Genomic DNA, 51,257 nt, shown 5'->3' on the forward strand with positions numbered 1-51,257 from the left:
CGGTGGCGAACTGTGCGGCGCCGAGCACCACGCCCGTCGACGCGTAGGGCTCCGTCGGGTGCGGCTGCGACAGCGACATCGCCATGTCGAGGTAGGCCGCGCCCGCCACGGCGCCGGCGGCGATCAGCGCGCCCAGGGCGCCGAGGGTCGAGGGCTCGGTCGGCAGCAGGCCGGACACGCCGGCCCCGGCCAGGAGCAGCACCGGCGCGACGGCCGCGACGCCGATCGGGCGCAGGGCGGCCGTGACCGCCCAACCGATGCCCGCGGCGAGGGTGACCGCCGGCACCACGGGCCACGGCACGGCCGCGGCCACCAGGACGGCCAGCAGGCCGCCGACCGCTAGGAAGCCGGCCAGCGCGGCCAGGACGGCCCGGTAGGCGGCGAGACCGACCGGCCTCGCCGCCTCCCCCCGGACCCCACCCCCAACCGGGCCGGGAACAGCCGCTGATCGCCCCTCCTCGTCAGCGGCATCCGTCGGCTCAGCTCCGACGCCCCTCTCGCCGGCGACCGGACCGTCCGGCGCATCGTGGTCTTCGCCGCGGTCCGAAACGTCGCCACCTGTCGCGGCCGCCTGGCGCCCTTCCGTGCTGAGCGCCCGCCGATCGTCGCCGGTGGCCGACGGACCGCGGCCGCCATCCCCCGCCGCCCGCTCGGCGAGCCCCGGCGAATGCCACGTCAAGGTCAGCGCCGCGGCCGCCAGGATCAGCAGCGTCGCCGCGGGGCCGGGGGCGATCTCGAGCAGCCCCGACGGGGTCAGGCCCGTGCCCGACGGCGCGCCCGTCCAGGCCTCCTCCCACCACGTGTAGGGCGCGAACAGCACCGCGCCCAGCGCCGGCGCCGCCGCCAACAGCGACAGGCCCGCGACCGGGACCGCCGCCACCCCGACCGCCGCCCGGGCCATCGCCGCCGGCCGGCCGAGCAGCGCGATCGCCAACACGAGCAGGGCCGCCGAGGGATGGACACCCGCCGGCTCGGACTGTGCCGGCCACGCGCCGGCCACGGCCGCGGAGGCGGCCAGGGCGACGGCCGCCGGTGACGCGTACCCGGAACGGCGCCGCGACCGTCCGTACAGCACCGTCGCGGTCAGCGGCACCACGACGGCCGCCAGGCCCGCCCGGGCCGGCCAGGGGCCGCCGGCACCGGCCGCGTACACGGTCGCGGCGACGGCGGCCGGGACCGCCGCGAGCCCCACCGCGCACCACCACGCGGCCCCGCGCCGCCCGCGCAGCGCCGCGGCCGCGCCCAGCACCACCAGCGCGCCGAACACCGCCGCCGTCGACCATGGCCGAGCCAGGCCGACCACCACGCCGTGGACCGTCAGCACGGCGGCCGCCAGCGTCAACACCAACGCCGGCCGGGCGACGAGCACCAGGGCCGCCGCCACAGCCAGGTCCATGGTGGACACCGCCCACCAGGGCAGCGCCACCGCCGTCGGCAGGGCGAGCGCCGCGAGCAGGCCGCCGCCCGCGATGGCCGCCACCCGTCCCGCCGGCGACACCAGCAACGCGAGCGCCGCCGCACCCAGCACGAGCGCGACCGGCAACTGCCAGTCGCCAGGCAGCCCACCCGCGCCGGTGGCCCGCAACGGCGGCAACGAACCGTCCACAGTGCTCACCGCGACCGCCAGCGCCGTCAAGCCCGGCGCCAACAGGAAGACGCCGGTCGTGATGACGGCGCCCAGCCGGGCGACGCGCAGCCGCAGCACCACGAGCGCGATCGCGAGCACGACCGCGCCGGCCACGACCATCAGCACCGACCAGCGCAGCTCGGCCACCGGCCGGAGCACGGCCACCGCGACCGCCGAGGGCACGGTGGCCGCGCCCACGACGCCGAGCCACCGCACCCGGCCGACCGGGCCCGCCGCCGCCAGCAGCACCGCCACCAGCAGCGTCGGCAGGCCGGTGAGCACGGCCGGCGTGCGGTCGTCGAACAACAGCGCTCCGAGTGCGCACACCCCCGATGCCACCTGTGCGCACCCGAAGCCGATCCACGCCGCGACCCGCGCCCACCGGTCACCGAACCGGACCAGCACGAGATCGGCCCCCGCCGTGGCCGCGAAGGCCAGCGCCCAGCCCGCGGCCGGCACGTCGAGCCACGCGGCGAGCAGCGGCAGCACCGGCTGCGCCACCACGAACGCGCCCACTCGGGGCGCGACCAGGCCGGTCAGCCGCCCGTATCCGACGCCGGCCGCGGCGGTCACGGCGCAGACGATCGCGCCGTAGGCGGTGCCGTCGACGCCGGCGAGGCCGAGCAGGTCCACGTACCACGCGGCGTAGCCGTCGAGCAGCACCAGCAGCATGCCGAGCGCCGCGAACGTCTCGGCGGTCGAGCGCAGCCCCCGGCGCGCCGTCAACGGGGGCACGGCGAGCACCAGCGCGGTGAACACGGCGAGGATCACCGCCCGCGCGCCGAAGCCGTACGTCGCCCAGGCCACACCGGTGAACACGATCGCGGCCGCGCCGACCAGCAGGCCGCCGAGCACGAACAGCACGTTCTGCGCCGTACGCCGGCTGGTCTCGTCCTGTTCCAGCCGCGGCGCGGGCACGGCCGGTGCGGGCGCCGGGGCGAGGAACGTCGCCGCCCGGACCCGCGCGGCCGCCTCCTCCCGGCGCCGGTGCACCGTCGCGTACCGCGCCGACAGGTCGCTGTAGGTGCGGCGCGCCTCCTCCAGCGGACCGCTCAGCTCGGCCAACTCGGCGTTGAGCCGCACCACCTCGGCGGCGTCGGGGTCAGGGCCCCGGCCGCAGTTGGGACAGCCGGTCGCCAGCGTCGCCGGCGCCTGGCAGGACGGGCACGGATAGGTCACGCTCCGGATCCTGCTCGGCCGGACGCGTGCGCCACAGAGTGCGCGTACTCAGGTGGCTGTCAGGTGTTGTTCAGGCGGGGCCACGATCGCCCGGTTCTCCTCGATCCACGCGTCGATCTTGGCCCACCAGTCGTAGAGCCACTCGATCCGCTGCTCCCGATCCTGGGGAACCTCTTCCGGCGGCACCGACCAGAACCGCATCGTGAGTCGCTTGTCCATCGGTAGCTCACGCCAGACGTCGCCGACGGTGAGCATCCGGTCGAGGCCGGTGTGCGCCACGAAGATGACGCCGGCGTCGGGCGCGGCGTCCATCGCGGCGAGCAGGCCGCCCGGGCGCGGCGCGAGCACGTTGCGCATCTTCTCCGCCTTCGCCGCCATCCGGTGCAGGCCGCGGGCGCGGAGCAGCTCGATCGCCCGGATGCGCCGGCGCGGGGTGAAGTTGCCGCCCTCCGGGAAGATCACGAACGCGTCGTTCTCGTCGAGGCCGACCGCCAGGTTGCCGACGAGCTTCTCCAGCCCGTCGGGGTCGCGCTGCGGCGCGATGAACCGGTTCGGCAGGCGGTTGAGCATCACGTCGACCGCCGGATCCCACTGGAGGCTGTCCTTGAGCACGATCCGCGGCTCCCGGTCGAACCAGTTGACCAGCGCGTGCACGAGCACGAACGAGTCACCGGGACCGGCGTGCCGGCAGACCACCAGCTCGGGCCGCCCAGGCTGGGCGGTGTCGGGGTCACTGCCCGCGATGTCGAGCCGCAGCTTGAGCGTCCACTGGGCCTGCGCGAAGAGGAAACGCAGAAACGCTCCGGTGAGTACGTAGTGCGCGCGCTGGAAGGCCGGCGAGCGCACCTTCCAGCCGAAGCCGGACGCCAGCCAGAGCGCGAACAGGGTGATCAGGGCAACGGCGTCCCAGACGACGTACACGGTGCCGAGCCAGATCACCCGCAGCGGGCGCAACCGGCCGGGCACCAGTGGCGACGCCGCCGAGGCGAGCAGCAACCAGGCCGGCAGCGTGGTCAGCAGCACCACGGCGAACGCGATGACCAGCGGCGCGAGCACGATCCGGCGCAGCCAGCGGGGCGGGGGCGGCATCAGCCGTCGTCCCGGCCGGCCGACGGATGCTGGGCGAGATAGCGCCGGGACGCCGTGTACGCACGGCTGATCCGGCGGCCGACCGCGGCCATGTCGCGGTAGGCCCAGGGTGTGTCGTCGCGGGGCTCCAGGCCCCCTGTTGGAAGCACGTGCACATGTACATCGTCGGGCAGCGCCGCCAGCTCACGTGCGAAACGGTGCCGCCGCGCGATCTCGAAAGCCACCTGGGCCACCTCCCACGGCCGGCGCGGAGGCGTCAGCGCGCGCTCGATCCGGCCGACCTGGAGCACGAAAATGTGCCGTGCACCACTGCTGACCGCCTCCCCGATCGGGATCGAGTTCACGATCCCGCCGTCCACGTAGTGCTCCTCCCCGATCTGGGCCGGCGGCAGCAGGCCGGGCACGCTCGCGCTGGCCAGCACCGCGTCGACCAGCGGGCCGCTGGAGAACCAGTGCTCGGCGGCCCGCTCGATGCTCGCCGCGCAGCACCGGAACGGGATCTTCAGCTCCTCGAACGTGGTCTCCTCGCCGAGCTCGCGCTCCAGCAGCCGGCGCAGCGGGCGCGGCGAGTGCAGGTGGGTACGCGCGGCGAAGCGACGCAGCTGCCGGGCGACCGAGTCGCCGTACACCTCGCTCGCCTCGGGGCTAGCCCACAGTCGGACCAGGCGGTCCGTCACGGCCTCGGTCGGGTCGGCGGCGACCATCGCGCCGTTGACGGCGCCGATCGAGGTGCCGATCACGAGGTCGGGCTTGATGTCGGCGCGGAACAGCGCGCGCAGCATGCCGACCTCGACGGCACCCAGCACACCGCCGCCACCCAGCACGAATGCCACCCGTCCACCGCCCACACCATCATCCTGGCACGGCGGCGTTGCCGCTTCCGGTTGACAAGCCACGAGGCATCGCCGAGATTGAATCGATCCCCCCACTGCCGGCAGGTGCAGACTCCATGTCCACGCTCACCCCGGGCGCCCTCCTCGCCCGTCGCTACCGGCTGATCGACCGGGTCGGCGCGGGCGGCATGTCGGTCATCTGGCGGGCCCGCGACGAGGTGCTCGACCGCACGGTGGCGGTCAAGGTCCTCTCCGCCGCGCTCGCCGCCGACGCGCGCTTCCGCGACATGGTCCGCGACGAGGCCCGGGCCGCCGCCCAGCTGGTGCATCCGCACGTGGCGACCGTGCACGACTACGCCGAGACGGTGACGCCCGACGGCACGGTCACCGCGTTCGTGGTGCTGGAACTGCTCACCGGCGAGGAGCTGGAGGCCCGGCTGACCGCGGGGCCGCTGCCCTGGCCGGAGGCGGTGCGGGTGTGCGCGGAGGTGGCCTCGGCGCTGGCCGCGGCGCACCGGCTCGGCATCGTGCACCGTGACGTCACGCCGGCCAACGTGATGCTCACGCCGACCGGGGCGAAGGTGCTCGACTTCGGCATCGCGACCCGGATCGGAGCGCCGGACGAGGACGCGGACGGAGAGACGTTCGGGACACCGGCGTACGTGGCGCCCGAGCGGCTCGACGGCACGCCCGCACAGCCGGCGACGGACAGCTACGCGCTCGGGGTGCTGTTGTACGAGACGCTCACCGGTCGCGTGCCGCTGCCGGCCGAGACCTGGGAGGACCTGACCCGGGCGCTGCAGGCCGACAACGGGTTGGCACCGCCGGAGGTGCCTGGCTTGCCGCCGGTCGTGGCCGGGCTGTGCATGCGGTTGCTGGCCCGCGACCCACTGGATCGGCCGACCGCGCACATCGCGGCCCGTGAGCTGCGGGCGGCGATGGCGCAACCGGAGCCGGCGGCGGCAACCGATACGGCTGCAACGTCCGGGCCGGCGCCAGCGCCCGACCCGGCGGCGGCGCCTGGACCGGCGTTCGCGCCCGACCTAGCGGCGCCTGGACCGGCGTTCGCGCCCGGTCTAGCGGCGTCCGGACCAGAGTCCGCGCCGGGCGCGGCGGCGTCCGGCCCGCAACCGGCTCCCACGCCCGGGGCCGCGCCCGGAACGGCGCCCGGGACGGATCCGGCGCCACGGCACGACCCGGCGCCCGCGCGCGGGCAGCGGCCAACAACCGGCCCGGTCGCGCCGCCCGCGGTGGCCGCCGAACCGGCCGGGTCGCGCCGGCGGCCCGCCCTGGTCGTGGCCGCGATCGCCGCCGTGCTCGCGCTCGGCACCGCGGCCCTGGTCCCGTTGTTCCGCGACGACAGTCCCCACGTGGCCGCGCCGGCGACCCCGCCGCCGACCACGTCACCGCCCGCGCCGATCACCGCGCCTCCGACCCCCGCCCCACCGACCTCGATCGGCGAGGCGCTGCGCCGCGTCGAGGGCGTGATCGCCGAGGGGCAGCAGGCCGGCGACATCCGCAAGGACACCGCCGTCGACCTGCGCAACCTCCTGCGCGAGCTGCACACGGCGGAGACCCGCGCGGACCGGGTCACCCAGCTGCGCGAGAAGGTCGCGGTCCGCGCGGGCGAGGGCGCGATCAGCGGCCCGTACGCGGAGCGCCTAGACGTCGCCCTGGCCGGCTTCCCGGCCGGCTAGCCGGATCCGCGCACCCACCCGGTCGAACAGCAGCAGCCGGTCGAGGTCGACGGCCAGCCGCAGGGTCTCGTCCCGACGCGGCAGGCCGACGGCGGGCACCCGCACCACGACCTCACCGACGGGTGGTGGCTCGCCGGGCAGCTCCGGGTCATACGCCGGATAGAAGCCGTATTCGGTGCGCGCTGCCGTGGGCCTCGGCGCCTCCCGCATCAGCGCCGCCGCCTGCGGCCCGGGCAGCTCCAGCCGGGACCGCTCGGTCGAGGTGGGCAGCGCGCCGGTGTCCACGTGCACCAGCGCCTCGTGCCCGAGGTGCTCGACCCGGCGCACGGTGCCGGCCAGCGCGGGCCCCTGATGGCCGGCGGGCGCGATCGAGAGCGCGTCGGCGCGCAACGCGACGCTGACCCGGTCGGTGTGCCGCGACCGCACGGGATGGTCGGCCGGCAGCTCCACGACCTGCGAGCCGAGGTCGATCACCACCCGGTCGCCGTCCGCGTAGACCGCGCCCTCCAGCAGGCTCGTGCGCGGCGTGCCGAGGAACGCGGCCACGAACAGCGTCGCCGGGTCGTTGTAGACCTGTTCCGGCGGCCCGACCTGCTGCAGCACGCCGCGGCGCAGCACCGCGACCCGGTCGGCCATCGTCATCGCCTCGGCCTGGTCGTGGGTGACGTAGATGGTGGTCACGCCGAGCCGGCGAGCCAACGCGGCCACGTCGGAGCGCAGCTCCGCCCGCAGCCCGGCGTCCAGGTTGGACAGCGGCTCGTCGAGCAGGAACCCGTGCGGCCGGCGGATGATCGCCCGGGCCATGGCCACCCGCTGCCGTTCGCCGCCGGAGAGCGCGCCGGGCAGCTTGCGCAGCAGCGGGGTGATGCCGAGCTGGTCGGCGACCTCGCCGACCCGGCTGGACACGTCGGTCGGCGTCTCGTGCCGGACCCGCAGTGGGAAGCCGATGTTCTGCGCGACGGTCAGGTGCGGATAGAGCGCGTAGTCCTGGAACACCATCGCCAGCCGGCGCTCGCGGGACGGCAGGTGGTCGACCGCCTCGCCGTCGATCAGCACGTGCCCGGAGGTCGGCGCCTCCAGCCCCGCGACCAGCCGCAGGATCGTCGACTTGCCGCAACCGGTCGGCCCGAGCAACACCAGGAACTCGCCTGGCGCGGCCTGGAGGCTGACCCGGTCGACCGCGACCGTGCCGTCGTCGAACACCTTGGTCAACAGCTCCGTGGCGATGGCGACCACCGGCGAACACCTCCTCACCCGCAATGGTGAAACGTCGATGACCATCAACACCAGAGCAATCTCGGACTTGTACGGGGAGTAGGTCCAGCACTACCTCCGAGTTATCCACAGGGGTAGGGCGCCGCCGGCCGTCCCTCACTAGCGTCTTCGCCATGACCGCGTTGCGAGCCCTCGCCAAACCCACCTTCCTGCGCACCGCCTGGCCCTGGCGGTCGCTGGGCTACCTGATCAGCACCGCCCCGGTCGGCTTCGTGGCGACGCTGGTGTTCGGCACCGTCGCGCTGCCCTGGGTGATCGCCGCGGACCGCGTGATCCGCCACGGCGTCGACCTGTCCGGCAACCAGTTCGCGCTGCTGGTCATCTCCGGCACGGTGCTGCTGGCCACGGTCGCCCCGGTCGGCGCGGTCGTGCTGGCCGCCGTCGAGCGGTTCCGGCTGCGCCTGGTCGACGACCGCCACCTACCGGGTCTACCACCGCCGGCGCCGGGCCGCTGGTGGCGCTGGCTACGCGATCGCTACACCGACGCGGCCACCTGGCGGGCGGTGGTCTACGGCTTCGCCCTGAGCTCGGTGGTGCCGCTGGTCTACTTCGTCACGGGCATCGCCCTGCTGCTCGAGGTCGCGCTGCTGTTCAGCCCGTTCATCGTCTCGGCCGGCGACCCGATCACGCTCGGCCGGGCCGCCGTCGACACACCCGAGGAGGCGCTGCCCTACGCGTTGCTCGGCCTGGTCCTGCTGCCCGCGGTGCCCTACCTGTTCGGCCTGGTCGCGGGCGCACACGGCGCGCTGGCCCGGGTGCTGCTCGGCGGCGCCGACGAGCAGGCGCGCACCCGCCTGGCCGAGGTGGTCAGCTCCCGGGCCCGCCTGGTCGACGGCTTCAGCGCGGAGCGCCGCCGCATCGAACGCGACCTGCACGACGGCGCGCAGCAACGTCTGGTCAGCCTGACCCTGCAACTCGGCGTGGCCCAGCTGGACCTACCACCGGACAGCCCGGCCGCCCACAGCGTCGGCGTGGCCCACGACCAGGCCAAACAACTGATGGCGGAGCTACGCGAGCTGATCCGCGGCATCCACCCGCAGGTCCTGACCGACAGCGGCCTGGGCGCGGCGGTCCGCGAACTGGCCGACCGCTCGACGGTCCCGGTGACGGTCGCGATCGACCTACCGGCCCGCCCGCCGGAGCACGTCGAGTCGACGGCCTACTTCGTGGTGGCGGAGGCCCTGGGCAACGTCGCCAAACACAGCGACGCGGCCACGGTCCGGGTGGCCGCGGTGCGCGACGGCCGCACCCTGATCGTCGAGGTGACCGACGACGGCCAGGGCGGCGCGGACCCGACGGCCGGCAGCGGCCTGACGGGCCTGGCCGACCGCGTTGCCGCCGTCGGCGGCACGACCCGCCTGTCCAGCCCGCCGGGCGGCCCGACGCTCCTCCGCGCCGAACTGCCGTGGCGATGACCGCGACCGCCCGCCCAGCGGTTGACCGGGAAACCGCCGACCCGATGATCGAGTCCGTGGCTGATGGGGAGGTGTCATGTCGGTGATCCGGACCGTGCTGGCCGAGGACGGGACGCTGTTGCGGGAGGGGTTGACCAGCATTCTCGATCGGTTCGGGTTCAGCGTGACCGCCGCGGTCGGGGACGCCACGGCGTTGGTCGCCGCTGTCGAGGCCGAGGTGCCTGACCTGGTCGTCACCGACGTACGGATGCCGCCCGGGTTCACCGACGAGGGCCTACGCGCCGCGGTCGCGCTCCGGCGCCGGCACGCGGGGCTGCCGGTGGTGGCACTCAGTCAGTACGTGCAGCAGAGCTATGCCGCCGACCTGCTCGATTCCGGGGACGGGCGGGGCGTCGGATACCTGCTGAAGGACCGGGTGGTCGACATCGAGGACTTCGTCGCCGCGCTGCGGCAGGTGGCCGGCGGTGGGACCGTGGTGGATCCGCAGGTCGTGGCGCAGCTCGTGCGGCGGCGGCGCGATCCGTTGGCCAAGCTGTCCAACCGGGAGCGGGAGGTCCTGCAACTCGTCGCCGAAGGGCACTCCAACGCCGCGATCGCCCGGCTGTTGGTCGTCTCCGAGGCCGCGGTCGGCAAGCACGTCGGCAACATCCTGGCCAAGCTCGACCTGCCGCCCGACGACGACCGCAACCGGCGCGTGGTTGCCGTCCTCACCTACCTACGCAGCGCTCAGTGATGGTGGACGGTGCGGTCCATCCAGCCGTCGCCGTTGTCGTCGTACATCGTCTTCTCGAAGACGCCGTCGCCGTCCTTGTCGTAGTCCGCCGAGTTGACCAGGCCGTCCGCGTCGGTGTCGTGGCCGACGAAGTCGATCCGGCCGTCGCGGTCCTTGTCGACCAGGATGTCGACCCCGCCGTCGGAGCGGCCGAGCAGCACGTGCCTGTCCCAGTCGCCGTCACCGTCGACGTCGACCCGGGTGTGGTAGCCCTCCGGCGGTGCGGTGCTGACCTTGTCGAGACCGCCACCCGGGAGCCCGTCGTCGGCGGTCGGGGCCGGGCCGAAGCCGGACGTGGCTTCGCCCGCTGCCGACGGCGCCGGGCCCATGCCGTCGATGCCGGACGGCCCGGTGTTCTGCAGGCCCTGGCCGATCTCGTCGCCGAAGCCCGACAACCCGCCCATGCCGCCGTGTGTGCCCTCGGCCTGCGCGTACGGGCCGAAGCTGGCACCGTCGTGGGCCGCCGGGCCGAGGCCGTCGTGGCCCGCCACGGCGCCGAAGCCGGTGGCGGCCGTGTGCCCGAAACCCGTCGGGCCGGCGACCGGGCCGTCGGCGGCGAGCAGGCCGCCGATCGAGCCCAGCAGCCCGAACGTGCTCGACTGGTTGGCCCGGGTCTCCACCGCGTGCTCCGTGGACGCCCCACCGCCGACCTGGGTGTGCAGGAGCGCGATCTCGTCGTCGCTGAGCGAGTAGCTGGCCAGCGCCAGCCCCGGATCCGACGCGAGCGCGCTCGCGAACGCCGGGTCGACGACCAACCGCTCCAGAACCTCGTCGAAGTCACTCATCGCCGGCCCCTCCCATCGACGCGCGCTCTTACCGTAGCGCCGTCAGTCGAGCTCCGGCATCGGCACCGGCTGGGGGCGCGGGCGGCAGGTGCCGCACTGCACGGCGTCCTCGACGACCAGGCCCTCGGCGCGGCGGCGGGTCTCGGAGCGGTGCACCTCCAGCAGGAACGGCCCGAACCGCGCGTGGTCCTCGCACACCCCGCGCCCACAGAACCGGCACGACCCCCGCGCCGACTTAGGACAAAACCAACAGAGCACCTGATCTCCTTATGAGGGCGGCGAGCTACACGGGTTGAGCGGGATCGAGATCGATGCGGTGTCACTCTGCTTGGCATCGTCGACCACGGTGACCGTGACGGAGACTTCGGCGCCGCCCTGCGCGTTCGTGCCGGTGTAGGGCACCGTCACCTGGCCGCCGTAGGAGGCGCCCTCGTTGCCGAGGTCGACGGAGCCGCTCTCGTCAAACTTGGCGATCGACCACGATGCCGACGTCGACACCGACGCGACATCCTCGTCCACGACCCGGAAGCTGATGGTTGTGCTGCCGTCAGTGCGGCACTCCCGGTCGATCGAGTCCGGATCGGCGGACAGCCCGGTTATCGACGGAGGATCGTTCGTCGGCGGCGAGGTCGGCGGAGTCGTCGTCGGCGGGTTGGTCACCGGTGGATTTCCGCCTGGTGGGTTTCCTCCGGGCGGGTTGCCGCCGGGCGGGTTGCCACCCGGCGGCGGATTGTTGCCCGTGCCGTCGTCGTCATCGTCGTCGTCCGGATCGGCGGGCGGGGTCGGCGAGACGCTCGGCGTCGCGGAGGGCGACGGCGAGTCGGTCGGGCTCGGCTCCTCGCTCGGCGGCGGCTCCTCGGTCGGCCCGGCCGGCCGCGGCACCTCACGTCCGTCCCCGCAGTCCAACGGCGCGTTGGTCTCCGGCTGGAGCTGCCCGTCCACGCGCACGTCACCCGCGGAGACGATGCTGCCGCCGCCGGAGCTGGCCCGGTACCAGGCCTCCCCCTCGTTGCTCAGCCGCGTCCCGCCGGCCGCCAGCGACAGGGCGAGCGCCTCGAACGTGCCGCTCGTGCTCGCGGTGTCGACCAGCAGCCGCCCGTCGGCCAGCTGTAGGGAGCCGTGCGGCCGCGTACGCCGGTCGCCCGTGCTCCACAGCGGACCGACCGAGACGCCACTGCCCGCGCACAGCACGGTCACCGCGCCGCCGCGGAAGGTCAGGGTCGCCGACGAGCGGTCGCGCACCTGCACCTGGTCGCCCTCGGTCACGTAGATCTTGTCGCCCGAGGTCAGCTTCACCGGCCGCCCGTTGACGTCGACGTCCGCCGTGCCGCGGGTGGTCGCGAGCAGGGCCCGGTCGGCCGGCATCTCGGCCCAGGCCGGCCCGGGAAGCAGGTTCGACGCGGTGAGCAGCAGCGCGAGCAGCAGGAGCAGCGCGGTCAACCACCACAGCCGGCGTTCGAAGCGGCCGTCCACGGTCTCGTCGATCACCGGCGGCGGCCCGGGCGGCGCGGCCAGCGGCGGGTAGCCGCCCGTCGCGTGCACACCGGCCCGCGGGCCCGCGCCGGCGGCCGACGCGACGACCGCGGGAGAGGCGCCGAGCAGCAGCGGCACGCCGGGCAACGCCGGCACCGACCACAGCCGGGTCGGCGTCCGCGCGGTCGCCACGACCCCGCCGGGGCCGTCGCCGATCGGGCCGATCAGGGTGCCCCGGCGCAGCTCGGTGCCGTCCGGCAGCACGACGCTGCCCGACTCGATGACCACGGCGTCGGTCGGGCCCGACAGGGTGACCGGGTCGCCGGGCGCGAGCAGGCCCAGCCGGGCCGCGGAGACCAGCCCCATCCGGTCCTCGGCGGACAGCGACTGCAGTGCCGGCGTCTCGGCGAACAACCGGTCGGCCTGGTCCCACTCCGCGGGCGGCGGGCCGGGCACCGGGCCGATCGCGCGGGACACCGAGGACGACGGCAGCGACAGCAGGGTGGTGCCCGCGGTGTGCCACGTGAGTGCGGCCGGCGCCCCGCTCAGCGCGCTGGCCAGCCCGACCAGGCCGCCGGCGCCGACCCGCTGGCGCACCAGCCCCGACGGGTCGTCGGGCCGGCGGGCCTCGACGGCGCCGTCGACCACGACGTACACGGCGCGTTGGGCGGCACCGGCGACGACCAGCTGCTGTCCGGTGCGCGGCCGGACCCAGGTGGCGGTCGAGGCGAGGTCGGCGAGCGCGGCGCCGGAGAGCCGGCCGAGCGCCGATGCCCGCAGCGCGTCGAGCCGGCGCGGCGCGTCCAGGTCGCGGCGGCGCTGCTCGAGCCGGCGGCGCAGCGCGCGGACCTGGCCAACGGCCCAGCCGAACGCGAGATAGACCAGCGGCGCGGCGAGCCCGCAGATGACGGCGGCGAGCAGGATCCGGGCGGGCCAGCCCGAGCGCCACAGCCCGATGGCCAGCCCGGCGACCCGGTCGGTCCAGATGCGCCAGCCCAGGTTCACCGCGATGGCCACCCAGAGCACGGCGACGGTCCCGTACAGCGCGACCAGCCGACCCTCGCGGTCCAGCTCGGCCCACCGGGGTGGGCGTCGCCGCAGCCGGCCGACCACATAGGTGAGACCCCGGGCCCGCAGGTTGGGGATCTCCAGCCAGTCCATCAGCAGGTAGTAGCCGTCGAGGGCGAGGAACGGGTTGAGGTTGAACAGCGCGTTGAGGTACCAGGCGAAGGCGAGCTTGAAGGTCCACGGCGCGGCCGCCGGCACGAAGACGCCGACCAGCCCCACGATGCCGGCCAGCACGAGCCCCGCGGCGGGGCCGGCGGCCGTGGTGGTCATCCGCGCCCGGCGGCCGGCCATCCACACGTCGGTGGTGTCGACGAAGACCGAGGGGATGCCGAAGTAGACGAGGAAGCCGGCCGCGGGCACCCGGCGGCCGGCGTGCTTGGTGGCCAGCGCGTGGCCGAGCTCGTGACAGGCCAGCGCGAGCACGTTGAGCCCGAGCAGGACCAGGGCGCCCGTCGCGTACGAGCCTCCGGTCAGGAAGATCGCCTCTTCGCCGTGCCACCAGGTCCAGCCGAACGACACCAGGCCGGCCACCGCGACGAGGCCGAGCAGCGCGACGACGGCCCGGTGGAAGAGGAAGCGCCCGCCGGCCCGGTAGAGGAAGGAGACCAGCGGGTCGACGTTGGCGACCACCGTGCGCCGGCCCTGCGCGAAGGCCAGCAGGGTGCGCCCGATCCGCAGCGGCCAGGGCCGGCGGCGCACGCGGGCGAGCGGCTTGAACGCGTCGACCGGCAGCTCGGCCAGCATCCGGTTGGCGGCCAGATCCGCCACGACCCGGGTGACCTGGTCAGGAGCGAGGCGGCCACCGATGCGGGCGAACTCGGCGACCAGGCGGGCGACCGTACGCGTGCCGTCCATCAACGTCGCGAGCTGCCACTCCTCGGGAGTCAGCCGCACGTAGCAGGCCCCGCCGCGGTCGTCGGGCGAGCGGAGCATCACGTAGGGCACACCGCGCACCGAGACCAGGTCGACCTGCTCGATGCCGTCCCGCAGCACGGGCCGCGCCCGCGCCGGGTTGAGCCGCTCGACGACGGCCGCCCACATGCCGGGGTCGTGCGGGCCGACCGGCTGCCCGGGCGCCCGCCCGGCCAGCGCCTCCCACACACTCACCCGGGTCTCGACGACCGTCACGGTGCCCCACCCTCCGGCTCATCCACCGGGGATGGAGAGTAGGCCGGGTCATCGATCGTATTCGACCCCGCGTCCGCTACCCGACACCCGTTCACAGGCGGAATCGGCCGGGCGTCACCGCCCCGTCACCAACCGCAGACATAGCGGCGGCGGGTGACACAGCCAACCCCCGAGGGCCGTGCCACCCGCCACCATTTGGGAGGAGGACCGTCACCGCGGGTCACGCGGACTTCGAGTCCCAGGTGTGCGCTCTAGCAGTTATGACGCTTCGGTGAGCGTCACGGTTGCGGTCTTTTCCGAACCGTTCCGCGTGTACGTGAGTTGCACCTGGTCACCGACCTTGTGCGACTGCACCGCGGCGACCAGTTCGTCGGAGCTGGTGATCGCCTGGCCACCGAAGTTGGTCACGACGTCGCCCTGCTGCAGCCCGGCCTTGGCGGCCGCGCTGTCCGGGGTGACGGCGGAGACGATCGCGCCGTTGCCGTTCTCCTGGTCGGCCACCTGCACGCCGAGCGCGGCGTGCGAGACCTTCTGGCCGGTGCGCAGCGCGTTGGCGACCTGCTCGGCCTTGGCGCTCGGGATCGCGAACCCGACGCCGATGCTGCCGTTGCCCTGGCCCGAGGTGGCGATCGCCGTGTTGATGCCGATGACCTCGCCGTTCGTGTTGACCAGCGCGCCGCCCGAGTTGCCGGGGTTGATCGGCGCGTCGGTCTGCAGCAGGCCGGACAGCGACGTCGCGGTCGGCTGCTGGCTGCCGCCACCACCGAACGGGTTCGGCTGCTGCTCCTGCTCGGACTGGGTGCGGATCGTGCGGTCCTTGGCGCTGATGATGCCGGCCGTCACGGAACCCTGCAGGCCCAGCGGGCTGCCCAGGGCCAGCACGGTGTCGCCGACCTGCACCGCGGCGCTGTCGCCGAACTTGGCCGGGCTCAGGCCCGACACGCCCGACGCCTTGACCACGGCGAGGTCGCTCTTCGGGTCGGTGCCGACGATGGTGGCGCTGGCGCGCTTGCCGTTGTCGAAGACCACCTGGACGGTGTCGCCGCTCGCGCTGGCCACGACGTGGTTGTTGGTCAGCACGTAGCCGTCGTCGGTGAGCACCACGCCGGAGCCCTCGCCGCTGCCGGTGGTGACCGAGACGATGCTCGGCTCGACCTTCTGCGCGATTTCGGCGAGCGACGACCGGTTGACCACCGGCGCCGCGGCCGCGCGGGCCCGGGCGTTGTCGTTGTCGTTGCCCTGCAGCGCGGCGCCGATCACGCCGCCGAGCAGGCCGGCGCCGAGCAGCAGCACGAGCGCCACGGCGAGGCCGGCGATCCAGCGGCCGACCCGGGTGGGGCGCTGCGGGCCGGGGGCCGGCTGCCAGTGCTGGCCGGGAGGCGGCGGGGCGCCCGGACCGCCGCCGGCCCACGGGATCGGTGTCCCGTGCTGGCCGCCCGCGCCGACACCGGCACCGGGGTGACCAGGCTGGCCGTAGCCGCCACCCGCCGACGGGTAGCTGTAGTGCGGGTAGCCCGAGCCCGCCTGCGGATAGCCCGCCTGCGGGTACTGCGGGGCCGGCGCCTGCCAGGGGCTGCGCGGCGCGTCCGTGGGCTGTGCCGACACCGGGGTGCCGCTGACCGGCTGGGGGTTGGTGGGGACGGTGGGCTGGTGCGCCGTGGGCTGCTCGGCACCGTACGGGCGCGGCTGCTCCGGAGCGGGCCCGGAGTCCGGTTCGGTGCCCCGAGCGGGGTCGTGCCGGGGGTCGCTTTCGTGCTCGGTCATGCCGATTACCTTTCCGCACCGCTCTGCGACCCGCCTGGGGCTGGGCTGAGCGTTGTCTGAGAGTGCCCGTTCGGACCCGCACCGTCGCCGCCGGAGCCGTCCGGCTCGTCGTGGTCGTCGTCACCACCGCCGGCCAGCGGCAGCCGGACCCGGAACGTCGAGCCCTGGCCGGGCACGCTGTCGACCTCGACCGTGCCGCCGTGCGCGCGGACCAGGGCCGCGACGATCGCGAGCCCGAGACCGGTGCTGTTGGCCTCGCGGTCGCGCCGGCGCGCGGCGTCCGCCCGGTAGAACCGCTCGAAGACGCGTTCCGCCTGCTCCGGCGGGAGACCCTGGCCGGTGTCGACCACCTCGACGATCGCCGAGCCACCGTCGGAGCGCAGCCGCACGGTGATCTCGGCGTCCGGCGGCGTGTGGATGATCGCGTTGGTCAGCAGGTTGCCCAGCACCTGGCGCAGCCGGGCGTCGTCGGCCCGCACGACCAGCAGCCCGGCCCGCGGCGCCACCTCGATCGAGATGTCGCGCTCGGGCGCCATCGCCTGCGCGGCCTGCACCGCCTCGCTGGCCAGCACGCGCAGCTCCACCGGGGACAGCGACAGCGGTCGCTCCCGGTCGAGTCGGGCGAGCAGCAGCAGGTCTTCCACGAGGAGGCCCATCCTGGCGGCCTCGTCCTCGATCCGACGGACCAGCCGTGCGGTGTCGTCGGGCGACCCGGCGGCGCCCTGGCGGTAGAGCTCGGCGAAGCCACGGATCGTCGTCAGCGGCGTACGCAGCTCATGGGAGGCGTCCGCGACGAACTGCCGCATCCGCTCCTCGGAGCGCAACGCCCGCGACTCCGACGCCTGCGCGGCGAACGCCGCGTCCCGGGCGGCGGCCTCCGACTCGGCCCGTGCCGCGAACGCGGTCTCGATCTGGGTGAGCATCGCGTTCAGGGCGCGGGACAGCCGGCCCAGCTCGGTCTTGGGCTCCTCGACGCCGGGCTCGGGATCGGGGACGCGCTGGCTGAGGTCACCGGCCGCGATCGCGACCGTGGTCCGCTCGATCTGCCGCAACGGTTTCAGGTTGCTGCGGACTATCGCGGCGCCGAGCGTGGCCAGCACGATCAGCACCGTGCCGCCCGCCAGGCCGTCGATCCAGAGCAGCTGTTTGACGGTGTGGTCGACGTCGGAGAGGTTGAAGCCGACCACGACGATCGCGGAGCTGTCCTGCGGCTGCACCATCAGCACCCGCCAGCGGGTCTGGCTGCCGATCGCCTTGACGGTGTACGGGTCGTTCTGGTGCTGCCGCAGCGCCTGCTGGAGGCCGCTGTAGTTCTGCGGCAGGTCGGGACCGTCGGGCGTGAACAGCTGGCTCGGCCGGCTGCTCAGGTCGTTGAGGGTGGGCTGCGCCGGCGTGGAGGCGACCGCGAACGCGTTGTCGCCCACCGCGAACTGGATGTTGTCCCGCAGCAGCGCCTGCACGTTGTTGTTGAGGCTGCGCAGGTTGCCGTCGACCTGGTCGAGCAGGTAGTTGCGCAGAAAGAACGTGCTGGCCGCACCGATCACCAGCAGGGCCGCCGTGACCAGCGCCAGCACGGCGGCGACGAGTTTGACGCGCAGCGGTGTGCCGCGCAGGGGAGCCAGCACAGGCGCCCCTAGGCGGCCGGCTTGCGGAGAACGTACCCGACGCCACGCAGGGTGTGGATCAACCGCGGCTGACCGTTGTCAATCTTGCGGCGCAGGTAGGAGATGTAGCTCTCCACGATGTTGTCGTCGCCGCGGAAGTCGTAGTTCCACACGTGGTCGAGGATCTGCGCCTTGGACAGCACCCGATTGGCGTTGAGCATCAGGTAGCGCAGCAGCTTGAACTCCGTCGGGGACAGCTGGACCCGCTGGCCGGCGCGGTAGACCTCGTGGGTCTCCTCGTCGAGCTCCAGGTCGGCGAAGGTGAGCCGGGAGGCGCTCTGGTCGCCGGCCGTGGTGCGGCGCAGCACGGCCCGGATGCGGGCGGTCAGCTCCTCGAGGCTGAACGGCTTGGTGACGTAGTCGTCGCCACCGAGCGTGAGGCCGCGGATCTTGTCGTCGGTGGCGTCACGGGCGGTCAGAAACACCACGGGTGTACGCGTGCCGCCCTCGCGCATCAGCCTTATCACTTCGAAGCCGTCGAGGTCGGGCAGCATCACGTCGAGGACCACGAGGTCCGGCCGGCGGTCCTTGGCCGCGCTGACGGCGGAGCTGCCGCTCGTCGCCGTGCTCACCTCGAAGCCGGCGAACTTGAGACTGGCGGAGAGCAGCTCGAGGATGTTGGGGTCGTCCTCGACGACCAGCAGGCGTGCCTCGGTCTGTGGTGCGGCCATGACACCCATCATTGCCCCGCCCGCTGAGCTTGTGCTGTATTCAAGCTGAAAGTCGTCTGTGCGTGACGGGCGTCTCAGCGCTGCAGTCGCCGCAGCCCGTCGAGCACCCCGTCGAGCAGCCGGGACGCGGTGCGGAGCTGGTCGTCGCTGAACCGCCCACGGCGGACGATCGCGCGCACCTCGTCGGCGAACGCCGCGAGCCGGCGGTCGAACTCGTCCCGCGGGTCGTTGCCGGGACGGCTGGTGCCGATCTGCACCTCGAACACCCAGGGACTCTTGCGGGTCTGCTTCGCCGCCTCGCGCAGCTCGCGCTTGAGGTCGCGGGCGGAGCCGCGTACCTCCGCCTGGATCTCGGCCGCCAGGTCGCTCACCGACGTGTTGATGTCCTGTTCGAGGGCGGCCAGCTCGCCGGCCCGCTGGCGCAGCTCGGCCCGGCCGTCCTCGGTGATGGAGTAGGTCTTCCGCCCGCCCGCCGCAGTGTGCGTGACCAGCCCCTCGCTCTCCATCCGGGCGAGCCGGGGATAGATCGTGCCGGCGCTGGGCGCGTAGGTGCCGTGGAACCGGTCGGCCAGCAGCCGGATCAGCTCGTAGCCGTGCTTCGGGCCGTCGTCGAGCAGCTTGAGCAGGTAGAGGCGCAACCGCCCATGGCTGAACACGGCCGTCATTCGGGCGTCTCCCCTTCCGCGTCGACCGGCCGCGCCAGCAACGCGATGCTGCCGGAAACGGTCGTCGCCCAGAGTTTGCCGGTTCCGCGGCCCAACACGCCGCGACTGTCGTGCCGCGCGCCGCGCTGGTGGTGGCCGACCTGTGGGAAGGCGCTGGTGATCGACCCGGACTGGGTGTGCAGGTCGACGGTCAGGTCGGCGTCTTCCCGGACCCGGACCGTGACGCTGCCGGAGGTGGTGTGCAACCGCAGCTCGCGGTGGTGCGGGTTGTCAAGATCACACGTGACCGCGCCGGAGACGGTGGTCATCTCGACCCGGTCGGCGGCGCTGTCGGCGAGGACCAGCTCGCCGGAGACCGTCTTCATGCTCAGGTCGCCGTGGACACCGAGCGCTTCGACCGGTCCGGAGACGACCTTGGCCCGCGTCCGCCCGCCCAGGCCCATCAGCGTGATCCGCCCGGACGTCAGGTCGACCTCGGTGTCCTCGCGGAGACCGGCGGCGACCACGGCGCCGTCGACGAGCCGCAGGTAGGCGGCGGTGGCGTGGGGCACCCCGATGGAGACCTCGACGCGGAACCGGCGGCGGAGCTGCCCGATCCACCACAACACGCCCGGAAAGCGCGGGAGCCGGTTGTGGCGGACGACGAGAGTACGGTCGACCACCTCGACGATCACCGGGGTGCGCCCGGTCCGGGTGATGTCGACCCGCGCGGGGCCGTCGACCCCGACCAGGTTGATCCGGCCGGAGACCAGGTTGACGTCGACGCGGTCGACCGGCGCGTCGATGCCGATCTGGCGCGGCTCCTCGACGACCCATCGTTCGGACACGGCCCACCTCCCAAAGTGCCGCTTGAGCATATCGCGATGTATCGCGTTACACCAGCGCAGCTCTGCATACAGATACGCATCACCCCACGCCGGGGTGATGCGTATCTGTATGCAGAGCAAAGCCGCCTAGGCGGCGAGGGCCAGCGGCACCGGGACCGGGGTCTCCTCGACCGGGGCGGGCAGGAACACCGGCGTGCCGACGGCCGCCTGGGCGACGCGGGCCAGCGACCGGCGGGACGCCGCCGGCTCCGGGTGCAGGGCCGCCGCGACGGAGACCGAGACGACCGGCTTCGGCAGCGCGAGCACGCGGCGCACCGACTCCCACAGGGTCTCTTCGCCGATGAACGACGCTTCGGGACCCCCGTACCGCAGCGTCACCGGGACGATCGTCGCCCCGGCGTCGATCGCGGCCTGGAACATCGCCGGACGGAACGTGCCGACGGACGCCCCGCAGCCGGTCGTGCCCTCCGGGAAGACCGTGACCACCGCTCCGGCGCGCAGCGCGGCCGCCACGTCCGCGACGGTGTCCGGGAGCGTCTTCGGCCGGGCCCGGTCGACGAAGATCGTGCCGCCCGAGGCGGCGAGGGCGCCGAACAGCGGCCAGCGCCGCACCTCGACCTTGGCCAGCATCCGGCCGGGCGCGACCGCGAGCAGCGCGACGATGTCGAGCCAGGAGACGTGGTTGGCGACCACCAGCGCCTTGCCCCGCGGCGCCCGGCCGCGCAGCCGCACCGTGATGCCCAGCGCCGCCAGCGTGAGGCGACCCCAGGCCTGGCCGGCGCGGTCCCGCCCCTTCTCCGTCAGCAACGGGAGGATCGGCACCAGCAGGGCGCCGACGAGCAACGCGCCCAGCAGCCGGACGAAGCGCAGCACCTGGAGCGCCTTCGGCGGCTCGGTCCGCTCGTCGCCGGTCAGCAGGCAGTCGGTGCCGCAGTCGTTCTGCGGACGCCACAGGTTCACTGGTCAACCCCTAGGAAGTGCCGCCGGTAGCGGGGGTCGATCCGGTCCGTGGAGAGCAGCACGTAGAGGTCGGCGCAGTCGAAGTCCGGGTCGTACGCGGGCTCGCCGCAGACCCAGGCGCCCAGCCGCAGATACCCGCGGAGCAGGGGCGGCATGGCCGCGCTCGACGACGCCTCGGCGGGCTGGATCTCCCAGGGGTGGTGGGGGCGGACCCGCATCCGCGGCGGCGACAGGTGCTTGGTGCGGACCTTCTCCCAGACCGCGCCGGCCATCCTGCCGCCGTCGTCCAGCGGGATCGACGCACAGCCGCCCAGCCACCGCTTGTTGTGCAGGTGCAGGTAGCGGGCGATGCCGGCCCACATCAGGTTGATCACGGCTCCGGAGCGGTGCTCGGGCGCCACGCACGACCGGCCGGTCTCGACCAGCGCGTCGCGCAGCGGGTCCAGCGCGGTCAGGTCGAACTCGGTGTCGCCGTAGCGACGTTCGATGCGGCCGGGCAACAGCATCCGGTAGGTGCCGACGATCGCGCCCGACTTGTCGTCGCGGACGATCAGGTGGTCGCAGGCGTCGTCGAACTCGTCGACGTCGTGCCCCGGGACCGTGGTGTGCAGCGTGGCGCCAAGCTCCTCGGCGAACACCTGGTAGCGCAGCCGTTGAGCGGCGGCCACCTGCTTCGCGTCGTCCGCGATCAGCAGGGTGTAGCCGCCGGTCCTGGTCAGGAGGTCCATGCGTTCTGTGTAAGTGTGCCGACTACCACATGCGTGTCGGCCAACGGGTGCGGGGATGTCGATTGCGTGAACGCCGGACCTCGGCCCCTTGTGGGAAGGTGTGCAGGTGGACAGCCGTTCGATGATCATCGCGAGCCGGTTCAACGGGCCGCCGGGCACCGGCAACGGTGGATATTCCGCGGGTACGTTCGCCGTTCTCGCGACCGGCGGCGTTCCCGAGGTCACGCTCGTCAAGCCGCCGCCGCTGGACGTCCCGCTGACGGCCGGCGACGGGTCCGTGATCGACCCGGCGGGCGAGGTGATCGCCGCGGTCCGCGCGGTGCCCACCTTCGAGCCGGTGGCACCGCCGGTCACGCTCGACGCCGCGATCGAGGCGGCGCGGGGTTACGCGGGCTTCGCCGACCATCCGTTCCCCACCTGCTATGTCTGCGGGCCGGAGCGCGCCGACGGGCTGCGGGTCTTCCCGGGCCCGGTCGACGGGGTGGTCGCGGCGCCGTTCACCGCGCCGGCCTCGGTCACCACCGAGACCGTGTGGGCCGCGCTGGACTGCCCCGGCGGCTGGTCGGTGCTCTCGCCCGGCCGGGCGTACGTGCTGGGCCGGATGGCCGCGGTCGTCGGCACCCTGCCGGAGCCGGGCAGCGAGTCGGTCGCGGTCGGGATGCTGGCGTCGACCGAGGGCCGGCGCGCGGCGGTGCACACCGCCCTCTACACGCCGGCCGGCGACCTGCTGGCCCACGCCCGCGCCACCTGGGTGGCGATTTAGGACAGCGGTGGGTCGGACCTCGCCGGTATGGTGTGCGCGTCATCGTCCGGGGGGAGGAGTGAGATGTCCGACGGCCAGATAGTCGTCTCAGGTCTCACCAAGCGCTACAAGAGCCTGCTGGCTGTCGACGACCTGTCGTTTCGCGTAGCTTCGGGCCGGGTCACGGGCTTTCTCGGCCCCAACGGCGCCGGCAAGACCACCACGCTGCGCATGCTGCTCAACCTGGTCACGCCGACCGCGGGCACGGCGACCATCGGCGGGCGGCGCTACGCCGACCTGACCGACCCGCTGCGCACGGTCGGCGCGGTGCTCGAAGCGTCCAGCGCGCACGGCGGCCGCACCGGCCGCAACCACCTGCGGGTGCTCTGCGCCGCCGCGGGCCTGCCCAGCCGCCGCGCCGACGAGGTGCTCGAGCTGGTCGGGCTGTCGCCGGCGGCCAAGCGCAAGTTCAAGGGCTACTCGCTCGGCATGCGCCAGCGGCTGGGCATCGCGGCCGCCATGCTCGGCGACCCGCACGTGCTGATCCTCGACGAGCCGGCCAACGGCCTCGACCCCGAGGGCATCCGCTGGATGCGCAGCTTCCTGCAGGGCCTGGCCCAGCAGGGCCGCACCGTGCTGGTCTCCAGCCACCTGCTCTCCGAGATGGAGCTGCTCGCCGACGACGTCGTGATCATCGCGGCCGGCAAGCTGATCCGGCAGGGGCCGGTCTCCGAGGTGCTCGCCTCGATGACCACCACCGCGCACGTCCGCGTCCGCACCCCGCAGGTCGACGCGCTGACCGCGGCGCTCGCCGGGGTCCCGGGCGCGAGCGTGACCGCCCGGCCCGACGGCGCGCTGCTGGTCACCGGCGTCGAGGCGCCCGCGATCGGCAAGGCGGCCCTGGCCGGCGGTGTCGAGCTGCACGAGCTGACCCCCGAGCGCCCCGACCTCGAAGGCGTGTTCCTGGAGCTCACGGCCGGAAAGGCGGGCATCCGATGAGGCTGGTCAAGGCCGAGGTGGTCAAGCTCCTGACCACCAACACCTGGTGGCTGTTCGCGCTGGGCGCGCTGGTCACCTGGGCGGCGACGTTCGCCCTCAACGCGACCGTCGCCCACTTCACGATGGGCGCCAGCGCCCCCCAGGACGTCTCGGCCGAGGACGCGGCCAACTTCGCGGTGGTCAGCGACCAGATCTACCAGGCGGCCAACCTCTACACATCGGGCCAGTTCTTCGGCCTGCTGTTCGTGGTGCTGCTCGGCATCGTGATGGTGACGAGCGAGTTCTACCACCAGACGGCGACATCGACGTTCCTGACGACACCGCACCGCACCGCGGTGATCAGCGCCAAGCTGGTCGTCGCGGCGGTCGCCGGCCTGCTCTTCTGGCTGTTCACCACGGCGCTCAACATCCCAGCCACGATGATCTTCCTCGGTGCCGAGGACCTGCCGACCCACCTGGGCGACAGCATCGTGCAGCGGGCGCTCCTGCTCAACGGCCTCGCCTACCTGCTGTGGGGCATCCTCGGCGTCGGCATCGGCGTGCTCATCCGCAGCCAGATCGCGGCGACCGTCACCTCGGTGCTGGCCTACCTGCTCGGCACGGCCCTGATCGGCGTCCTGTTCACCCTGCTGGCGGGCTGGCTCGACCAGGACTGGATCGAGAAGATCCAATACGGCCTGCCCTCGGTCGCCTCAGGCCTGATGGTCGCGGGCCGCAACCTGCCCAACCAGCCCGACTACTGGGTCGGCGCGGTGGTCCTCATCGTCTGGGCGGTCGTCACGGGCACGATCGGCACCCTCATCACGCGTAGGCGCGACATCTCCTAACAACCATTCTGCGTTCTTACCTGTGAGACGTGACACGGACGGACGTCGGCGACGGTCGTCCATGTCGCGCGGCGTAGCCTTGGAAATGTCTTCTCACACATACACACAGCGCGCGGAAGAGGCGATTACCGGCCGTGTCGAGCCAGCAGACATCCGATAACCCACTGGCGGGTTTCGGCCCCAATGAGTGGATTGTCGACGAGATGTATCAGCGCTATCTCGCGGATCCGACGAGCGTAGACCCGGCGTGGCACGACTTCTTCGCCGACTACCGGCCAGAGAGCGACGGGACGTCGCCCACCCAGGCCGCCGCGGCGACGGCGCAGCAGAGCGCCGCCCGCGCCGGCACCGACGCCCCCGGCGCCCCCTCCTCCCCGGAGCCCCGCGCGACGGCCGCGAAGGCCGCCGCCCCGGCAACCGCGAAGAGTGACGGCAAGGTGCAAACCCCCGCGAAGACCACCAAGGCCCCGGCGCAGCCCACCCCCGCCGCCCCGGCCAAGGCGAAGGCACCCACCCCCGCCCCCGCCAAGGACGCGGCGCCGGCGACCGAGAAGACCGCCGAGACCACTCCCCTGCGCGGCGTGGCTGCCCGCATCGTGCAGAACATGGACGCCTCGCTCGCGGTGCCGACCGCGACCAGCGTCCGCGCCGTGCCGGCGAAGCTCCTCGTCGACAACCGCATCGTCATCAACAACCACCTGGCCCGCGGCCGTGGTGGCAAGGTCAGCTTCACCCACCTGATCGGCTGGGCGATGGTCCGCGCGCTGCGCGCGAACTCCGAGATGAACAACTCGTTCACCGAGGTCGGCGGCAAGCCCGCGGTCGTGCAGCCCGCGCACGTCAACCTCGGCATCGCGATCGACCTCAAGCGCCCCGACGGCACCCGCTCGCTGGTCGTGCCGTCGATCAAGGCCGCCGAGACGATGGACTTCCGAGGCTTCTGGCAGGCCTACGAGGACATCGTGCGGCGGGCCCGGCGCAACGAGCTGACCATGGACGACTACGCCGGCACGACGATCTCGCTGACCAACCCGGGCGGCATCGGCACCGTGCACTCCCAGCCACGGCTGATGGTCGGGCAGGGCACGATCATCGGCGTCGGTGCCATGGAGTACCCGGCGCCGTACGCCGGGATGTCCGAGGAGAAGCTCGCCGATCTCGCTGTCAGCAAGATCATCACGCTGACCAGCACCTACGACCACCGGATCATCCAGGGCGCGCAGTCCGGCGAGTTCCTCAAGACGATCCACGAGCTGGTCCTGGGCGAGCACGGCTTCTACGACCAGATCTTCACCTCGCTGCGCATCCCCTACGAGCCGGTCCGCTGGATGCGCGACGTCGCGGTCAGCTCCGAGGGCGCGATCGACAAGACCGCGCGGGTGATCGAGCTGATCCACGCGTACCGCGTGCGCGGCCACCTGATGGCCGACACCGACCCGCTCGAGTTCAAGATGCGCAAGCACCCCGACCTCGACGTGCTCGAGCACGACCTGACCCTGTGGGACCTCGACCGCAGCTTCCCGGTCGGCGGCTTCGCCGGCAAGCAGACGATGAAGCTGCGCGACATCCTCGGCGTGCTGCGCGACAGCTACTGCCGCCGGGTCGGCGTCGAATACATGCACATCCAGGACCCGGAAGAGCGGCGCTGGATCCAGGAGCGCATAGAGCGCAAGTACGAGAAGCCTGGTGTCGAGGAGCAGAAGCACATCCTCAACCGGCTCAACGCGGCCGAGGCGTTCGAGACCTTCCTGCAGACGAAGTACGTCGGCCAGAAGCGGTTCTCGCTCGAGGGCGGCGAGTCGCTGATCCCGCTGCTCGACGAGGTGCTGCAGACCGCGGCCGAGGGCGACCTCGACGAGGTCGTGATCGGCATGGCGCACCGCGGCCGGCTCAACGTGCTGGCCAACATCGTCGGCAAGCCGTACGAGAAGATCTTCTCCGAGTTCGAGGGCCACATCGACCCGAAGTCGGCGCACGGCTCGGGCGACGTGAAATACCACCTCGGCCAGAACGGCAAGTTCACGACGCCCGACGGCGAGCACGCGATCAGCGTCTCGGTGACCGCCAACCCGTCGCACCTCGAGGCCGTCGACCCGGTGATGGAGGGCATCGTCCGGGCCAAGCAGGACCGCATCGACCTCAAGCTCGAGGGCTACACCGTCCTGCCGCTGGCCATCCACGGTGACGCCGCGTTCGCAGGCCAGGGCGTGGTCGCGGAGACGCTCAACCTCTCCCAGCTGCGCGGCTACCGCACCGGCGGCACCGTGCACGTGGTGGTCAACAACCAGGTCGGCTTCACCACCGCGCCGGAATACTCGCGCTCGTCGCTCTACTCGACCGACGTCGCCCGGATGATCCAGGCGCCGATCTTCCACGTGAACGGCGACGACCCCGAGGCCGTCGTCCGGGTCGCCCGGCTGGCGTTCGAATACCGCCAGGCGTTCAACAAGGACGTGGTGATCGACCTGGTCTGCTACCGGCGGCGCGGCCACAACGAGGGCGACGACCCCTCGATGACCAACCCGCTGATGTACGCGATCATCGACCAGAAGCGCTCGGTCCGGAAGCTCTACACCGAGGAGCTGATCGGCCGCGGCGACATCACCGTCGACGACGCCGAGGAGCTGCTCCGCGACTACCAGTCCCAGCTCGAGCAGGTGTTCAAGGCGACCCGCGACGCGGCCGCCACCGGCACCCGCCCCGCCCGGACCCGCACGCTCGAGCCCGAGCCCGCGGTGGAGACCGCGGCCACGATCGAGGCGGTGCGCGCGGTCGGCGACGCCCACGTCAACCTGCCGGAGGGCTTTACCCCGCACAAGCGGCTCCAGCAGCTGCTCGACCGGCGGCACAAGATGTCCGTCGAGGGCAACATCGACTGGGGCTTCGGCGAGCTCATCGCGCTCGGCACGCTGCTCGCCGACGGGATCACCGTCCGGCTGGCGGGCCAGGACTCGCGCCGTGGCACGTTCGTGCAGCGGCACGCCTCCGTCGTCGACGCGAGCACCGGCAAGGACTTCCTCCCGCTGGCCACGCTGGCGAAGGATCGCGCCCGGTTCTTCGTACATGACTCGCTCCTGTCCGAATATGCCGCGATGGGCTTCGAGTACGGCTACTCGGTGGAGAACCGCGAAGCGCTCGTGCTCTGGGAGGCGCAGTTCGGCGACTTCGCCAACGGCGCCCAGTCGGTGGCCGACGAGTTCATCAGCTCGGGCGAGGTCAAGTGGGGCCAGCAGTCGGCGCTGACGCTGCTGCTCCCGCACGGCCACGAGGGCCAGGGCCCCGACCACACCTCGGGGCGGCCCGAGCGCTGGCTGCAGATGGCGGCCGAGGACAACATCCGCGTGGCCATCCCGACCACGCCGGCGAACTACTTCCACCTGCTGCGCCGCCAGGCCCTGTCGCCGAAGCGCAAGCCGCTGATCGTGTTCACGCCGAAGTCGCTGCTGCGGCACAAGCTGGTCGTCTCGTCGGTCGAGGACTTCACCACTGGTACGTTCCAGCCGGTCATCCCCGACACCAGCGGGCTTGACCCGGCGCGCGTGCGGCGGGTGCTGCTCTGCTCGGGCAAGGTCTACTACGACCTGGTCCAGGCCCGCACCGAGCGGAAGATCACCGACACGGCGCTGATCCGCGTGGAGCAGCTCTACCCGCTGCCGATCGACGAGCTGAAGACCGCGCTGGCGCAGTTCCCGAACGCGGTCGACTTCGCCTGGGTCCAGGAGGAGCCGGCCAACCAGGGTGCCTGGTCGTTCGTGGCCCTCAACCTGCTCGAGCACCTCGAGGGCGTCCGGCTGCGGCGCATCTCCCGCCCGGCCGCCGCGGCGCCCGCGGTGGGCTCGACGAAGCTGCACGACGCGGAGCAGCACGCGCTGGTCGAGGCGGCGCTGCCGCGGCTTCCGGAGTAGCCTCCCGCAGGACTTTCGGTCTTGACCTGCGCTGACCGGAGGTCCAGGCGCCTGAGGAGAAAACATGTACTTCACGGATCGTGGCATCGAGGAGTTGATCGAGCGCCGGGGTGCGGAGACGGTGTCGCTGGAGTGGGTCGCCGACCGGCTCCGCGACTTCGTCGACGACAACCCGGAGTTCGAGACGCCGATGGAGCGCTTCGCGACGTGGCTGGCGCGCCTCGACGACGAGGACGACGACTAGAAGATCACTGCGCCCCCTCCCACTGGACCTTCGGTCTTGATCTGCGCCGACCGGAGGTCCAGGCGCCTTAGGAAACGCAGCCCACCTCGGTAGGTTGGGTCCGTGGGGCGCAGTGTCTATATCGCGGGTTTCGGTGAAGGTGGCGGCAAGTCGACGGTGGCGCTCGGCATCGCCGAGTTGCTGTCGCGGCAGGTGGGCCAGATCGGGGCGTTCCGTCCGCTGGTGACGTACCCCGGCCATGATCCGATCCTGGACCTGCTCCGGCGGCGCTATGCGATCTCACTGCCCGCGGCCGACCTGCACGGCGCGACCTACGCGGAGGCGGCCGCCCTGGTCGCCGCCGGGCGCCGGGAGGAGCTGATCTCCCAGATCGTCGAGCGCTACCGGGCCGTCGAGCGCCAGGTGCCGGCGATGGTCGTGATCGGCAGCGACCTGGAGGACAGCGACGACCCGCGCCAGCTCGGCTTCAACACGCGGCTGGCGACGGAGCTGGGCAGCGTGGCCGTCGCGGTCGTCGACGGGCAGACCGACGACCCGGCGTCCGCGATGAGCACCGCGTACCACAGCCTCACCGACCTCGGCGCCACCGTGCTCACGGTGATCGCCAACCGCGCGCCGGCCGGGGTCGTGCCACCGACGCTGCCGGTGCCCGCCTACGTGATCCCCGAGGTGCCCACGGTCTCGGCGCCGACCATCGGCGAGGTGGCCACCGCGCTCGGCGCGACGGTGCTCTCCGGCGACACCGCCGCCCTCGACCGCGACGTGCTCGACCTGGTGGTCGGCGGCGCGCATGTGCCGGCGTTCCTCGACCACCTGACCGACGGCTGCCTGGTGATCACCCCGGGCGACCGCGCGGATCTGATCGTCGCCGCGCTGAGCGCGCACGCGAGCGGCCTGGTCGCGGTGGCCGGGCTGATGCTCACGCTCGGCGAGCGCCCGGACCCGCGCGTGCTGCGGCTGATCGACAAGCTCGACGCCGGCCTCGCGGTGCTCGCGGTCGAGTCCGACAGCTACCACACCGTCTCCGCGGCGGGCCGGATCGAGGGCCGTCCGAGCGCGACCAGCCCGCGCAAGGTGGAGGCCGCGCTGGGCGCCTTCGAGTCGCATGTGGACACCGCGGCGCTGGCCTCGCGCCTGCAGGTGGCCCGCTCGTCGCGGGTGACGCCGCTGATGTTCGAGTACGACCTGATCGACCGCGCCCGCTCGGCCCGCCGGCGGCTCGTGCTGCCGGAGGGCGCCGAGGAGCGGATCCTGCGGGCCGCCGAGATCCTGCTGCGCCGCGGCGTCGCCGATCTGACCCTGCTCGGGGCCAAGGACGAGATCGCCCGCCGGGTACGCGAGATCGGCGTCGACATCTCCGGCGCCACGGTGGTCGACCCGGCGACGTCGCCGTGGCGGGACGAGTTCGCGAGCACGTACGCCAGGCTCCGCTCCCACAAGGGCGTCACGCTGGACCTGGCCCACGACGTGGTGGCGGACCCGAACTACTTCGGCACCCTGATGGTCCTCGCGGGCCAGGCCGACGGCATGGTCTCGGGCGCGACGCACACGACGGCGGCGACGATCCGCCCGGCGTTCGAGGTCATCAAGACGGTGCCCGGCGTCTCGGTCGCGTCGAGCGTGTTCTTCATGCTGCTGGCCGACCGGGTGCTGGTCTACGGCGACTGCGCGGTCAACCCCGACCCGGACGCCGCACAACTGGCGGACATCGCTTTGTCCAGCGCGGACACGGCGGCCGCGTTCGGCATCGAGCCACGCGTGGCGATGCTGTCCTACTCCACCGGCACGAGCGGCGCGGGCGCCGACGTCGACAAGGTGGCCGAGGCGACGGCACTGGTCCGGGAACGCCGGCCGGACCTGCCGGTCGAAGGGCCGATCCAGTACGACGCGGCGATCGACGCCGAGGTGGCGGCCACGAAGCTGCCGGACAGCGCGGTCGCGGGCCGGGCGACGGTGTTCATCTTCCCGGACCTGAACACGGGCAACAACACGTACAAGGCGGTCCAGCGCTCGGCGGGCGCGGTCGCGGTGGGCCCGGTGATGCAGGGCCTGCGGCGCCCCGTCAACGACCTCTCCCGCGGCGCGACGGTTAAGGACATCGTCAACACGGTCGCCATCACCGCCATCCAGGCAGCGGCCCGATGACCCGCGTGCTCGTCCTCAACTGCGGCTCGTCATCCGTGAAGTACCGGCTGCTCGACGTGCCGCCCGGCGGTGTCGACGAGGTCGAGCCCGTGGTCGTCGCCAGCGGGACCGTCGAGCGCATCGGCGAGGACGTGCCGGACGCGCCACGGGACCATGCCGAGGCCCTGGCCGGTGCCATGGCCGGCCTCCCGTTGGACGGGTTGACCGCCGTCGGGCACCGGGTTGTCCATGGTGGACTGACGTTCACCGCGCCGGCCCTGATCGACGACACCGTGATCGGGGCGATCAGGGAGCTCGTCCCGTTGGCGCCCCTGCACAACCCGGCCAACCTCGCGGGCATCGAGGTCGCTCGCGAGCTGCTGCCGGGCGTACCTCAGGTGGCCGTCTTCGACACCGCCTTCCACCGCACGCTCTCCCGCGCCGCGAGCACGTACGCGATCAATGTCGAGACGGCCGAGCGGTACGGGATCCACCGGTACGGCTTCCATGGCACCTCGCACGCGATCGTCTCGCGTCGCACGGCCGCCCTCCTGGAACGGCCGCTCGCCGAGGTCAACACGATCACGCTGCATCTCGGCAACGGCGCCAGTGCCTGCGCCGTCGAGGGCGGGCGCAGCGTCGCCACCTCGATGGGCCTGTCACCGCTCGAGGGGCTGGTGATGGGCACCCGCAGCGGCGACCTGGACCCGGCGATCATCTTCCACCTGCACCGGGTGGCGGGCATGCCGATCGAGGAGATCGACGAGCTGCTCAACCGGCGCAGCGGGCTGCTCGGCCTGGCGGGGGTCAACGACATGCGCGGCCTGCTCGCCCGGCGCGCGGCCGGCGACCGGGCGGCGGCGCTGGCGTTCGAGATCTACTGCCGGCGGATCCGCTCCTATGTGGGCGCCTACTACGCCGAACTGGGCCGCCTCGACGCGATCACGTTCACCGCCGGCGTCGGCGAGAACGCCCCGGCCGTGCGGGCGGCGGCGCTGGCCGGCCTGGACCGGCTCGGCATCGAGGTGGACCCGGCCCGCAACGACACACCCGACCGCGGGGCGCGCGTGATCTCACCGCCGGGCACGCCGGTGGCGGTGTGTGTGGTGCCGACGGACGAGGAGTGGGAGATCGCCGGCCAGACGCTGGGCGTCGTGGGCCGCGCGGCTAGCTGAGTGCGAACACCAGCACGAGGATGATCACGACCGCGGCGGCGACGAGGCCCCCGATGATCAGCGGCAGGCGGTTGTTGGGGGCGGCGGGGGTGGCGCTGGGGCCGGCGGCTTCCTCGCGGGCCGTGAAGGCGCGGAAGGCCTCCGTGTTGCCGCTCGGGTCCCGGTAGTCGTCAGACATGCCGACGACCATAGCGAACCGGTTCGACCGCCCCAAACACCAGAAAGGCTGACGTCTGTCCGGTTCACAGCACTTACCGTGTGCTCATGGGGGGAAGGCGATCAGTGCTCGCATTACTCGCCTTGCTGCTCCTATTCGCAATCTCCGCTTTTGTCCCATCGGTGGCCGCCGCACCGGGCGACACGTCCGCGGCCGCTCCCGGTGCGTACCCGGTCGGCGTCCGGATCCTGGCCTTCGACCGCGGCCCGGGCCGCCCGCTGCCGACGACGGTCTGGTACCCGGCCGGCCCCTCCGCCGGCCACCCGGGCACCGGCACGGTCGCCCGCGACGCGGAGGTCGCCGCCGGCCGGTTCCCGCTGGTGATCTTCAGCCACGGCCTGCAGAGCCGGCCGGAGGACCACGTGCAGATGACCACCCGCTGGGCGGCCGCCGGCTTCGTGGTGATCGCGCCGGCGTACCCGTACACCAGGAAGAACGCCCCCGGCTACACGCGCAACGACCTGGTCAACCAGCCCGCCGACGCGTGGGCGGTGGTCACGGGGGTGAGCCGCCTCGACGGCACGCCGGGCGACCTGTTCGCCGGCCACCTCGACACGAGCGACGTGGTGGCGGCGGGCCATTCCGGCGGCGCGTACACGGCGGCCGCGATGTTCACCCGCGGGCACTCGGCCCGCCTGCGCGGCGCGATCGTGATCGCCGGCGCCCGCCCACGCTTCGAGTTCGGCGGCCCACCGGCCGCGATGCTCTTCATCCACGGCGACGCTGACCCGACGGTCCCCTACAGCACGGGCCGGTCGGTCTACGCGCGCGTCCCGTGGGACAAGGGCTTCCTGACGCTGCACGGCCTCAACCACGGTTCCTACCTGAGCCCGGGCCGGGCCGGGTTCAATGAGGTCATGACGTCGACCACGGACTTCCTACGCTGGCGCCTCGACGGCGACAAGCACGCCCGCTGCGCCCCGGGCCCCCTGCGCAGCGCGTTCGGCCCCGACAAGTCCCTGTGCGGATGAGGCGGGACTCCTCGTCGGGTCGCTCGAAACGGTTCGGTGCAGGCCGTCGTTGGTTCTTGATCGGCTTGCCCGGGTCCGCAGTGGGCGCGACCATCGCTCCCGCCGGACACCGCTCGCTCCGCGTCGCTGCCAGGTCCGCGGCGGGTCCCGCTCCGTCAACCCGGCACACCATCGTGGCGGCGGGGTCCCGCCGGCGGGGGTGGCGGGCCGGCCTGGTCGCTCTGAGCATGTGTGGGGCGGCGCTGGTCGCGGGATGCGGCATCACGGCGGCGCCGCAGGCTCCGGCCTTCCGCACGCCCGCCCCCGCGCCGAGCAGCACGGCCGCCGCAGCGCCGAAGGTGGCCGGGACCGCGCCCGCCAGGAGCTTCGAGGTGGCGGTGCGGGAGATGGCGTTCACCCGGCAAGGGCGCACGCTCGAGACCACCGTCTACTACCCGCAGGGCGCCGGGCGTTTCCCGGTCGTGTTGTTCAGTCACGGGCTCGGTGGGCGGCCGGCCGACTACGCACCCTTGTTGGAGAAATGGGCGGCCGCCGGGTTCGTCGTGGCCGCGCCCGCTTATCCGCACACCAACGGCGACGCCAGCGACTACGACGTGCTCGACGTCGTCAACCAGCCCGCCGACGCCTCGTACGTGATCGGAAGGGTGCTCGCCCTCGACGGGAAACGGGGTGACCGGTTCTTCGGCCAACTCGCCACCGACCGGGTCGCGGCAGCCGGGCACTCGGCCGGTGGGATCACCACCGTCGGGCTGTTCACGCTTGCCCGTGACGTGCGGCTCGACGCCGGGATCGTGCTCTCCGGGAGCGCGCTCGGTGCCGGCACGGGCTACCGGGGTGCGGCCGCGCCCATGCTCTTCGTGCACGGTGAGCGCGACGAGACCGTCTCCTACGCCTCCGGCAAGGCCGCGTACGACGCCGTGCCCTGGCCCAAGGCCTTCCTGTCCTTCCCCAAGGGCGACCACGGCACCACCCTGCTGCGGGACGGCGGCGCCTCGTTCCAGGTCCTCGCCGGGACGACCACCGAGTTCCTGCGCTTCACGCTCTACGGCGACCCGAAGGCCAGGTCCCGGATCCCCACCGCCGCCGCGAGCGACGACGTGGCCACGCTCGACGACCGCCTGTAGGCGCGGAACGGCGGGGTCCGATGTGGACCCCGCCGCGCGCGCTGGAAAGCCGCTACCTGACCGGCTTGCGGTTGTCGGCGAACAGGTTCGTGCTGTTCTGCCAGCTGAGGCCGGACTGGGTCGGGCGGGCGATCACGCCGTACCGGAAGTCGCGGCCGAACAGGTTGTCCCGGAACACGATGCCCGAGGCGTTGAGGTCCTCGCGCACACCGATCGAGTAGTTGCCGCCGTTGCAGTAGTTCTGCTCGTACAGCAGGTTGGTGACGCTCGGTCCCGTCGTCGACCCGATCATCAGGCAGGCGTTGAACGGGTCCTTGGTGTTCGGGTTGTACGCCTCGATGGTGTTGTGCCGGACCACGATGTTGCGGCCCGCCGTGGTCTGCATCGCGTCGTTGTGCGAGCCGTCCGCCCGGGTCAGGTGGTGGATCCAGGAGTCGATGACCTGGCTGTTGTCGCCCAGCCGCGGGCCGTCGATCGTGTTGAAGATCTCCACCTTCTTGAGCGTGTAGCCGCCGCAGCAGACCGTCGCCGAGTTCTTGCCCTGGCCGTCGATGGTGACGTTCTCGACGAGCAGGTTGGCGCTGGCGTCGCTCACCCGGATCGAGTAGTTGCTGCCACACGTGATCTTCGAGTTGCGGATGGTCACGTTCTTGGCGGTGACCGTCACACAGCCCTTGATGTCGAGGCCGCTGACCACCTGGCCCGCCTTGGACAGGGTCATCCCGCCCGAGGACTTGAGCGCGGTGCCGTCCGGCACGCCCGTGTTGCCCGGTCCGGGGAACGAGCTCGGGATGCCCGGACCCTGGCCCCCGCCCGCCGGCGGCGGGTCGACCGGCTTGGTCGGCTTCGCGGGCGGCTTGGCGGTCGCCGTGGGCGTCGGTGTCGCGCTGGGCGTCGCGGTCGGGGTCGGCGACGTCGTCGGGGTCGTCGGCGTGGTGGGCTCGCTCGGCGCCGCTACGCCGCCGTCGACGTTGACCTTCTGCCCGTTCCACGTCGAGTCGATGATCGTCGCGGGAGCGGCGTCGCTGTACATGAAGCCGTTGCGGCATCCCTGCAGGTCAACCCGTACGGCGGTGTAGTTGCCGAATACGACCCCGTTGGTCTTGCCGCTCTCGCAGAAGATCTTCGTGTCTTCAATGCGCGTGCCGTCGGCGCCTTCGTACACCCGGAGAGAGTGATAGCCCCCGTAGCGAATCGTGGTATTCCGGATGGTTACGTTGTCTGCCTTTACGTACAGATAACCGTTGATCGTCTGCCCGTCGATCACTGTGCCCGGCTTTGTCACCGTGACGGACCCGGACTTCGCGACCGCCACTCCGACGCCTGCCGCGCCGAGAGCGAGCGTGGTCAGCGCCACCAGCAGAGCGCGCCCCGGCCGCCGGAAGCCGAAACGCCTTCCGGTGGTGCGCGGTGCTCGTCGGGTGCCTTTGTGGGCTGCCGAAAACATCGAGATCTGACTCCTTTGAAGAGCTTTCCGTGGGTGCCACCGCGGAACGGGCCCGACTTTACCGGCCTGACGAGAACGCGCAGACGGACAGAAAATCCGTTGTGGATCTAGTCTTTAGCGAACCTTAAGAACGCCTGTGCGGATGCTTACATCGCAGATTGCGGTCCGCTTATAAGCAGCATTCGTCCGATTTGATCTCTCCAAAAGGTCCGGTTTCTCGCCAGCCGAGATTGGGGCATCCTGGAGCCCTAAAGAGTGACCCGTTTGCCCAGCTCCGGGGCGGGTTGCCCAGTTGATCACGGTCGGCCACGGCACCGCGGGGGCAACAGCACACGGTTGGCAACAGCCACGAACTAGCCGATGCCGGTCCGGCGCGTGATCAGCCGGATCGTCGCCCGGCCGCCCTCGACCTCGGCGCTCGCGGAGCTCGTCAACGCCGTCAGCACCTTCCAGGCGAACGAGCTCTCCGCCGGCAGCCGCGCGCCGCGCACGGTCGGCACCTCGACCTCGACCAGCAGCGCGTCGTCGGTGACCGAGAACCGGCACTCCAGCTCCGCGCCGGGGGTCGCGACCACGAGCAGCATCGCGCAGGCCTCGTCGACGGCGATCCGGAGATCCTCGATCTCGTCGAGGGCGAACTGGAGCCGGGCCGCGAGGGTGGCGGTGGCCGTGCGGAGCACGCCCAGATAGCCGCCGTCCGCGGGCACGGACAGCAGCACGACGTCGTCGTCGAACGTCGCGCCGGAGTCTGGGTCGGTCGTCATCTGGCTCACCGGTTGCGGACTCTACCGGGTTGGTCGAAAACCCGCTGACAGCACCGGCCGGCACCCTCGACGGGGCACCGGCCGGTTCTATCTGCCAACAGCCTGGTCAGGCCTGCTTGGTCTCCCAGAAGATCTTCGCGATCTCGTCGATCTTCGCCAGCAGCTTGTCGCCGTCGGCGGGGTCGACCGACTCCTTGGTGCCGGCGCCACCCGCGAGCTTGGTGGCCTCGTTGAAGAGCTGGTGGAGCTGCGGGTACTTCTCGAAGTGCGGCGGCTTGAAGTAGTCGGTCCACAGCACCCACAGGTGGTGCTTGACCAGCTCGGACCGCTGCTCCTTGATGATCAAGGCGCGGGTGCGGTAGACCGGGTCCTGGTTGGCCTGGTACTTCTCCTGGATCGCTTTGATCGACTCGGCCTCGATCCGGGCCTGCGCCGGGTCGTAGACGCCGCACGGCAGGTCGCAGTGCGCGCTGACCACGGTCCGCGGCGTAAGGAAGTTAGGAAGTCGCATCAGGACTCCTCCAAGGGAAGACTTACGATGATCCTCGCTGAGGACATTACCCCCGGTGCTCCCCCGAAACATCGCGGAGGTCCGTACGTGGCGTCACTTTTCGCCGCTCTGGTGCGGGGTCCGTCGATGGCGCCCACCTTGCGTGACGGTGACGCGCTGTTGGTGTTGCGGGGCGGCCGTCCGGTCCGTCCCGGCGACGTCGTCGTCGCCACGTTCCGCGCGCGGCCAGACCTCCTGGTCGTGAAACGCGCGGTCGAGCAGCGCCCCGACGGCTGGTGGCTACGCGGCGACAACGAGTTCGTCACCGACGACTCCCGGGCGTACGGCGTGGCCGAGGTGCACGGGCGCGTGCTCTTCCGATACTGGCCGCGACCGTCCCGTATCCGGACAAGGATTATGCTCGACAGTTAGCGGGCAACCCCCGCGTGCTTCGCCGGTCACCGCTGACCTCGCGTCGAGCCGGCACCTCTCTGCCGGCTCACACCTCGACGCGATTTGGAGTACTGCAATGTCCGCAGAGTCCACAGACGATCCGGTCTTCCAGCTGCACCGCGGCGGCAAGATGGCGGTCACGTCGACCGTCCCGCTGACCAGCCGCGAGGACCTCTCGCTGGCGTACACACCCGGCGTGGCCCGGGTCTGCGAGGCGATCGCCGCCGACCCGGCGCTGGTCGACGACTACACGTGGGTCTCGCACACGGTGGCCGTCGTCACCGACGGCTCCGCCGTGCTGGGCCTCGGCAACATCGGCCCACGCGCCGCGATGCCCGTGATGGAAGGCAAAGCGGTGCTGTTCAAGCAGTTCGGTGGCGTCGACGCCGTGCCGATCTGCCTGGACACACAGGACATCGACGGCATCATCGACACGGTCACCGCGCTGGCGCCGTCGTTCGGCGGCATCAACCTCGAGGACATCAGCGCCCCACGCTGCTTCGAGATCGAGCGCCGGCTCGACGAGGCGTTGCCGATCCCGGTCTTCCACGACGACCAGCACGGCACGGCGATCGTCGTCCTCGCCGCGTTGCGCAACGCCGCGACGCTTCTGGAGCGCAAGCTGACCGACCTGCGCGTGGTGGTCAGCGGCGCGGGCGCGGCCGGCATCGCGGTGACCAAGATGCTCGTCGCGGGCGGCGTCAACCCGGCGGAGGTCATGCTCGTCGACTCCCGCGGCATCCTCCACTCCGACCGCCCGGACCTGTCGGCGCCGACGGCGGTGGCCAAGGCGGAGATGGCCGCGCTGACCAACCCGCACCGCCGCGCCGGCGGCATCGCGGAGGCGCTGTCAGGCGCCGACGTCCTGATCGGCGTGTCGGGCGGCGAGATCCCGGAGTCGGCGGTGGCCACGATGGCCTCGGGCGCGATCGTCTTCGCACTGGCCAACCCGACGCCCGAGGTGCACCCGGAAATCGCGTCACGGCACGCGGCCCTGGTCGCGACGGGCCGCAGCGACTTCCCCAACCAGATCAACAACGTGCTGGCCTTCCCGGGCGTTTTCCGCGGCGCACTGGAGGCCCGCGCCACGCGCATCACGGAGGGCATGAAGGTGGCAGCGGCAGACGCGATCGCCGGCGTGGTCGCCGACAACCTGCAGCCGGACGCCTTCGTCCCGTCACCCCTCGACCCCCGCGTCGCTCCCGCGGTGGCGACGGCGGTCGCCGAAGCCGCACACCGCGACGGCGTCGCAAGAGCGTAAGAGCAAGAAGCGGTTTACCCGGGTCCGTCGGGGGCGCGACCGTCGCTCCCGCCGGACACCGCTCGCTCCGCTTCGCTGCCGCGTCCGCGGCACCAGGACCAACCGCAGGCCACACCCAAGCCAAGCGTCTCCCAGCAGCGAGCCTCCCCGCGGCCTCATTTGGACGCCGAGCGCTACCTAGATCAACCCCCCATCCCTACACGGCTAATCGCGTCCCCCGCCCGCAGATGGACGCCAAGCGCCGACCTCGATCCAGCCCACCCCACCTCCCAACCCCGCGACCGCGCCCACCGCACCCGCGGCGAAACCTCGTCGAGCCTGATGTCCGGCCTCACTTTTGTAGGTACCGGGCAGCCGCACGAAGGTTCACGCCGGGACGGCATTTCCGCGACCGATCCGCACCGCACCGCGGCACCCAGCCGCATGCCCACCGGCGGCTTTGCTCTGCTTACATCCGCGCACCACCCCCGCTGACCTGCGGTGCGTATGTGGAAGCAGAGCAAAGCCGCCGCGGAAGGGGTGCCGGGCCGGATCGGGCGTCGAGCGCGGGCGGTGTCCAGGCCGACCCACTAGATTCCTAGGCATGCGCGCTGCCTTCGCCACGAAGTTCGATGACGCCAACCCGCTTTCCGCGCTCGCTGTCGGCGACATGCCCGAGCCCGAGCAGCGCGACGGCTGGACCACCGTCGAGGTGCGGACCAGTTCGCTCAACCACCACGACCTCTGGTCGCTGCGTGGTGTCGGCCTGCGCGAGCAGCAGCTGCCGATGATCCTCGGCTGCGACGCCGCCGGGATCGCGCCCGGTGGCGAGGAGGTCGTGGTCTACCCGGTGATCACCACGCCCGGCGACCCGCGTGGCTACACGCTCCTGTCCGAGCACTTCCCCGGCACCCTGGCCGAGCGGGTCGCCGTACCCGTGGAGAACCTGGTTCCCAAGCCCGCCGATCTCGACTGGGCCGACGCGGCGTGCCTGCCGACGGCGTGGCTGACCGCCTACCGGATGCTGACCACCAAGGGCCGCGTCGAGGAGACCGACGCCGTGCTGATCCAGGGTGCCGGCGGCGGCGTCGCGACCGCCGCGGCGCTGATCGCGGTCGCCATGGACAAGCGGGTCTACGTCACGAGCCGCGACCCCAAGAAGCGTGACCGGATCGGCGCGCTCGGCGCCACCGCGCTCGAGCCCGGCGCCCGGCTCCCCGAGCGGGTCGGCGTGGTGATCGAGACCGTCGGCGAGGCCACCTTCGCGCACTCGCTCAAGTGCTGCGCCCCCGGCGCCCGGATCGTCGTGTCCGGCGCGACCTCCGGCTACCTGCCGAAGATCGACCTGCGCCGGGTGTACGCCATGCAGCTCGAGATCCTCGGCAGCTCCATGGGCACCCCCGGCGAGCTCGCCGCCCTGCTGTCCTTCTGCGCCGACAAGGCGATCCGCCCGGTCGTCGACGAGGTGATCGGCTTCTCCGAGGTCGAGCGCGCCTTCGCCCGCCTCAACGAGGGCGAGGTCTTCGGCAAGATCGTGCTAGATCACACGCGCTAGCTACGGGTCGACGCCCAGCGCGCGGCTGGTCGCCGGCGCGATCATCAGGGCGCACAGGCCCAGGCCCAGGGCGATCAGCACCACGCCAAGCCAGGCCAGGCCGCCCTGGATCATGTAGTAGCCGACCGCGCAGAGCATGAGCTGCAGCACGATCGCCGGCCCGCGGGCGCCCGCCCGGCCGTGGCCGAGCGCGCGGCCGAGCAGGAACAGCGCCACCGCGCCGAACGCGGCGAACACCGTGAGCAGGAGCGCCGACGTGATGTCGGTCGCGTCGGCGGTCAGCACCTCGTACCCCAGGTAAGCGGTGAGCACGACCATGCCGGCGGCCTGCGCGAAGAGCAGCCACACGGCGGCCCGCAGCGTCGTGGGCGCGGGCGAGGCAGCGGTCTCGGACACGCGGCCACGATACCGCCGTGCCGCGCGACACAGCTCCCGGGCGCGGAGAAGGCGCACGGAGGGTGACTGCAGCCGGGTACAGTCCGCCACATGCGGGCCTTGCTGGTGGTCAACCCGAAGGCCACCACGACCTCCGAACGCAGCCGTGACGTCCTCATCCGCGCGCTGCGCAGCGCCGTCGACCTGCGGGTCGAGTTCACCCGGCGGCGCGGTCACGCGGTCAAGCTGGTCCATGACGCGGCCCTGCACGGCGTCGACGTCGTGGTCACGCTCGGTGGGGACGGAACGGTCAACGAGGCCGTCAACGGGCTGATGTCCGCGCTGCCGGAGCTGCCGCCGCTCGGCGACACCACGCCGGCCGAGCGGCTGCCGGCCCTCGCGGTCGTGCCGGGCGGCTCGACGAACGTGTTCGCCCGCGCCATCGGGTTGCCGAAGGACTGGATCGAGGGCACCGGCGTGATCCTCGAGGGGTTGCGCGCGGGCCGGTTCCGCACGATCGGCCTCGGCCGCGCGGACGACCGCTACTTCACTTTCTGTGCAGGCTTCGGGCTCGACGCGGCGGTCGTCCGGCGGGTCGAGCGGGCCCGATCGCGGGGGCGGGTGTCGACCACCGCGCTGTATCTGCGGTCTACGTTCGGTGAGTATCTGGCCACCGACCGGCGCCATCCGGCGATCGCGCTGGAGCGTCCGGCCGAGACGTTGATCGATGAGCTCGCGACGGTGATCGTCCAGAACACCACCCCGTGGACCTATCTCGGCGATCGCCCCGTAAGCCCCAATCCGGACGCGTCGTTCGACCTCGGACTTGACGTACTGGCCGTCCGTCAGCTAGCGGTCGCGAGTACGACACGGACAGTCACGCAGATCCTGTCGCCCCGGACGAACCCGCACGGCCGCCAGGTCGTTCATCTTCATGACGTTCACGAATTCACCCTGCTAGCGCGCCGTCCAGAAGCGTTCCAAGTGGACGGTGACTATCTCGGCGAGCGGGAAAAAGTCAGATTTACCTCCGTGGCGCAAGCGCTGAGAGTAATCTGCTGAGAAGCGGGTACGTGGTGTCCGGGCGCGGATTGTGGCAGCCGCAGGGGTGACACGTGCCGGAAATGCCGGTAATGTGGCCCGGACCGTACTACATTGATTGCGGCTGGCGAAATCCGGGTGCCGGGCACATGCTCGAAAACCGGACAAAGGGGTCGTGAGCTTGCTCACCCGCTCAGACTTTTTCGCGGCGTCCCCCTTGACATCGCGACAGTTCGTGAAAGTATTCACAAGCGAAAACGAGTTACGGGAACGTTGCCCGCGAGCACCTAGCAAGCAGCCTCGGGGCCGTTCCGCAGAGCTAGTCGCCTGCCCACGTGGTGCCGACGTGTCGGATGCTCACCGTCACGGAGTGCAACGCGCGCGCATATAAAGATCCACCCGCATTGTTTGCCATCGCAGAACGAGGAGTGTTGCCGCCATGGACTGGCGCCACCATGCTGCCTGCCGCGACGAAGACCCGGAGCTGTTCTTCCCGATCGGGACCTCCGGTCCGGCTCTGTTGCAGGTCGAGCAGGCCAAGGCCGTCTGCCGGCGGTGCTCCGTGACCGACCAGTGCCTGCAGTGGGCGCTGGAGTCCGGTCAGGACGCCGGCGTGTGGGGCGGGATGAGCGAGGAAGAGCGGCGCGCGGTCAAGCGCCGTGGCGGCCTGCGGGTCCTGCGCGCTCACTCCGCCTGAACCACAGCACCAACGCAAGGACGCCCCGGGCAACCGGGGCGTCCTGCGTTTCCCCACCCCGATTCACCTGAAATTCACTTTCTTCCCGGGTCCGCGGTGAACGCGACCGTCGCTCCCGCCGGACACCGCTTCGCTGCCAGGTCCGCCGTGGGTTTCGCGAGGCATCAGCGCACGCTGGTGATCTCGCACGTCCCCCCGGGCGCCGGCGCGTCCAACGACGTCGTCTCCTCCACCTTCACCGTCCCGCCCGCGGGCACGTTCCACGCCGTCGCGGAGTCGGTGTCGATCCGCACGCCGTCAGCGTCGAGGTACTCGATCTGGATGTGTGCCGATCGGGTGGTCGGGCCGGTGTTGCGCACCTCCAGGACGACCTTGCCCGTCGGACCGCTCAGGTCGCACGAGCTCACCGCCACGGACATCTGCTCCGCACGCGCCCTGTTGTCCCGGTCACCCAGCCAGACGAAGAGCGTGACCAGACCGAGCAGGCCGATGATGGTCACGGCTCCGGGAACCGTGGTGTAGAACGGCGGCTTCGTCGCCCCCGATGACATGTCGCTGGTCACGGGCGCAAGGTATCCGCCCGGCCGGCGCAGACCCCGCAATCACTCCAACGTGGGCTTGCCCACGTTCACGCGGCGTGTGCCAGGTCGCAGACGGGCTCGCGGGCGGTCCGGCCGCGGGCCAGCACGAGTCGGGCCAACTCCGGCGCGCCACCCAGCGGCTCGGCCACCACGGTGGCACCCGCCGACCGGGCCGCCGTGACGACCGTCTCGTGCAGCAGGCCGGGCGCCAGGAAGTACGACGCCACCCCGACGTGCCGTGCACCGCGGGCCCGCAGCGACGCGACCGCCTCGGCACCGGTCGGCGCCGCCGCCGAGGCGTACGCCACCTCGCACGGCACGCCACCGAGCGCGGTCGAGAGGTTCTCCGCCACGGTCGCGACCGTCTCCCGGGCCGCGTCGTCGCGGGTGCCCGCCGCCGCCAGCACCACGCCGTCCAGCGGCACGGCACCGGGCGCCCAGACACCGGCGGCGGAACAGGCCGCCGCCAGCCGCCGGCGCAGCGCCGCCAGCAGGTAGGGCGGGGTCACCCCGCCGACCGGCCCGAGCACGTCGGCGACCGCCACCGGCATCCGCAGCCCCCGGCCGCGGGCGTCCATCAGCGCCGCCGGGATGTCGACCCGGCCGTGGTAGGCCGAGGTCAGCAGCAGCGGCGCCAGCGTCGCCCGCCCGGCGCCGGATGCTTCCAGCGCCAGCAGCACGTCGGCCGGTCGCGGCCCGGCGTGGTCGAGGAAGGACAGCCGCACCGGCGTGCGCGGCACCACCCGCCGCACCGCCGCGACCAGCGCCTCGTTGGCGCGGGCCGCGCGCGGGTCACGACTGCCGTGCGCGACCAGCACCAGCGGGCCGGTCGCGGCGGGTTGCCAGAGGCGCGGTGTCATACGTGCAGGCCACATTCCGTCTTGTCGAACATCGCCCACCGGCCGGCCCGCGGGTCCTCGCCGGCCTTGGTGCGCCGGGTGCAGGGCCAGCAGCCGATCGAGCCGTAGCCCTGCTTGAACAGCTCGTTGACCGGGACGTTCCAGCGGGAGATGTACGCGTCCACGTCCGCCTGGCTCCAGGCGGCGATCGGGTTGACCTTGACCTTGCCACGCTTCGCGTCGAACGCCACGACCGGGGTGTTGGCCCGGGTCGGCGACTCGTCGCGGCGCAGCCCGGCGGCCCAGGCGTCGTAGTCGCCGAGGGCCCGCTCCAGCGGCTCGACCTTGCGCATGAAGCAGCACTCGTCGGGAGCGCGGTTGAACAGGCGCGGCCCGTACTCGCCGTCCTGCTGGCCGACGGTCATCCGCGGCCGGATCGAGCGCACGTTGACCGGCAGCGTGCGGGCCACCGTGTCACGGACCTTGAGGGTCTCGGGGAAGTGCAGGCCGGTGTCGAGGAACACCACGTCGACGCCGGGCGCGACGCGGGAGACCAGATGGGCGACGACGCCGTCGGCCATCGAGCTGGTCACGGCGAACCGCGCGCCGAACGTCTCGGCCGCCCAGCGGGCGATCTCCAGCGCCGGTGCGCCTTCCAGGTCACGGCCGGCCGCCTTGGCCAGGGCCTCGAGCTCGTCGGCGGAACGCCGACCGGCGGTCTGGCTGGGAGCGCCGCCGAGCGACACCAACCCCAGTCCAGCGCCGTTAACCGTGGTCATCGGGCTACCTCACCTCTTTCCCGTCCGTGGATAGGAGACCTGCTGCGCGCAGGCCGAGGAACTTGACCGAGAAGACCCGCTGGCAGCCACGGCACTCCCAGGCGCCGTGCGCCTCCTCGTGCGGGCGCAGGTCCTCTTCGGCGCAGTAGGGGCAGTACATGGGCGCCGCCCGGTTCTCGGAGCTCATTTGTCTACCTCGCTTCGCGAGGAAGCCAAAGAGCCTGACGCACTGAGCTGGCTGATTCGCTCGCTTCGCTCGCTCACCGCAGCGCCTCCTCGTCGGCCCGCATCACCCACTGGGCGAATGCCTCGTCCGGGCCGGTGCGGCCGTCGAGGTACCGGCGGGCCAGCCGCTCGACGTACGCGGGCAGCTCGTCGGCAGTGGTCTTGAGGCCGCGCAGCTTGCGGCCGAAGCCGGCGGTCTGGCCCTGCGCCATCCCGAGGCCGCCGCCGAGGTGCACCTGGAAGCCTTCGACCTGGCGACCGTCGGGGCCGACGACCAACTGTCCCTTGAGGCCGATGTCGGCGGTCTGGGTGCGGGCGCAGGCGTTCGGGCAGCCGTTGATGTTGATGGTGATGTCGGCGTCGATGTCGCCGAGCCGCTCCTCCAGGCGCTCCACCAGCTCCTGGCCGCGGGCCTTGGTCTCGACGATCGCGAGCTTGCAGTACTCGATGCCGGTGCAGGCCATCGTCGCGCGCCGCCAGTTGGACGGGCGGGCCTCCAGCCCGATCCCGCGCAGCCCGGTCACCAGCGACTCGGTGCGCTCCTCGGGCACGTCGAGGACCAGCAGCTTCTGGTACGGCGTGAGGCTGACCCGGTCACTGCCGTGCGCCTCGACGACGTCGGCCAGCGCCGCGAGCTGCGAGCCGGACACGCGGCCGACGACCGGCGCGGCGCCGACGTAGTAACGCCCGTCGCGCTGCCGGTGCACGCCGATGTGGTCGATCGGCTTGTCGGGCAACGCCGGCGAAGGACCGTCCACAAGCGACCGGCCAAGGTATTCCTTCTCCAGCACCTCGCGGAACTTCTCCACGCCCCAGTCGGCGACGAGGAACTTGAGCCGAGCGCGGTGCCGCAGGCGGCGGTAGCCGTAGTCACGGAAGATCCCGACCACGCCGGCCCAGACGTCGGCCACCTCGTGCAGCGGCACCCAGACGCCGACCCGCTGGGCCAGCATCGGGTTGGTGGACAGGCCGCCGCCGACCCAGAGGTCGAAGCCCGGCCCGTAGTCCGGGTGCTCGACGCCGATGAACGAGATGTCGTTGATCTCGTACGGCATGTCGGCGAGCCAGGACACCGACGACTTGAACTTGCGCGGCAGGTTGGAGAACTCCTTGCTGCCGACGAACCGGTCGACGATCGCGTCGACGGCCGGCGTGGCGTCGAGCACCTCGTCCGCGGAGACGCCGGCGACGGGGCTGCCGAGCACCACCCGGGGACAGTCGCCGCAGGCCTCGGTGGTCTGCAGGCCGACCGCCTCGAGGCGCCGCCAGATCTCCGGCACGTCCTCGACCCGGATCCAGTGGAGCTGGATGTTCTGCCGGTCGGTGATGTCGGCGGTGTCGCGGCCGAACTCGGTGGAGATCTCCGCGATCACCCGCAGCTGGGCGAGGCTCAGCTGACCGCCGTCGACGCGTACCCGCAGCATGAAGAACTCGTCCTCGAGCTCGTGCGGCTCCAGCACCGCGGTGCGGCCGCCGTCGATGCCCGCCTTGCGCTGGGTGTAGAGACCCCACCAGCGGAACCGGCCGCGCAGGTCAGCGGGGTCGATCGAGGCGAAGCCGCCGTGCGCGTAGATGTTCTCGATCCGGGCCCGGACGTTGAGCGGATCGTCGTCCTTCTTGGTGCGCTCGTTGGCGTTGAGCGGCTCGCGGTGCCCGAGAGCCCACTGGCCCTCGCCCCGGGCGCGGCGGGGCGAACGGGCGGGGGTGCTGCTGACCGCCATCGCGGCGTTCCTCCGAAGGTCGGTTTGGCGCGTCGCGCGAGCCGCCTTCTGGAGAAGACACAAGAATGCCCGGCGCGGACGCGCCCGGACGTGAGTCGGGCGTCGTCAGTGAGCCGGACACATGGCACTGCGAACACGGCCGTAGTCGACGTGGCGACGGACCGTGAGGCCCAGCATCACCATGCGACGGTCGGCGGTTGCAGTCACGCTCATCATGCTGCCACAGCACGCTTCGATTGCGGCCGTCAGTCTCAGATGCCGGGCCCCGGTGTGGCCCGCTTCACGCTAGGCTGATCCGGCAATAGGGACATTTGCGGCGCACCGGGGGAGCCGCCGATGACGCAGCAGCTCGATCGGGTCCGCGCCGCGGCCGCAGGACCGCGCCGGTTCCTCACCGGACCGTGGGCGCCGGTCGTGCCGGCGGTGCTGACGCTGCTCGTCGCCGGCTTCCAGCTCGACCGGGCGCCGCTCTGGCGCGACGAGCTCGCGACCTGGAGCGCGGCGACCCGACCACTGCCGGACCTGGGGCGCATGCTCGCCGGCATCGACGCCGTGACCGGGCCCTACTACCTGTTCATGCACGGCTGGATCCGGCTGTTCGGCGACTCGCCGCTGGCACTGCGGCTGCCGTCGCTGCTCGCGATGGTCGGCGCCGCCGCGGTCACCACCAGGCTCGGCGCACGCCTGTTCGACGGGCGCACCGGGCTGCTCGCTGGCACGCTCTTCGCGGTCGTGCCGGCGACGTCGCGCTACGGACAGGAGGCGCGGGGGTACGCGTTCGCGGTGCTGTTCACCGTGCTCGCGACGCTGCTGCTGGCCCGGGCGGTGGAGCGCCCGGGCTGGGTGCGCTGGGTCCTCTACGCGCTCGCGGTGTTCGGGCTCGGGCTGTGCAACCTGGTCGCGCTGCTGGTCGTGGCGGGCCACGCCGTCGCGGTGATCGGCCGCGGCCGGGCGGCGGCGGGTTTCGCGGCCGCGGTCGGCGCCGCCGCGGTGCTGCTGGTCCCGCTGGTCGCGATCGGCCGCGGCCAGGCCGGCGTGCAGCTCGACTGGGTTCCCCGGCCGGCCCTCGGCGACCTGCTCGGCCTGCCGGGCAGCGTGCTGCAGGCGTCGGCGGTCGGTGGGGCGCTGGTCGTGCTGGCGGCGCTGGGCTGGGCCCTGGCGGGCGGGCGCTGGCCGGCGGTGCTCGGCCTGTCGGTAATGCTGCCGGCCGGCCTGCTGTTCCTGGCGGCCCTGGCGGGTCCGTACTGGGTGCCGCGCTATCTGATCGGGACCGTGCCGCCGCTCTGCGTCCTGGCCGCCCTCGCGCTCCGCCGGGTCCGGCTGGCGTTCGGGCTGGTGGTGGTCCTGCTGGTGGCGGCGCTGGGCGCGCCGGCGCAGGCCGGGCTGCGGCGGACCCACGAGTGGCCCCGCTCCGCGCCGGTCGACTATCCGGGCGCGGTCGCGGTGATCCGGGCCAACGCGCAGCCGGGCGACGGGATCGTCTACGACCCGCGGGACGGCTGGAAGATGCTCGACGTCGCGGTGGCGTACGGGATGGGCAGCGGGGCACCGACCGACGTGCTGTTGTGGGAGTCCGCGGTGCAGCGGGGTGAGCTGCGCGCCACCGAGTGCCCGGACCCGACCGCCTGCCTGTTCCAGGCCGCCGCACCGCGGCTGTGGCTGCTGACCACCGGCGACCGGGCCGAGCCGCTGGCCACCGTCCCGGGCGAGAAGGGCGCGGCGCTACGCGCGGGCTACGCAACCCGCCAGGTCTGGCACGAGCCCGGCCTGACCGTCGCCCTGCTGACGCCGCGCTGACCCCGCTTGCTCTGCCGTCATACACGCATCAGCCGCTTGCTCTGCCGCCATACACGCATCGGCTGCTTGCTCTGCCGCCATATGCGCATCAGCCGCTTGCTCTGCCGCCATATGCGCATCAGCCCTTGCTCTGCCGCCAAATACGCATCAGCGCGCCTTGCCTAGCGGCACGACCAGCACGGCTTCGGTGCCGCCCTCGGCTCGGTTGCGTAGCTCGATCGAGCCGCGCAGCTCCCCCGTCGCCAGTGCGCGGACGATCTGCAGGCCGAGGCGTCCGCCCTTGTCCGGGTCGAAGTCCGGTGGCAGCCCGCGCCCGTTGTCGGCGACCGTGACGTGCAGTTGCTTGCGGAACCGGTGCACGGCGACGACCACCTCGGGCTCCACGGCGCCGTCGTCGGAGAAGCCGTGCTCGGCCGCGTTGAGCAGCAGTTCGTTGAGCACCATGACCAGCGACGTGGCGATCTCGGCCGGGAGCACGCCGAACGAGCCCTCGCGGCGCATCCGGACCGACAGCTCGGTGCTGGCCACCTCCGTCGCGGCGCCGGCGACCTTGTCGACGATGCCGTCGAACTCGACCGCCTCGTCGCTGGACATCGACAGCGTCTCGTGGACCAGCGCGATCGAGGCGACCCGCCGCACCGACTCCTCCAGCGCCGCCCGGGCGGCCGGGATGCCGACCCGCCGGGCCTGCAGGCGCAGCAGCGCCGCGACGGTCTGCAGGTTGTTCTTGACCCGGTGGTGGATCTCCCGGATGGTCGCGTCCTTGGTGATCAGGGCGCGGTCGCGGCGGCGTACCTCGGTGATGTCGCGGACCAGCACCAGCGAGCCGATCGGCACACCTGCAGGCATCAGCGGCAGCGCCCGGTGGAGCACGGTCGCGCCGCGGGCGTCGACCTCCTTGCGCGCCGGCGCCTCGCCGCGCAACGAGGCCAGCACCCGGTTGGCCGCGTCGGTGCCCTCCAGCGGGTCGTCGGCCAGCCGCTTGATCAGCACGGACAGGTCCTCGCCGACGAGATGGGCGGCGAAGCCCAGGCGGCGGTACGCGGACTGCGCGTTGGGGCTCGCGAAGGTGACCTTGCCGCTGGCGTCGAGGCGGACGAGACCGTCGCCGACCCGCGGCGCCGAGGTGGTCTCGCCCGGGTGCCGGCGCGGCGGGAACGTGCCGTCCGACGTCATCTGGGCCAGGTCGTCGGCCGTGGTCAGGTAGTTGAGCTCGAGCTGGCTCGGCGTCCGTGCCGTGGACAGGTTGGTGTCGCGGCCGACCACCGCGATCACGGCACCGCTCTCCCCGTCCGCGGAGCGCAGCCGCACCGGGATCGCCTCGTGCCGGGCGGGGGTGTCGCCGTACCAGACCGGGTCGCCCTCGCGCCAGATGCGGCCTTCGCGGTACGCGATGTCCAGGTGAGCCACCTCGGGCCCGCCGACGATCCGGCCGACCTGGTCGTCCTGGTAGGCGGTGGGCGCCGTGGTCGGGCGGACCTGGGCCACGCAGAGGAACGCCCCCTCGTCGTCGACCGGCACCCAGAGCAGCAGGTCGGCGAAGGACAGGTCGGAGAGCAGCTGCCACTCACCGGCGATGCGGTGCAGATGGTCGATGTCACCGCGCCTCAGCGCGGTGTGCTCCTCAACCAGATCACGAAGGGTCGACACGTAGACCAGCGTGCCACGGGTCAGAGCGTGCTCGTGACTTTGGCCAGGCCCCGGGGTGCGTCGGGGTTCTCGCCGCGGGCCAGGGCGAGGGCCAGGGCCAGGCGCTGGAGCGGGAGGATGTCGAGCAGCGGGGCGAGGCGCTCGTCGACCTCGGGCACGGCGAGCCGGGCGGAGGCGCCCGGGACGTCGGCCGGGCCGACCGTCACCACGTCGGCGCGCCGCTCGTCGAGGCGGGTGAGCACCTCGCGCATGGCGGCGCCGCCCGGGCCCGCGCCGACGACGGCCAGCACCGGGACGTCGGGGTCGGCCAGGGCGAGCGGGCCGTGCAGCAGGTCGGCGCCCGAGAACGAGAGGGCCGGCAGGTAGGAGGTCTCCATCAGCTTGAGGGCGGCCTCGCGGGCGGTCGGGTAGGCGTAGCCGCGGCCGGTGGTGACCATCCGGGCGGCGAACCGGTAGCGCCGCGCCAGGTCGGGTGCGGTCGGGTCGGCCAGCGCCGTCGTGGCCAGCTCGGGCAGGTCGGCGATGGCGCGCAGCTCGGCGGCGGGCACCCGGCCGTCGCCGCCGCGGATGCCCTCGACGAGCAGGAGCAGCGCGAGCAGCTCGGCCGTGTAGGTCTTGGTCGCGGCGACCGCCCGCTCGTGCCCGGCGGCGACGTCGACGTGCAGCTCGGCGGCCTGCGCGAGCGCCGAGTCGGGGTTGTTGGTGATCGCCAGCGTCAGCGCGCCCGTCTCCCGGGCGACCTTGACGACCTCGGTCAGGTCGGGCGAGCCGCCGCTCTGGCTGACCCCCACGACCAGCGCGTCGGACAGGTCGGGCCGGGCGCCGAACACCGTGACCGCACTCGGCGAGGCCAGCCCGGCGGGCAGCCCGAGCCGGATCTCGGCGAGATAGGCGCCGTAGAGCGCGGCGTGGTCGGAGGTGCCGCGGGCCGTGAACACGACGTGCCGCGGCCGGCGCGCGACGATGGCCGCCGCGACGGCGGCGATCGGGTCGGCGTGTGCGGGCTCGAGCAACCCGGCGAACACCTCCGGCTGCTCGGCGATGTCGGCGGCCATACCGGTGCCAGGCGTACCCATGCGTGCCTCCCCTGCGCGCTCTCTGCTCAATTCTGCACGGAACTCCGGGTTTTCGCAACGAACCGATCAGTCATGCGCGTAAGACTCCCGTGCACTGAGCATCCGCACTCACGCCCGTGCACACTCGCCGCCACTACGTTCGCGTCATGGGACGAACGGGACAGGGGCCGCAGGCGGGGAAGAACGCACTCTGGGTGCTCGCGGGGCACGCAGTCGTGCTCGGAGTCTGCATCGCGGGCATCTTCACGCAGTCCGACACAGTCCCGGACGGACAGTGCGAGGGCCCTGGCTCAAGCTGCCCCCCGTCGCCGCGCGGCAGCGCGTTCCTCGCGCTCATCTTCTTCGGAGCGCCAGCACTGACGATCAGCCTGGTGGTCTGCCTCGTCACCGTCGCGATCGTCGCCGCGGTCCGGGACGGCCCGACGGCAGGCACAAACATCCGCGCGCGGCACATCGGCTCCCGTTAGCGGCGCCCCGCTGAACCCCCCGCGGAGCTGCCACGCCGGACGAGAAAAGAGCGTGACCGACGACGGACCCGGCAGCGACGCGCGGCGAGCGGGGTCTGGCGGGAGGGACGGT

Annotated in this window: 45 protein-coding genes; 19 read left to right on the forward strand and 26 right to left on the reverse strand. The window is 72.4% G+C overall.

The window, feature by feature from the left end:
• From AB0H87_RS04580 to AB0H87_RS04590, 3 genes are all read right to left on the reverse strand, one after another.
• Positions 1 to 2,806: hypothetical protein (locus AB0H87_RS04580; protein WP_360139542.1), on the reverse strand; the 2,806-nt coding region annotated here is incomplete at its 3' end.
• A 48-nt stretch (positions 2,807 to 2,854) separates the two neighbouring features.
• A complete protein-coding gene (locus AB0H87_RS04585) occupies positions 2,855 to 3,895 on the reverse strand; it encodes a lysophospholipid acyltransferase family protein (protein WP_360139545.1) in 1,041 nt (346 codons plus the stop codon).
• Entirely contained in the window at positions 3,895 to 4,743 is an 849-nt protein-coding gene (locus AB0H87_RS04590; RefSeq protein ID WP_360139548.1) for a patatin-like phospholipase family protein, read from the reverse strand. Before AB0H87_RS04590 ends, AB0H87_RS04585 begins: the two co-directional genes overlap by 1 nt.
• A gap of 101 nt (positions 4,744 to 4,844) precedes the next feature.
• Here AB0H87_RS04590 and AB0H87_RS04595 point away from each other — a divergent pair, with 101 nt between their 5' ends.
• Entirely contained in the window at positions 4,845 to 6,425 is a 1,581-nt protein-coding gene (locus tag AB0H87_RS04595; RefSeq protein WP_360139551.1) for a protein kinase, read from the forward strand.
• Here the strand turns inward: AB0H87_RS04595 and AB0H87_RS04600 are convergent.
• On the reverse strand, positions 6,390 to 7,661 hold the full coding sequence (locus AB0H87_RS04600; protein ID WP_360139554.1) for an ABC transporter ATP-binding protein: 1,272 nt from the start codon (positions 7,659 to 7,661) through the stop codon (positions 6,390 to 6,392). The two genes, AB0H87_RS04595 and AB0H87_RS04600, sit on opposite strands and share 36 nt — an antisense overlap.
• 152 nt (positions 7,662 to 7,813) lie before the next feature.
• Here AB0H87_RS04600 and AB0H87_RS04605 point away from each other — a divergent pair, with 152 nt between their 5' ends.
• The gene (locus tag AB0H87_RS04605) at positions 7,814 to 9,115 is read left to right on the forward strand and encodes a sensor histidine kinase (protein ID WP_360139557.1); all 1,302 of its coding nucleotides are present in this window, start codon (positions 7,814 to 7,816) and stop codon (positions 9,113 to 9,115) included.
• A 76-nt stretch (positions 9,116 to 9,191) separates the two neighbouring features.
• Positions 9,192 to 9,848 carry a response regulator transcription factor gene (locus tag AB0H87_RS04610; RefSeq protein ID WP_360139560.1) on the forward strand — a complete coding sequence of 219 codons (657 nt, stop codon included), beginning with the start codon at positions 9,192 to 9,194 and terminating at the stop codon, positions 9,846 to 9,848.
• Here AB0H87_RS04610 and AB0H87_RS04615 read toward each other — a convergent pair.
• From AB0H87_RS04615 to AB0H87_RS04660, 10 genes are all read right to left on the reverse strand, one after another.
• Complete coding sequence (locus tag AB0H87_RS04615; protein WP_360139563.1) at positions 9,842 to 10,672, reverse strand: hypothetical protein; 831 nt, start codon at positions 10,670 to 10,672, stop codon at positions 9,842 to 9,844. The two genes, AB0H87_RS04610 and AB0H87_RS04615, sit on opposite strands and share 7 nt — an antisense overlap.
• 42 nt (positions 10,673 to 10,714) lie before the next feature.
• Positions 10,715 to 10,870 (reverse strand): hypothetical protein, encoded by a 156-nt coding sequence (locus tag AB0H87_RS04620; RefSeq protein ID WP_360139566.1) that lies wholly within the window; start codon positions 10,868 to 10,870, stop codon positions 10,715 to 10,717.
• Positions 10,871 to 10,939: 69 nt separating this feature from the next.
• Positions 10,940 to 14,341, reverse strand: coding sequence for a cyclic nucleotide-binding protein (locus AB0H87_RS04625; RefSeq protein ID WP_360139569.1), 3,402 nt, complete (start codon positions 14,339 to 14,341; stop codon positions 10,940 to 10,942).
• Between the two features lie 258 nt (positions 14,342 to 14,599).
• Positions 14,600 to 16,105 carry a trypsin-like peptidase domain-containing protein gene (locus AB0H87_RS04630; protein WP_360139572.1) on the reverse strand — a complete coding sequence of 502 codons (1,506 nt, stop codon included), beginning with the start codon at positions 16,103 to 16,105 and terminating at the stop codon, positions 14,600 to 14,602.
• A 5-nt stretch (positions 16,106 to 16,110) separates the two neighbouring features.
• Positions 16,111 to 17,730, reverse strand: a complete 1,620-nt coding sequence (locus AB0H87_RS04635; RefSeq protein ID WP_360139575.1) for a HAMP domain-containing sensor histidine kinase — start codon at positions 17,728 to 17,730, stop codon at positions 16,111 to 16,113.
• 8 nt (positions 17,731 to 17,738) lie between these two features.
• Positions 17,739 to 18,440, reverse strand: coding sequence for a response regulator transcription factor (locus AB0H87_RS04640; RefSeq protein ID WP_203719077.1), 702 nt, complete (start codon positions 18,438 to 18,440; stop codon positions 17,739 to 17,741).
• A 74-nt stretch (positions 18,441 to 18,514) separates the two neighbouring features.
• On the reverse strand, positions 18,515 to 19,105 hold the full coding sequence (locus AB0H87_RS04645) for a PadR family transcriptional regulator (RefSeq protein ID WP_360139579.1): 591 nt from the start codon (positions 19,103 to 19,105) through the stop codon (positions 18,515 to 18,517).
• Positions 19,102 to 19,932, reverse strand: a complete 831-nt coding sequence (locus AB0H87_RS04650; RefSeq protein WP_360139582.1) for a DUF4097 family beta strand repeat-containing protein — start codon at positions 19,930 to 19,932, stop codon at positions 19,102 to 19,104. Before AB0H87_RS04650 ends, AB0H87_RS04645 begins: the two co-directional genes overlap by 4 nt.
• A 126-nt stretch (positions 19,933 to 20,058) precedes the next feature.
• A complete protein-coding gene (locus tag AB0H87_RS04655; protein ID WP_360139585.1) occupies positions 20,059 to 20,892 on the reverse strand; it encodes a lysophospholipid acyltransferase family protein in 834 nt (277 codons plus the stop codon).
• Positions 20,889 to 21,620, reverse strand: a complete 732-nt coding sequence (locus tag AB0H87_RS04660) for a GNAT family N-acyltransferase (RefSeq protein ID WP_360139588.1) — start codon at positions 21,618 to 21,620, stop codon at positions 20,889 to 20,891. Before AB0H87_RS04660 ends, AB0H87_RS04655 begins: the two co-directional genes overlap by 4 nt.
• 121 nt (positions 21,621 to 21,741) lie before the next feature.
• Between AB0H87_RS04660 and AB0H87_RS04665 the strand changes: the two genes are divergently transcribed.
• From AB0H87_RS04665 to AB0H87_RS04695, 7 genes are all read left to right on the forward strand, one after another.
• The gene (locus AB0H87_RS04665) at positions 21,742 to 22,383 is read left to right on the forward strand and encodes a hypothetical protein (protein ID WP_360139666.1); all 642 of its coding nucleotides are present in this window, start codon (positions 21,742 to 21,744) and stop codon (positions 22,381 to 22,383) included.
• Positions 22,384 to 22,446: 63 nt separating this feature from the next.
• Positions 22,447 to 23,361 carry an ABC transporter ATP-binding protein gene (locus AB0H87_RS04670; protein ID WP_360139591.1) on the forward strand — a complete coding sequence of 305 codons (915 nt, stop codon included), beginning with the start codon at positions 22,447 to 22,449 and terminating at the stop codon, positions 23,359 to 23,361.
• Positions 23,358 to 24,188 carry an ABC transporter permease gene (locus tag AB0H87_RS04675; protein ID WP_360139594.1) on the forward strand — a complete coding sequence of 277 codons (831 nt, stop codon included), beginning with the start codon at positions 23,358 to 23,360 and terminating at the stop codon, positions 24,186 to 24,188. The genes AB0H87_RS04670 and AB0H87_RS04675 overlap by 4 nt, the downstream gene beginning before the upstream one ends.
• 134 nt (positions 24,189 to 24,322) lie before the next feature.
• The gene (locus tag AB0H87_RS04680; RefSeq protein ID WP_360139598.1) at positions 24,323 to 28,093 is read left to right on the forward strand and encodes a multifunctional oxoglutarate decarboxylase/oxoglutarate dehydrogenase thiamine pyrophosphate-binding subunit/dihydrolipoyllysine-residue succinyltransferase subunit; all 3,771 of its coding nucleotides are present in this window, start codon (positions 24,323 to 24,325) and stop codon (positions 28,091 to 28,093) included.
• 64 nt (positions 28,094 to 28,157) lie between these two features.
• Positions 28,158 to 28,337 (forward strand): DUF6104 family protein, encoded by a 180-nt coding sequence (locus AB0H87_RS04685; RefSeq protein WP_360139601.1) that lies wholly within the window; start codon positions 28,158 to 28,160, stop codon positions 28,335 to 28,337.
• 102 nt (positions 28,338 to 28,439) lie between these two features.
• Complete coding sequence (pta, locus tag AB0H87_RS04690) at positions 28,440 to 30,482, forward strand: phosphate acetyltransferase (RefSeq protein ID WP_360139604.1); 2,043 nt, start codon at positions 28,440 to 28,442, stop codon at positions 30,480 to 30,482.
• Positions 30,479 to 31,636, forward strand: a complete 1,158-nt coding sequence (locus AB0H87_RS04695; RefSeq protein ID WP_360139607.1) for an acetate kinase — start codon at positions 30,479 to 30,481, stop codon at positions 31,634 to 31,636. The genes pta and AB0H87_RS04695 overlap by 4 nt, the downstream gene beginning before the upstream one ends.
• Here the strand turns inward: AB0H87_RS04695 and AB0H87_RS04700 are convergent.
• Complete coding sequence (locus AB0H87_RS04700; protein ID WP_360139610.1) at positions 31,629 to 31,814, reverse strand: hypothetical protein; 186 nt, start codon at positions 31,812 to 31,814, stop codon at positions 31,629 to 31,631. The genes AB0H87_RS04695 and AB0H87_RS04700 overlap by 8 nt on opposite strands.
• 161 nt (positions 31,815 to 31,975) lie before the next feature.
• Here AB0H87_RS04700 and AB0H87_RS04705 point away from each other — a divergent pair, with 161 nt between their 5' ends.
• Together AB0H87_RS04705 and AB0H87_RS04710 are read left to right on the forward strand one after the other, a co-directional pair.
• Positions 31,976 to 32,824, forward strand: coding sequence for an alpha/beta hydrolase (locus AB0H87_RS04705; protein ID WP_360139613.1), 849 nt, complete (start codon positions 31,976 to 31,978; stop codon positions 32,822 to 32,824).
• Between the two features lie 227 nt (positions 32,825 to 33,051).
• Entirely contained in the window at positions 33,052 to 33,948 is an 897-nt protein-coding gene (locus AB0H87_RS04710) for a chlorophyllase (RefSeq protein ID WP_360139616.1), read from the forward strand.
• Between the two features lie 52 nt (positions 33,949 to 34,000).
• On the opposite strand, the gene AB0H87_RS04715 is transcribed toward AB0H87_RS04710, so the two are convergent.
• The 3 genes from AB0H87_RS04715 to sodN form a co-directional block, all read right to left on the reverse strand.
• The gene (locus AB0H87_RS04715; RefSeq protein WP_360139619.1) at positions 34,001 to 35,113 is read right to left on the reverse strand and encodes a hypothetical protein; all 1,113 of its coding nucleotides are present in this window, start codon (positions 35,111 to 35,113) and stop codon (positions 34,001 to 34,003) included.
• A gap of 635 nt (positions 35,114 to 35,748) precedes the next feature.
• Positions 35,749 to 36,168: an anti-sigma regulatory factor gene (locus AB0H87_RS04720; protein WP_360139622.1), complete on the reverse strand. Its 420-nt coding sequence runs from the start codon at positions 36,166 to 36,168 to the stop codon at positions 35,749 to 35,751.
• A 97-nt stretch (positions 36,169 to 36,265) separates the two neighbouring features.
• Entirely contained in the window at positions 36,266 to 36,670 is a 405-nt protein-coding gene (gene sodN / locus AB0H87_RS04725) for a superoxide dismutase, Ni (RefSeq protein ID WP_203703238.1), read from the reverse strand.
• 87 nt (positions 36,671 to 36,757) lie between these two features.
• On the opposite strand from sodN, the gene AB0H87_RS04730 reads away from it, so the two are divergent.
• From AB0H87_RS04730 to AB0H87_RS04740, 3 genes are all read left to right on the forward strand, one after another.
• Positions 36,758 to 37,081 (forward strand): S26 family signal peptidase, encoded by a 324-nt coding sequence (locus AB0H87_RS04730; RefSeq protein WP_360139625.1) that lies wholly within the window; start codon positions 36,758 to 36,760, stop codon positions 37,079 to 37,081.
• Between the two features lie 97 nt (positions 37,082 to 37,178).
• Positions 37,179 to 38,363 (forward strand): NADP-dependent malic enzyme, encoded by a 1,185-nt coding sequence (locus tag AB0H87_RS04735; protein ID WP_360139628.1) that lies wholly within the window; start codon positions 37,179 to 37,181, stop codon positions 38,361 to 38,363.
• Positions 38,364 to 38,946: 583 nt separating this feature from the next.
• Positions 38,947 to 39,897, forward strand: a complete 951-nt coding sequence (locus AB0H87_RS04740) for a zinc-binding dehydrogenase (RefSeq protein ID WP_360139631.1) — start codon at positions 38,947 to 38,949, stop codon at positions 39,895 to 39,897.
• Here the strand turns inward: AB0H87_RS04740 and AB0H87_RS04745 are convergent, their stop codons facing one another.
• Positions 39,898 to 40,293, reverse strand: coding sequence for a hypothetical protein (locus tag AB0H87_RS04745; RefSeq protein WP_360139634.1), 396 nt, complete (start codon positions 40,291 to 40,293; stop codon positions 39,898 to 39,900).
• A 90-nt stretch (positions 40,294 to 40,383) separates the two neighbouring features.
• On the opposite strand from AB0H87_RS04745, the gene AB0H87_RS04750 reads away from it, so the two are divergent.
• Positions 40,384 to 41,334: a diacylglycerol kinase family protein gene (locus tag AB0H87_RS04750; protein WP_360139637.1), complete on the forward strand. Its 951-nt coding sequence runs from the start codon at positions 40,384 to 40,386 to the stop codon at positions 41,332 to 41,334.
• 418 nt (positions 41,335 to 41,752) lie between these two features.
• Complete coding sequence (locus AB0H87_RS04755; RefSeq protein ID WP_203703244.1) at positions 41,753 to 42,010, forward strand: WhiB family transcriptional regulator; 258 nt, start codon at positions 41,753 to 41,755, stop codon at positions 42,008 to 42,010.
• A 164-nt stretch (positions 42,011 to 42,174) separates the two neighbouring features.
• Here the strand turns inward: AB0H87_RS04755 and AB0H87_RS04760 are convergent, their stop codons facing one another.
• The 5 genes from AB0H87_RS04760 to AB0H87_RS04780 form a co-directional block, all read right to left on the reverse strand.
• Complete coding sequence (locus tag AB0H87_RS04760) at positions 42,175 to 42,573, reverse strand: FxLYD domain-containing protein (protein ID WP_360139642.1); 399 nt, start codon at positions 42,571 to 42,573, stop codon at positions 42,175 to 42,177.
• Between the two features lie 65 nt (positions 42,574 to 42,638).
• On the reverse strand, positions 42,639 to 43,451 hold the full coding sequence (locus tag AB0H87_RS04765; protein WP_360139645.1) for a CbiX/SirB N-terminal domain-containing protein: 813 nt from the start codon (positions 43,449 to 43,451) through the stop codon (positions 42,639 to 42,641).
• The gene (locus AB0H87_RS04770) at positions 43,448 to 44,209 is read right to left on the reverse strand and encodes a phosphoadenylyl-sulfate reductase (protein WP_360139648.1); all 762 of its coding nucleotides are present in this window, start codon (positions 44,207 to 44,209) and stop codon (positions 43,448 to 43,450) included. The genes AB0H87_RS04765 and AB0H87_RS04770 overlap by 4 nt, the downstream gene beginning before the upstream one ends.
• A 4-nt stretch (positions 44,210 to 44,213) precedes the next feature.
• Positions 44,214 to 44,396, reverse strand: a complete 183-nt coding sequence (locus AB0H87_RS04775; protein ID WP_360139651.1) for a hypothetical protein — start codon at positions 44,394 to 44,396, stop codon at positions 44,214 to 44,216.
• Positions 44,397 to 44,469: 73 nt separating this feature from the next.
• Complete coding sequence (locus AB0H87_RS04780; protein ID WP_360139654.1) at positions 44,470 to 46,155, reverse strand: nitrite/sulfite reductase; 1,686 nt, start codon at positions 46,153 to 46,155, stop codon at positions 44,470 to 44,472.
• A gap of 336 nt (positions 46,156 to 46,491) precedes the next feature.
• Here AB0H87_RS04780 and AB0H87_RS04785 point away from each other — a divergent pair, with 336 nt between their 5' ends.
• Entirely contained in the window at positions 46,492 to 47,952 is a 1,461-nt protein-coding gene (locus tag AB0H87_RS04785) for a glycosyltransferase family 39 protein (RefSeq protein ID WP_360139657.1), read from the forward strand.
• 147 nt (positions 47,953 to 48,099) lie between these two features.
• Here the strand turns inward: AB0H87_RS04785 and AB0H87_RS04790 are convergent, their stop codons facing one another.
• Together AB0H87_RS04790 and AB0H87_RS04795 are read right to left on the reverse strand one after the other, a co-directional pair.
• A complete protein-coding gene (locus AB0H87_RS04790) occupies positions 48,100 to 49,602 on the reverse strand; it encodes a sensor histidine kinase (protein WP_360139660.1) in 1,503 nt (500 codons plus the stop codon).
• Between the two features lie 20 nt (positions 49,603 to 49,622).
• Complete coding sequence (locus tag AB0H87_RS04795; protein WP_360139669.1) at positions 49,623 to 50,657, reverse strand: SIS domain-containing protein; 1,035 nt, start codon at positions 50,655 to 50,657, stop codon at positions 49,623 to 49,625.
• A 167-nt stretch (positions 50,658 to 50,824) separates the two neighbouring features.
• Between AB0H87_RS04795 and AB0H87_RS04800 the strand changes: the two genes are divergently transcribed.
• On the forward strand, positions 50,825 to 51,145 hold the full coding sequence (locus AB0H87_RS04800; RefSeq protein ID WP_360139663.1) for a hypothetical protein: 321 nt from the start codon (positions 50,825 to 50,827) through the stop codon (positions 51,143 to 51,145).
• Positions 51,146 to 51,257 lie beyond the last annotated feature (112 nt).

The organism is Asanoa sp. NPDC050611 (assembly GCF_040654855.1).
GTDB lineage: Bacteria > Actinomycetota > Actinomycetes > Mycobacteriales > Micromonosporaceae > Asanoa.

What these genes read in the sequence shown, in the direction of transcription:
- AB0H87_RS04585 (WP_360139545.1), bottom strand. Translation starts at nt 3,895, where the DNA reads ATGCCGCCCCCGCCCCGCTGGCTGCGCCGGATCGTGCTCGCGCCGCTG.
- AB0H87_RS04595 (WP_360139551.1), top strand. Translation starts at nt 4,845, where the DNA reads ATGTCCACGCTCACCCCGGGCGCCCTCCTCGCCCGTCGCTACCGGCTG.
- AB0H87_RS04605 (WP_360139557.1), top strand. Translation starts at nt 7,814, where the DNA reads ATGACCGCGTTGCGAGCCCTCGCCAAACCCACCTTCCTGCGCACCGCC.
- AB0H87_RS04610 (WP_360139560.1), top strand. Translation starts at nt 9,192, where the DNA reads ATGTCGGTGATCCGGACCGTGCTGGCCGAGGACGGGACGCTGTTGCGG.
- AB0H87_RS04615 (WP_360139563.1), bottom strand. Translation starts at nt 10,672, where the DNA reads ATGAGTGACTTCGACGAGGTTCTGGAGCGGTTGGTCGTCGACCCGGCG.
- AB0H87_RS04630 (WP_360139572.1), bottom strand. Translation starts at nt 16,105, where the DNA reads ATGACCGAGCACGAAAGCGACCCCCGGCACGACCCCGCTCGGGGCACC.
- AB0H87_RS04640 (WP_203719077.1), bottom strand. Translation starts at nt 18,440, where the DNA reads ATGGCCGCACCACAGACCGAGGCACGCCTGCTGGTCGTCGAGGACGAC.
- AB0H87_RS04645 (WP_360139579.1), bottom strand. Translation starts at nt 19,105, where the DNA reads ATGACGGCCGTGTTCAGCCATGGGCGGTTGCGCCTCTACCTGCTCAAG.
- AB0H87_RS04660 (WP_360139588.1), bottom strand. Translation starts at nt 21,620, where the DNA reads ATGGACCTCCTGACCAGGACCGGCGGCTACACCCTGCTGATCGCGGAC.
- AB0H87_RS04665 (WP_360139666.1), top strand. Translation starts at nt 21,742, where the DNA reads ATGATCATCGCGAGCCGGTTCAACGGGCCGCCGGGCACCGGCAACGGT.
- AB0H87_RS04670 (WP_360139591.1), top strand. Translation starts at nt 22,447, where the DNA reads ATGTCCGACGGCCAGATAGTCGTCTCAGGTCTCACCAAGCGCTACAAG.
- AB0H87_RS04675 (WP_360139594.1), top strand. Translation starts at nt 23,358, where the DNA reads ATGAGGCTGGTCAAGGCCGAGGTGGTCAAGCTCCTGACCACCAACACC.
- AB0H87_RS04685 (WP_360139601.1), top strand. Translation starts at nt 28,158, where the DNA reads ATGTACTTCACGGATCGTGGCATCGAGGAGTTGATCGAGCGCCGGGGT.
- AB0H87_RS04695 (WP_360139607.1), top strand. Translation starts at nt 30,479, where the DNA reads ATGACCCGCGTGCTCGTCCTCAACTGCGGCTCGTCATCCGTGAAGTAC.
- AB0H87_RS04700 (WP_360139610.1), bottom strand. Translation starts at nt 31,814, where the DNA reads ATGTCTGACGACTACCGGGACCCGAGCGGCAACACGGAGGCCTTCCGC.
- AB0H87_RS04710 (WP_360139616.1), top strand. Translation starts at nt 33,052, where the DNA reads ATGTGTGGGGCGGCGCTGGTCGCGGGATGCGGCATCACGGCGGCGCCG.
- sodN (WP_203703238.1), bottom strand. Translation starts at nt 36,670, where the DNA reads ATGCGACTTCCTAACTTCCTTACGCCGCGGACCGTGGTCAGCGCGCAC.
- AB0H87_RS04735 (WP_360139628.1), top strand. Translation starts at nt 37,179, where the DNA reads ATGTCCGCAGAGTCCACAGACGATCCGGTCTTCCAGCTGCACCGCGGC.
- AB0H87_RS04740 (WP_360139631.1), top strand. Translation starts at nt 38,947, where the DNA reads ATGCGCGCTGCCTTCGCCACGAAGTTCGATGACGCCAACCCGCTTTCC.
- AB0H87_RS04750 (WP_360139637.1), top strand. Translation starts at nt 40,384, where the DNA reads ATGCGGGCCTTGCTGGTGGTCAACCCGAAGGCCACCACGACCTCCGAA.
- AB0H87_RS04755 (WP_203703244.1), top strand. Translation starts at nt 41,753, where the DNA reads ATGGACTGGCGCCACCATGCTGCCTGCCGCGACGAAGACCCGGAGCTG.
- AB0H87_RS04765 (WP_360139645.1), bottom strand. Translation starts at nt 43,451, where the DNA reads ATGACACCGCGCCTCTGGCAACCCGCCGCGACCGGCCCGCTGGTGCTG.
- AB0H87_RS04770 (WP_360139648.1), bottom strand. Translation starts at nt 44,209, where the DNA reads ATGACCACGGTTAACGGCGCTGGACTGGGGTTGGTGTCGCTCGGCGGC.
- AB0H87_RS04775 (WP_360139651.1), bottom strand. Translation starts at nt 44,396, where the DNA reads ATGAGCTCCGAGAACCGGGCGGCGCCCATGTACTGCCCCTACTGCGCC.
- AB0H87_RS04780 (WP_360139654.1), bottom strand. Translation starts at nt 46,155, where the DNA reads ATGGCGGTCAGCAGCACCCCCGCCCGTTCGCCCCGCCGCGCCCGGGGC.
- AB0H87_RS04785 (WP_360139657.1), top strand. Translation starts at nt 46,492, where the DNA reads ATGACGCAGCAGCTCGATCGGGTCCGCGCCGCGGCCGCAGGACCGCGC.
- AB0H87_RS04795 (WP_360139669.1), bottom strand. Translation starts at nt 50,657, where the DNA reads ATGGCCGCCGACATCGCCGAGCAGCCGGAGGTGTTCGCCGGGTTGCTC.
- AB0H87_RS04800 (WP_360139663.1), top strand. Translation starts at nt 50,825, where the DNA reads ATGGGACGAACGGGACAGGGGCCGCAGGCGGGGAAGAACGCACTCTGG.